This window comes from Luteirhabdus pelagi, from assembly GCF_016827595.1.
GTDB classification, from domain to species: domain Bacteria; phylum Bacteroidota; class Bacteroidia; order Flavobacteriales; family Flavobacteriaceae; genus Luteirhabdus; species Luteirhabdus pelagi.
Genome location: NZ_JAECMS010000004.1, coordinates 288357 through 346027, shown reverse-complemented (window position 1 = coordinate 346027; position 57671 = coordinate 288357). Strand labels below are relative to the sequence as shown.

Genomic DNA, 57671 nt, shown 5'->3' with positions numbered 1-57671 from the left:
ATTTCCTAGGTGGTAGACCAGAACCATACGATTGTAATTGCCCTGCTATTAACTAAAAACATAAGCCTTTCATACTTGAAAGGCTTTTTTTATGTCATAAGGGAAATGAGCGTAGGCCTATTTTCAGTTAGGGAGAACCTTCTTTCAATTCGTTAACCCTTTCAATTCAACCATTCGAGAAGTACTTGTGGCTGATAGATGCTTTTATCTATCATATAAAGTGCGTATGTTTACTTTTTGCTTATTATGATTGGTAGCATTCGCTTATTAGTAATAATTTTTCTGTGCAGCTATGGGTGTATCGCTGTTGCGCAGCAAACACGCTCTTCTACAAAGCTATTTCAATTGAAAGGAGAAGTAAAGGAAGCGAAAGCTAACACTCCTATACCACGAGTAAATATTGAAATTACGGGAAGGGGTTACACAACGACTAATGTAGACGGAAGATTTGAGATAAGCGCTGCAATTGGCGATCAGTTAATTGTGCGCAGCGACGATTTTCAAACAGTATATCATACTGTATCTAATCAGGATTTTATTGAAATTCATGTTGAGAAAGAGCAAAAGGTAAGCGAACGGTATTCGAACGCTCAAAAAAAAACCACGGCAAGCGATTTTAAGCGGTATCTTGATTCTGCTCGGACCTCCCTTAAAAAGGATGCGAGAAATAGTATAGAATATGTTACACGTGGCTTCGAGTCACTTCAGCCCAATGTGCCCAATGCTTCACAGAATAGTGAGGGTTTTGAGTTATTAGGCGATATTAATGCGTATTGGGATTTATATGATCTTGCCATAGACAATTACAAAAGAAGTCTAAGTGCGCAGAACAAAATTTCTGTTCAGATTAAGCTAGCTTCAGCATTCCGGAACAATAAGAATTTTCAGGAAAGTATCGACCAGCTTCAACAGTTGGTGAAACGCACCCTTCAACCCATACAAAAGATTGATGTATTTGAAGGATTGGGTGATACATACTTGGCAATAAACGAATACGACAATAGTATTTCGTATTACCAAAAAGCACTGTCTACTGCGAAAGAACAGAACCTTAGTCCAAGAGTTAATGGTTTGACCGTGAAGTTAGGGGAAGCTTCAGCTAAGAGCGGAGATGTTTCGAGGGCCACAAGCTATTTTGGGAGTTCCCTCGAGCAAGCTGAACAGGAAACCCCCAATATAGCCGCCGAGACGAAAAACAAGGCAGCAGATTTCTATAATGCGAACCGAAACTTTGATGAGGAAATCCGACTACGGGAAGAAGCTTTGGAAGACATAGAGGATTTAGAGCGAACGCCATCTCCTGAAGAGCCACGAGATGAAGATTTAACGTCACAAAGACAGAATTATAAAATTGCGAATGCCTTTATACTGAAAAATGAATACGCAAAGGCTATTCCCTATTTGGAAAAAAGTATTTCGGAAGCGAGTAAAGATGAAGATCTTGTAGTTGAAAAAGATGCTACCCGAAAACTATCGGAAATTTATCGCGATATCGGTAATTACGATAAGGCTTCCGAAAGCTATGCTCGTTACGTCGATTTAGTAGATGAACTATATATACAGAAGGAGCAAGAGCTATCTCAAGCCGCCCGCTTCAACAAGGAGATTGCGCTCAAGCAGAACCGTATCGCTAGTCTGGAAAATGAACGTGAACTCAATGAAAGTCGTTATCGATTGGCCACCGAGAATCAGGCATTGATTCAAAAAAACAATCGTGTTCAGCAATGGATTATTGGTTCGCTAGTTTTAGTTGCGTTATTGCTTTTGTATGCAGCATATACCCAATATAGAAGTATTCGAAAACAAAAGTTAGCCAATAATCAATTAGCCTTGAAATCGCTACGAAGCCAAATGAATCCCCATTTTATTTTCAACGCACTAAATTCAGTAAATGGTTTTATTGCAAGCAACGACGAACGTGCCGCTAATCAATATCTGAGTGAGTTTTCACAATTAATGCGAAATGTCCTGGAGAATAGCGATGAGGATTTCATCCCCTTGGTGAAAGAGGTAGAATTACTTCAATTATATGTGAAGCTTGAACATTTTCGATTTAAAAATAAATTCGACTACACTATTGAAATCGATGATGCCATCTCTCAAGGCGAATTTATGATTCCTCCAATGCTACTTCAACCCTATGTTGAAAATGCGGTGTGGCATGGTTTGCGATATAAAAAAGAGAAGGGGGCGTTGTGTATTTCCTTTCAACTTCAGTCGAAAAACACTGTAAAAATTACAATTGAGGATAACGGTATTGGTAGAAAGCAATCGAAGGCATTAAAGACAGAACATCAGAAAAAACAGCGTTCTAAAGGAATGGGTAATATTTCAAAAAGAATAAGTATTCTAAATGAAATGTATAGCGATCGGATGGATGTAACAGTCTCCGATCTTGACCCAGATAGTGAAGAAGAAACCGGAACTCTTGTCACAGTCCTTATACGAAAAAAATAGGCCTACATTAATTTTATACGAATGGAATTGAAAGCATTACTTGTAGAAGATGAAGAAACCAGTCGGGATATTCTTCGAAATTATATACAAAAATACTGTCCGACAGTACATGTGAAAGCAGAAGCGGGAACTATCGATGAAGCCTTAGTGTTAATCAAGAAGGAGCAACCCGATATTTTATTTTTGGATGTAGAAATGCCATATGGTAACGCCTTCGATCTTTTGGACAAGGTAGGTGAAAGAACGTTCGAGACGGTTTTCGTAACCGCTTACGACCATTATGCTATCGATGCCCTGAACGCACATGCCTCCTTCTATTTATTGAAGCCTATTTCGATCGACAAGCTCATTGAAGCAGTAGATTATGTAACCTATGTGAAGAAGAAAGAGCAACAGCTACAGCAGCAAGTACTACAGCCTAAAAGCACTTCGGTGTCGGGCAAGATTACCATCCCGGTGCAGAACGGCTTTGAAGTGTTAGAAGTAGCCGATATTATCTACTGTCAGGCAGATGACAACTATACACAGATTTATCTTTCAAAAGGGAAAAAATTAGTGAGCAAAACCTTAAAATATTTTGAAGATATGCTTACTGAATTCGGATTTTCCCGAGTGCATAAATCGTATTTGGTGAACGTAAATGCCGTGGTAGAATATCGAAAGGGGAAAGGGGGCAGTGTCGTTCTCTCCAACGGAAAGGAAGTGATGGTAAGTCCATCCCGGAAAAAAGAGTTTCTCGCCTTTTTTGATTAAAAGTCCATTTCAGAAATTTCGATGGCTTTAAGGGAAGGAAGTAACTTTTCCATTACAGTTATATTTCCATTTGTGAAAAATTGAAGCCTTGGATTTTGTGTGGTATTGTTTAACAGCCCATGTGCTTTCAGTACGGTTTTGGTTTGTCGGGCAACTGCTTCGCCAGAATCGATTATTTTGATGTGACTGGGCAATAATTTTTTCAAAGTAGGGATAAGATAGGGATAGTGACTGCAACCCAATACCAAATGATCGATATTCGCATCTAACATTGGCGTTAGATATTGTTGCAATAATACCTTGGTTTCATGTGATTCCCATTTTCCTTTTTCAATAAGGGGGACCAATCCTTCGCCCACAATTTCAACGATTGAAATATCCTTGGTGAAGGTTTCTGCTGTCTTATGAAATAATGCACTGCTTAGTGTTCCCTTAGTGGCCAAAATGCCAATGCTTTTAGTTTCTGTGAGAAGGGCGGCTGGCTTAATAGCGGGTTCAATCCCAATAAATGGAACCGAGTATTGTTGCCGCAGGATTTCAATAGCATTCGTTGTGGCAGTGTTGCAGGCAACCACTATGATTTTACAGTTTTCTTCCAGCAATTTTTCAGTATTCTTACGACTTAGCTTGATTATTTCTTCTGCTGATTTAGATCCGTAAGGTGCATTTTTACTATCGGCTAGATATAGCGTATTCTCATTTGGCAGCAAAGCATTGATTTCCTTCCAAATGGAGGTGCCGCCTACACCAGAATCAAAAAGGCCGATAGGATTGGTAGTATTCATAAAGTATAAAAATAAAAAAACTGCCCTAGGTGATAGGACAGTTTTTGAATTACTTTATTTGGGAATGGATTAAATACCCAATTCCGTTTTTACGTCTGCCATTAGGTCTTTTCCGTCGGCAAGGATAACACCGCTACCTGTAGTGGAATCCATCACGTATTCATACCCTTGTGCACGAGCTACTTTTTGAATAGCATTACGTGCTTTTTCAAGAATAGGTTTTAGAATGTCTACTTCCTTTTTCTGAAGATCCTGCATGGCCTGTTGACGATAGGCTTGAATATTATTTTGCATGCCTTGAACCTCTTCAACTCGTTTTGCGTTTTCTTCATCGGTTTTTGTAGAAGCCTCGCCATCGTACTGACGCATTTTGGTTTCCAACTCCTTCATCATCGTTTTGATCTCGGTGTCGTAGGTCTTCTGAATTTTCTCGAGCTCGCTTTGAGCTGCTTTCATTTCCGGCATTGCCTCAACCAATTTCTGGGTATCGATATGTGCAATATCAGATTCTTGAGCATTTACAAAACCAGTGGTTGCTGCAAACATCCCAATCGCCAATATGGCTAATTTCAACTTTTTCATTTGTAAGTGGTTTTTAAAAAATTAAGTGTTATATGTAAAAGTTTTCGTTGATTATTTTCCTCCGCTTTCTTCGCCTTCACCTTCGTTTTCTTCGGTGCCTTGTTCATTTCTATTTTGACGAGCGGCTTTGATAGAATCGCGTCTTCTTTCACGCTCTTCTAACAAGCGTTGTCTGCGCGCTTCAAATTCAGCTTGACGGGCGGCGCGAATGGAATCTCGTTGTCTCCGTCGTTCTTCCATCAATTGCTCGCGTTCGTCCTTTTTGTCCTGTATTGCCTGCTCGCGTTCGGTTACGGCTTCCTCTTCCTCCATGGAGAGCTCTTCGCGTTGTTCGATTTGGCGTTGTTCTCGCTTGTTAAGTGCTTCTTCACGTTTGGCTGCGCGGTTGATGCTTCGCAACACTATATCGCTAATATCATGCCGCTCTGCCGCAAATAGCATGGTTACTTCAGAAGATTTATCGAAAATAAAATCATATTTTTTATTTTCAGCAATCTCCTGTACAATATTAAATACTTGATCTTGAATCGGCTGAACCAACTGTCTACGTTGAATCATCAAATCGCCGTTAGGACCAAACCGATCTTGTTGGTATTGCATTAATTCATCTTCAAGAATACTTATTTCTTCCTCACGTTCTTCGATAAGCTCATTGGTCAACAAAACGCGTTCCTTACTAAGATTTTGACGCATTTGTTCGATTTCATTATTTTTCTTTTCTATATCGCGTTTCCAGCGCTGTACTTTTCCATCAAGTTGCGTAGAGGCTTCTTGATATTCTGGAACATTCTCCAAAATATACTCCATATCTATGTAGCCAATACGAACCCCACGTTGTGCTTCAGAAGAGAGTACGCCTCCAACGAGAAACAATGCAAGGAAAATAAGTTGTTTAATTTTCATAGTCGAGGTTGTTTAAGAAAATATCGTGCCAAGTTTAAAATTGTTGCCCAATGATAAAGTGTGTTTGCCACCCACTAGGTTGTATATCGCCCAATATTGGGTCGAATCCATAACCGAAATCGATACCCAACAAACCGAAGGCTGGCATAAATATACGTAATCCTACGCCAGCAGAACGCTTTAATTCAAAAGGATTGAATTCTCGGAAACCATTAAAGGCTGCTCCGGCTTCAGCAAACGACAGTACATAAATAGAGGCCAACTGTTTCAATGTAACGGGGTATCGTAATTCAAATGAAAATTTATTGAAAATGGTATTTCCATCGTTATCAGATAGCGATTGATTTGGGTAGCCACGTAACTGAATTACCTCACGTCCATCCAAACTAAAGGCTCCTAATCCATCTCCCCCCACAAAGAAACGTTCGAAAGGAGGGATGCCGCGTTCATTGTTATAGGCTCCTAAGAACCCAAATTCTGTTTGACTTCGAAGCACTAATTTGTCGATAATATTGGTATACCACGTTCCCTTAAATTTAATTTTGTAGTACTCAAGCCATTTAAATCGTTCTTGATCTATATCTGCAATACGGCTTCTCGCTTCCCTGTAGGTTGGATCTGTTTGAGGCACGTCTAATAATTCTTCCCTCTCATCTGCCAATGCTTTATAGTCTACACCGTTAAAAGCAGAGTAGGGTAGAGTGAGTTTTGCCGAAACGGAAAATTCCGACCCTGTAATTGGATAAATTGGATTTGTAGCAGTGTTGTTACGAGAAAGGCCAATTGTATAGGCGAGGTTGTTGGAATATCCATCCCCGAAGGTGAACAATTGCGTATTATAATTCTTTAAATTATAATGTTGAAAACTAATTGCCTGAGACAATTGAAAATAGTCATCCGGCCATTGAAGTCTTTTAGCCAATCCTACAGAGCCTCCAGTAATCAAGAAGCGGCGATCGCGGTCAACATCTCTCGTTCTGAAGTTGTATAAATATTGAACCGTATGTGAGAAAGAGGTGCTTAGCTGAACTGGCTTCTTTCCTCCTAGCCATGGTTCTGTTAATGATAAGCTATAGGTTTGGTAGAAACTACTTGCCTGGGCCCTAAGTGCTAATGTCTGCCCATCGCCCATCGGTAAAGGTTTATAAGCATCTTTATTGAAGATATTGCGTAGGGAAAAGTTATTAAAGGAAAGTCCTAGGGTTCCTACAAAACCACCACCTCCGTAACCACCTTGTAACTCAATTTGGCTAGATCCTTTTTCTACTACTTCGTATTCTAAATCGACAGTACCTCGGTTCGGATCTACAGACTTGAAATTAGGTGTCAATTGTTCTGCATCGAAAAAGCCTAACTGACCTAATTCACGGATGGTACGTACAACATTTCTTTTGCTGTATTTCTGTCCTGGTCGAGTTCTTAGTTCACGGTAGATTACGTGATCGTTCGTTTTATCGTTTCCTACTACAGTAACATGGTCGAAGTATGCTAATTTACCTTCGCGAATACGAATTTCAAAATCGATAGTATCATTACGAACGGCAACTTCAACGGGGTTTATATTAGAGAACAGGTATCCGTTGTTTTGGTATAAATTAGTAAGGTCATTTGCTTCAGGATCACTGGCATCGGCTATGCGTTCTTCTAATAAAGTTCCGTTATATGTTTCTCCCTTTCGAATACCCAACACCTGTCTTAATTGTTGGTCGGTATACACGCTATTTCCAATAAAGCGGATATCCCCAAAATAATACTTGTCGCCTTCTTCCACATTCAGTGTTAAGGCTACTTTCTTTTCATCAACCTGGATTAATGTATCGTTGGTAATTCGGGCATCACGATAGCCATTTTCTTTATATTTAGTGATAATAGAGGCTTTATCTTCCTCAAAACCAGATTCGGTATATTTTGATCGCTTAAAGATTCGAAAGATGAATTTTTCTTTGGTATTCTTCATCGTACGTTTCAACTTTCCATCTGAAAGCTTTTCGTTTCCAATAAACTCAATATCAGAAATCTTAACCCGTTCACCTTTGTTCACACGGATTACCATATTCTTTCCTATTTCTGTGCCAGTAGAGTCCACACTAGGAGTGGTGCTGATAGCAACTTTAGTGTTAAGGTATCCTTGGTCGCGATACTTATTACGTAAATAGTTTTTGGTGGTGGTAAGAAGGTTTTTTGTGATTTTCACACCGGCCCTCAAATTGTTATCTTCCAAAACTTCTTTTTTCTTACGTTTTTTTATCCCTTCAATGGTAACTTCATTTAGTTTCGGTAGTTCCTGTATATAAAGTTCTAGATCGACATTATCGCCATCGATATTCGTAACGTAAAAAGCGATATCACTAAACAGATTTTGTTCCCACAATTTCTTTGTAACAGCACTAAGTTTTTCCCCTGGAATAAAAATGCGATCGCCCTCTTTCAATCCTGTAAAGGCAATAACGGTATTTTCGTTAAAGCTTTGAGCCCCGGTTACCGTTATACTATTAATGGTATAGCGCTTACCACTATCTAATTCCCGTTGCTGGGCTTGTAGATTAAAGGAGGATAGTATTGCACATATTGTAATACTGAATAGAACTATATAGCTACGCAAATTTTTTTTCTGTCTACGATAGTTGTTCACTGGTCTTTCCAAATCTTCTTTCTCTGTTTTGATAATTTACGATTGCTTCAAAAAGATGGTTCTTGGTATAATCTGGCCAAAGAATATCGGTGAAATACAATTCGGCATATGCGATTTGCCACAATAGGAAATTACTAATACGCTGTTCGCCACTAGTACGAATCAATAAATCCACATCCGGTAAATTTTGGGTATATAGATGTTTTTGAATAATCTCCTCATCTATATCGCCGGGCGAAATTAGGTTATTTTTCACTTTATGGCTAATCTCTTGGATGGTTTTTGTGATTTCCTCCCTAGATCCATAACTCAAAGCCAAGGTGAGCATCATCCTATTGTTCTCTTTTGTTTTGTCGATAACCTCTTCTAGCTCTCTCTGTGCCTTTTTTGGCAAAGCCTCAAGATTTCCGATAGCATTCAATTTTATATTGTTATCCTGAAGGGTTTTTATCTCCTTCTTCAAGGAAGAGACGAGTAATTTCATCAATAGTTCCACTTCCAATCTAGGTCTGTTCCAATTTTCCGTGGAAAATGCGTATAAAGTGAGGTATGGAATATTTATTTCGGCACATGCTTCGGTGATTTCACGAACAGCTTTTGTCCCTTTCTCATGACCAAATGTCCTGAATTTCCCCTGTTGCTTTGCCCAACGACCATTACCATCCATAATCACCGCAAGGTGCTGGGGTAGCTTTTTAGGATCAATTTGGTCTTTAAAACTCATATCTTAAAAATTACAATAACACGGTTTTCGTCCGAATGTTACGGTAAAGGTAATACCCGTAAAAACATACCAGTCATCGCTGTTGGTGTTACCGAATCGAAACGCTTCGGTACTAGGTTGTCCTTTAGAAGGGTAACTGCCATCCAACGCATCGGAAAAAGTGTAGCGAGCCCCAATTTCAAAACCCACCACGAAACGTCTTCCAAGCGTCGCTTTATATCCGACGACCATTGGGATGGCTACTGCACTGTCGCCGTCATAGCTTTGTATTTCGGTTCCTTCCCCAGGGTAATATAAGGCATCGAACCAGCTATAGGTAAGTCCCGTATATAAATACGGTGTGCTTGCGGGTTTGCCATTATACATGTTAAATTCCCAGAAGGTGTATTCTAGACCTAATGAAATTTCGGTAACAGTATTTTCAAAGGTATAGCCACGTTGCTGCCGGCGCTCATCGTTCGACTCTGAATCGTCGCCAGATATATTCGCAATCAACACAGATCCACGAAAGGAGTGGCGGGCACTCCGATTCCATTTAAAGATCCCTCCAAACGCTAAATCGTTCGGAGCAATATAGTTGGTTCGTCCCACATCACCTATAAAATTCGATCCACCTAGCATTGCACCTACCTCATAGGTTTGTGAAAATGCTGAAAATGTGCCGATTACAACTAATACAATCGTTGCAAGATACTTCATATACCTTAAAAGTTTGCAAATATAACAATTAACTTGGGGTAACGGAATTTTAACGCCATTACTCTGTGTTGATTAACAGGAAAAGGGAAAGATTATTGTTTAGTTCCGCTTGTCTTCTCCCCAAAGCAATTTTTTGCGAAGTGTTTTGATGAAGCTATCATCCGCTAGCTGAACCAGTTTGATGTTGAAATCGGCCCGTCGAATATAAATAGTAGTGTTGTTTTTTATCGTTGCAATTCTGGAATCTAAGGAAAGCAAAAACGATTGTTCGCGGCCTGAAACCTTCAACCGTAATTGACAGTCGTCTGGTAGCACTAAGGGACGCGCATTCAGATTGTGGGGTGCAATTGGCGTTACCACAATATTCTTGGCGCTAGGATCAATTACCGGTCCACCACAGCTTAATGAGTAGCCTGTAGATCCAGTAGGGGTGGCGACGATAAGCCCATCCGACCAATAGGAAGTGAGGTGGTTGTCATTAACATCGGTCTCTACCTTGATCATCGAAGTGGTGTCTTTTCTGTTCACCGCTATTTCATTCAATGCAAAATTTAGAGTAGGATCGATTTCGTCGCTTTCTGGATCGGTTTCGATAGTGAGTAAACTTCTTTCAGAAATAGAATATTCCCCATTCAAAAGTTTTGGAATACTTTCTCTAATTTCTTCTTTTTGAAGCGTTGCCAAAAACCCAAGTCGACCCGTATTGATACCCACGATAGGGATTTCCAAATCCTTCACAAAAGTAACCGATTTCAATATTGTGCCATCGCCGCCAATACTGAAGAAAAGGTCATAGCTGCCGTCTAATTCAGTAAAGGTGTCGAAATTGGAGAAGTTCTTGGTTATTTCATCATTCTTGTTGATGATGTCCAGAAAGTTCTTTTCGATATGGACCTCCATTTCCTTTCCCTGCAGAGCACTCAAGATTTGCTGAACGTATACTTCAGAATTCTCATGGTAAAATTGTCCGTAGATACCAATCTTCATAGTGCTAAATGTTTAGATAGCGGTTCAGGTAATCTGAGCGTTCTTTCAAATCTTTCAGGAATTTATCCTCGTCGTGTTGGGAAACCACCGAATAATTATAGCGTCGAAACGTTTGTACGATGGCGTTCATACCACTATGACCAATCTTTATGGTAACCTGTGTTCGTTCATCTTCGATTTTGGAAATAAACAAGCCAAGAATTTGAGTGTCGTTGCTTTCTACAATCTGACTTATTTCACTAAAGGAATAGTCCTTGTTTCCTTTTTCAACCACTATGATCGCCCCTGCTTCATTTAAAAAAGGCGTATTGTTGAAAAGGCTCATAATATCGCCCAATTCGTAATACCCCAAATAGTTGTTTTCATCACCTAAAACGGGCATGATATTGCTGTTGTGAAGGGCAAAAGCCTCCAAAATATCAAGCCAATTTGTTTTTTCACGTACAAAGAAGCCTTCTAGTGCATAGCGATATTCAGAAATGGGTCTATCAGAATCGAAACAATGGGCGTCTGTTTCGGAAATACAGCCGATATAGGTATTATTCTCTACAACTGGAATGTGAGAATAGGTTAATTGGTTGAATGCATTTTGAACTTCAGAAAGTTCCGCTTCAATCGAAAAAGGAGTGATGTCGTTTATGATATAATTCTGTGTTTCCAAGCTGACCTTTTTATGCAAATTACTTAAAATATACATGGAAAAGCTAGCTGTGCCTTTGTATTTTTGTTAATTCTAAACTAAAAAAATGACAAAACTAAGCGTTAATATAAACAAGATAGCTACCCTGCGAAATGCGCGTGGGGGCGATTCTCCCAATGTGCTGCAAGCGGCTAAGGATGTGCAGGCTTTCGGGGCCCACGGCGTTACGGTGCATCCGCGACCGGATGAGCGGCATATTCGCTATTCCGACGTGAGGGACATTTATCCGATCATTACGACAGAATTCAATGTAGAAGGAAAACCGATCGATAAATTTATGGAGCTGGTGCTGGCCGTAAAGCCCACGCAGGTTACCTTGGTTCCAGATGCGGAGAACGCCATTACGTCTGATTCTGGGTGGGATACGGTTAAACACAAGAAGTATTTAGTTGATGTCATTGAAGAGTTTAAGCGAAATGGTATTCGAACCTCAATTTTTGTGGATCCAAAATTGGATATGGTTGAAGGTGCTGCGGAAACTGGAACCGATAGAATTGAACTGTATACAGAGGCGTTCGCAAAACAATATGCGGAAGGCAACGAAAAGGCAGTAGTTCCTTATGCGGAGTGCGCTAAACTTGCCCATCAATTAGATCTCGGTGTGAATGCTGGGCATGACCTTTCATTACAAAACATCGAATTTTTTAAGAAGAATGTACCGCACCTTGCCGAAGTATCTATCGGACATGCACTTATTTCTGAAGCCATCTATCAAGGTCTAGAGAACGTTATTCACCAATATTTAGAAAAACTGAAGTAATATGCTGCACTCTCAAATATTTGGTAACGGAACTCCTTTTATCATTCTCCATGGCTTTTTGGGGATGGGCGATAATTGGAAAACGCTTGGAAAGAAATTCGCCAAGGAAGGGTATGAGGTGCACTTGGTAGATCAACGGAATCATGGACGTAGCTTTCATGACGATGCTTTTAGTTATAGCTTGATGGCTGAAGACTTACATGAGTACTGTGAACGGAAAGAACTGAAAGATATAGTGCTACTTGGCCATAGCATGGGAGGTAAAACGGCTATGCAATACGCCACAATGCATCCGAAAAACGTAGCCAAATTATTAGTAGCCGATATTGCGCCGAAATCATATCCACAACATCATCAAGATATTCTGAAAGGATTAGCAAGCTTGGATTTTGATGAGATCGAATCCCGGGAAGAGGCCGATGAAAAGTTGTCGGAATATATAGCAGAACAAGGGGTACGCCTTTTTCTGTTGAAGAACCTTTATTGGAAGGAAAAAGGAAAACTCGCGCTGCGAATGAACTTGCCCGTCCTTACAAAGAATATTGAGGAAGTGGGGATAGCCTTGCCGAATGATGCTACCTTCGAGGGCGACACTCTTTTTCTGAAAGGCGCTAAAAGTGGTTATATTGTCCCTATGGATGAAATTGTGATCAAGAAACATTTTCCAAAGGCTGAAATCGTAACGATTTCAAAAGCGGGCCATTGGCTGCACGCTGAAAATCCAAGCGAATTTCACCAAAATGTTATGAAATTTTTATAACATTGTAAAAGAAAAATATTATGTATGCATAATAAATACGGGTATCGTAATAAAAAGCATACATTTATAACAAATCCTAAAGTAACCTTAACAATCCTATTATGAAAAAAGTATTACTGGTTGCCGTGTTTGCTATGGCTACGGCAATAATGTATGCCGGGGGCTACCGCGTGAGTCTGCAAGGGCAGAAATCGCTAGCCATGGGGCATACCGGAGTCGCTGTTGTAAGCAGCGAGTCTGTATTCTTTAATCCCGCAAGTATGGTATACCTCGAAAGTCGCTTTACGGCTTCTGTTGGCGCAAGCGGGGTATTCTCGAACGTTTCGTATCAAAATGAAAATACTGGAGCCTTTGCCGAAACGGATAGCCCGATGGGGACGCCGTTATACGCATATCTTTCCTATAAAGCGACAGACTGGTTGTCTGTTGGCCTTGGTGTGTATACACCGTATGGTAGTACAGTAGAATATGAAGACGATTGGGCAGGATCGCATTTGGTAAATAATATCGATCTTCAGGCGATCTACATTCAGCCTACTGTTTCTATAAAAGTGAATGATAAGCTGAGCTTTGGTGGTGGACCGATTTATGTAACGGGATCTGTAAATTTCAACAGAAACCTTTCCCGTTCACTTACCGATTTAGATGGAAATAGAAGTGAAGTAACCATCGATGCTTCTGGCGTGACCAATTGGGGATGGACTGTAAGTACCTTATTCTCGCCAACTGAAAACTTTAGAATTGGTGCTACCTATCGCTCCGAAATCATTTTGGAAGCCGAAGATGGCGATGCTACATTCGAGAATATTCCGAATTCTCCAATATTACCATTCACAAATGGTACTGTTGGAATAGATGCTTCACTACCGCTACCTGCGGAACTTAGTGTTGGTCTTAGCTATAAGTTCTGCGAGAAGTGGATGTTCGCTTTCGATTACAACCGAGCTTTTTGGGATGTATATGAAGCTTTGGTAATCGACTTCGACGATGAGACGGGGATTCCAGATTCAGTAAACCCTCGAAATTATAAGAACGCTTCTACCTATCGCTTCGGTCTAGAGTATCAAGCTACGCAAATGTTCACCTTACGCGCAGGATACTACTTTGATGAATCTCCAGTACAAGCAGGGTTCTTCGCTCCGGAAACGCCTCGTAATGACAGTAATGGTTATACAGCAGGTCTTACCGTAAATATCGGGGATCACTTCCAAGTAGATGCCTCGTTTTTATACCTTCACTTTAAGGAGGTGGACGCTTCATACGATCCGTACAATGACCTGATTACAGGTGGACAAGCGCCATTTGCAGGTACGTACAAATCGAACGCTTTTGTACCTGGATTGGGAATTACCTATAAATTGTAAAAGAAAAAATTCAAATAATGAAAAATATTATAAAAATAACAATGGGTGTTTTAGCCATCGGCTTTGTAAGCTGTGAGGCTGAATTCGAGAACCCAGTGAACGAAGAGGGGTTTTACGATAGTGGTGAAGCCGACTTTTCACAATATGTATCGGTAGGGAATTCCCTAACAGCAGGATATGCAGATAATGCCTTATACATTACCGGACAGCAAAACTCCTACCCTAATATTATGGCTGGTCAATTTGAGCTAGTTGGAGGTGGTGAATTCACCCAACCGCTGATGGCCGATAATTTGGGAGGATTATTATTAAATGGTACCCAAGTAGCACCAAACCGTTTGGTTCTAGGGCCAGGTGCTGATGGTGCTCTAGGGCCACAAGTATTGGCTGGGCAACCAACCACAGAAATTACAACGAGCCCTACAGGGCCGTTCAACAATATGGGTATTCCGGGAGCAAAGAGCTTTCATTTAGTGGCTCCAGGATATGGTAGCGTGGCAGGAGTGCCACAAGGACTGTCAAATCCATATTTTGCTAGAATTGCAACGAGCGAATCGGCCACCGTTATCGGTGATGCAACTTCCCAGAATTATACTTTTTTCAGTCTTTGGATTGGAAACAATGATGTATTGGGCTATGCAACCACTGGAGGAAGTGGTGTCGATCAAACTGGAAACTTAGATCCGTCCACCTATGCTTCAAACGATATCACAGATCCACAGGTTTTCGCTTCTGTGTATAACGATCAGGTGAATGCGTTAACGGCGAACGGTGCAGATGGTGTGCTTATCAATATTCCGGATGTAACCTCCATTCCTTTCTTTACTACTGTTCCGTTGCGTGCCATTCCATTGGATGCTGCAACTGCAGCAGCGTTGAACCAACAATTCGGATTGTATAATACGCAAGCGTTGCCATTATTGGTGGCTAATGGAATTATTACCCAAGAGGAAGCCAATGCGAGAATGATCAACTTTCAGGAAGGTCAGAATTATCCAATCGTAACCGACGATGATCTTACAGATGTTACAGCGATCCTGGAAGGGTTCTTGCCGCCCGAACAAGCAGCATTGCTTGGGCAGTTGCGTCAAGCAAACGATTCAGATTTGATTGTTCTTACCGCCTCCAGTGTTTTAGGTTCGCAAGCAGATCCTAACGACCCAACTTCAATCGTTGGTGTTGGAGTTCCGCTTGGTGAGCAATTTGTATTATCTGCGGTAGAGCAAGAACGTGTTGCTACTGCATCTGCTGCATATAACGCAACTATCGAAGGTCTTGCAAATGCAAACGGATTGGCGTTTGTAGATGCTAGAACCGCTTTAGCTCAAGTTGCCGATACTGGTGTGCCTTATAATGGTGGTTTACTAACCTCTACTTTTGTTTCAGGTGGAGCATTCTCTTTAGATGGGGTTCACCCAACACCGAGAGGATATGCCTTTACAGCCAATGCCATTATTGAAGCTATCAACGAAAGATATGGTTCAACAATCCCTGGCGTTGATATTGGAAACTATCCGACATTTACAGCTAGCAACGACGTAGCGCAGTAAATAGGATCACTATTTTAAGAATTAAGAAGCCGCTTGGAAAAATCCAAGCGGTTTTTTTATACCTTGTAATGAACAATCAAAACCTATTTGTTATGAAATCGATTCTGAAAATTCTTCTCACGGCACTTGCTGTGGTTATTTTAGCCAAAATTTTACCGGGTGTAGCTGTTGAAGGGTATGTGTCTGCCATTATTGTGGCAATCGTCATTGCTTTACTTCGTTTTATAGTTAAGCCAATTCTTGTAATTTTAACGTTACCCGTAACCATACTAACCCTAGGGATATTCCTGCTCTTTATAAATGCTTTCATCATCATGATGGCAGATTATTTCATCGGCAGTTTCGATGTGTCAAATATTTGGTGGGCACTGTTATTCAGTTTGCTCTTGTCTATCCTGCAATCGATTCTATACTCGCTGTTAGACGATAAAAAATAAGCCGCTGTTATACAAGTCGATACTATTTGTCGAGTTGCCTAAATTATCGTAATTTTGCACCCGCCTTCGGCGAAACGGGGGTAGAAGCGAAAACTTTCAGGAACAGATGAATATTACAAAGAAAAAAATTGACGACTTGAACGCTGTGGTAACAGTAGAAATTTCAAAAGAGGACTATGCCGATAAAGTAGACGGTATCCTAAAAAACTATCGAAAAAACGCTAATATTCCAGGCTTTAGAAAAGGGCATGTGCCTATGGGCTTGGTGAAGAAACAATATGGCACCGCAGTATTGGTGGAGGAAGTGAACAAATTGCTTCAAGAAAAACTTCACAATTTCCTTACAGAGGAAAAATTGGATGTTCTCGGGAACCCACTTCCCAAAAATGATAAAGAAGTCGATTGGAGTACTGAGAATTTTTCATTTGAATTCGATTTAGGGTTAGCCCCTGAATTTGAGGTGGAGGTGAAAACCAAAAAGCCGATAACCCGCTACAAAATCGTAGCAGACGATAAGATGATCGACAACCAAGTGAAGTCGATTCGCAAGCAATACGGAAAACTGATTAACAAGAAAGAGGTTGAAAAAGGTGATGAGGTAACTGGTACTTTCAAGAATGAAGAAAAGGGAGTTGACAAAAAAACGACCATTTCACTTGAAGACCTTAAAGGCAAAAAGCAAAAAGACGCGTTGTTAGGAGCAAAGCCTGGTGATACAGTTACCTTGAAGACAAAGGGTATGTTTAAGGATGACCATGACAACCAACGATATTTGGGTGTTTCACATGATGATGCACACGGGTTGGATATCGAGGTAGACTTCACTATAGAAGAAGTAAATCAACGCGAATTGGCCGAAATGAACCAAGAGTTGTTCGATAAGTTGTTTGGCGAAGGAAATGTGACTTCAGAAAAAGAACTTCGCGAGAAGATCAAGGAAGACGCCGAAGGACAATTTATGCAGCAAAGCGACCAAAAGCTATTGAATGATGTCGTCGATACCCTAATCGATTCGACAAAATTTGATTTACCAGATGAATTTTTAGTCCGTTGGATTCAATCTTCTTCAGACGAACCTATGACAGAAGAAGAAGCTAAAAAAGAATACGAACGAAGCGAAAAAGGACTTCGTTATCAATTGATAGAAGGAAAACTTCGTTCCGAAAACGAAAATCTTCAAGTAACGTTCGATGAGCTGAAAGGCCACGCCAAGAATATGATCAAGGCGCAAATGGCTCAGTTTGGGAATGCAAATCCATCTGATGAGGAATTGGATGGTATTTCTGCACGAATTCTTTCCAATGAAGAAGAAGTGAAGCGTATGAGCGAGCAGTTGAATACGCAGAAAATGCTCGATCATTTCAAGGAAAACGCAAATTTGAAGGAAAAGGAGATTACCTACGAAGCTTTCATCAAGGAAGCTTACCAATAGCATACTAAAAATAGGTATCTTTAGAGTTCGATTTTTGAACCCATAGAAAACTGTTTTACCTATATGGATTACACTAAAGAGTTTAAAGACTTTGCAACTAAGGACCAAGGCATCAACGGAATGTACTACGATAAGATTATCAGTAGTATGTATCCGGTAGGCCTTACTCCAAATATTATTGAAGAACGCCAAATGAATGCTGTGGCCATGGACGTGTTTTCACGTTTAATGATGGACCGTATCATTTTTCTAGGTACTGGCATTAGCGATCAGGTGGCCAATATTGTACAGGCTCAGCTATTGTTTTTGGCAAGTACCGATTCTTCAAAAGATATTCAAATATATATCAATTCCCCTGGCGGAAGCGTATATGCCGGTTTGGGTATTTATGATACCATGCAGTTTATCAAGCCGGACGTGGCAACCATCTGTACCGGAATGGCGGCCTCAATGGCAGCTGTTTTACTATGTGCAGGTGAAAAAGGGAAGCGAAGCGGATTAACACATAGCCGTGTTATGATTCATCAACCCTTGGGAGGTGCTCAAGGACAAGCTAGCGATATCGAAATTACCGCTCGCGAAATCATTACCCTAAAGGAGGAATTGTATAAAATTATTGCCAAACATAGCGGTCAGACGTACGAAAAAGTATACGAAGACAGCGACCGCGATTATTGGATGAAAGCGGAGAAAGCCTTGGAATACGGAATGATCGACGAGGTGCTTTCACGAGAATAATGAATGATTGAAAAAAGAAACTATGCCTAAAGAAGATTTGGAATGTTCCTTTTGCGGCCGTAAAAAAGCCGAAACCAACTTGCTTATTGCAGGCCTGGATGCCCATATCTGTGATCGCTGTATTGAACAGGCGCACGGAATTGTGGTAGAAGAGGCATTGCATAGTACGAACAGCGAACTCTCCAAAGAACTTATCCTAAAAAAGCCAAAAAGCATCAAGGAGTTTTTGGACGATTATGTAATCGGACAGGAACATACCAAAAAAGTGATGTCGGTAGCGGTCTATAACCACTACAAGCGATTGCTACAGCCAAAAAGTGATGATGAAATTGAAATTCAAAAGAGTAACATCATCATGGTTGGGCAAACGGGTACTGGTAAAACGTTGGTAGCCAAAACCATCGCGCGTATGCTGAATGTGCCAATTGCGTTGGTAGATGCTACCGTACTTACCGAAGCCGGTTATGTAGGAGAAGACGTAGAAAGCATTCTTACCCGATTGCTCCAGGCAGCCGATTATAATGTTGAAAAGGCGCAAAATGGAATCGTATTTATCGATGAAATCGATAAGATTGCCCGTAAGAGCGATAACCCTTCCATTACACGCGATGTAAGTGGGGAAGGAGTGCAGCAGGCCTTATTGAAATTATTGGAAGGTACAACGGTGAATGTACCGCCTAAGGGAGGTAGAAAGCATCCCGACCAGAAGTTTATCGAAGTAAATACCGAGAATATTTTATTTATTGCTGGTGGTGCTTTCGATGGTATCGATAAGCATATCTCCAAGCGATTAAATATGCAAACGGTTGGTTTTAGCGCTTCTAAGAAAACTGATACCATGGAGCGTGATAATATGTTGAAGTATATCATTCCGCGCGACCTAAAGGATTATGGACTAATTCCTGAGATCATCGGTCGTCTCCCAGTCCTTACTTATATGAATCCATTGGATAAGGGAACGCTTCGCGCCATCCTTACCGAGCCGAAGAATGCGATTATAAAGCAGTATAAAAAGCTGTTTGAGATGGATGAAATCGAATTGGTGATTACTGAGGAAGCGCTAGATTTCATCGTAGAACAAGCCATTGAATATAAGTTAGGCGCTCGTGGCCTTCGGTCGTTGTGTGAAGCAGTGTTAACCGATGCCATGTTCGAATTGCCAGGTACGGAAGAGAATAAACTGCATGTAACGAAATCCTACGCCGAAGAAAAACTGAGTAAGTCTACAATCAAAAAATTGAAGGCGGTCTCATAAAGGATTGCACATCTACTTTCTTATAAAATAAAAACCCTGATATTGCTATCAGGGTTTTTTTAATCTAACTTAACTAAACTAAAAACGGTTGCGCTTATGGCGTGGCGACAAACGTTTTCTTTTTTTGCGGTGCGATTTTTTGCTTCATAAGCTCCTTTTTGTTCTTTAAGGTATAGCCTGCAAGGTCGCTCTCCGATTGTGTTTTTTGTGAAGTTGCACAAGAGGTGGTAAATAGAAGTCCAGCCCCAAGTACTAAGATGATTAATTTTTTCATTGCCCCAAATTTATACTTCAAAAGTATTGGGTAAGAAAAGTACTACCAAAATTATTAGTTGAATGTAATGGATATTCGGTGAAGTGAAACTTCTTCGATGAAGCGCAAAATTCGTCGATTTCTAAACGAATTTTTACGTTTTTAAGAGAGTAGTAGCGTCCGTATTACTTTAATCAAATGAAGGATTACGCTCGGTTGGAATGTTTTTCATTTTCAATATTCAAGGAGAGTAGTTCCTCGACATAGTGACGAGAATTGCTCAATCGCGGTACTTTATGCTGCCCTCCAAGTTTATTTTTATTCTTCAACCAATCGTAAAATAATTGGTGTCTTGCACAGTGAATCGTTGGAGCTCTTAGCGTTGTATTGTTGTAGCGTTTCGCTTCATAATCGCTATTGACTTCCTGTAACGATTTATCCAATAATTTTGAAAAGAAGTCGAAATCCTTAGGGGGCGTTTTAAATTCTATAATCCACTCGTGGGCTCCTTTTTCTTTCCCTTCCATAAAAATTGGAGCCGCCGTATAATCCACAATTTCGGTCTGGGTAAGTTCAGTGGTTTTACGAAGGGCTGCTTCCGCATTTTCGATAATTAACTCTTCACCAAAAGCATTGATATGGTGTTTCGTCCGACCGGTTACTTTTATACGGTACGGACTAATAGAGGTGAAGCGAACGGTATCCCCAATTTTATATCGCCATAAGCCAGCATTGGTCGTGATAACTATAGCATAGTTTTTTCCTACTTCCACTTCACTCAACGGAATAATCTTCTCTTCGGAAGTACCATAGTGATCCATCGGAATAAACTCGTAGAAGATCCCGTAATCCAGCATCAGCAGCAATTCGGTGCTACTGTTTTGGTCCTGAATGGCGAAGAAGCCTTCCGAGGCATTGTAAATTTCATAATACCTGAAAGTTTCCTTCGGTAATAACTTGTTGTATTGTTCGCGATAGGGTTCAAAACTGACGCCTCCATGAAAGTACACTTCTAGATTCGGCCAAATTTCAAATAAAGATTCTTTTCCAGTGGTCTCCACGACGGCATTCAGCAACACCAACATCCAAGAAGGCACACCTGCCAAGCTCGTCACATTCTCCCAAATCGTTTCATTTACGATTGCCTGTAGCTTCGTTTCCCAATCACCCATCAAGGAAATTTCATTGCTCGGCGTACTGCTGAATTCTGCCCAAAACGGCATATTGTCTATCAAAATAGCGGAGAGATCTCCATAAACGGTTCCATTATCGCGATACAGCTCCTTACTTCCTCCTAATCGCAATCCTTTCCCTACGAACAATTGCGAATCTGGATTGTTGCTCAAATACATGCACAATAAGTCCTTGCTCGCCGCATAATGGCAATTCTCAAGCGATTCTTCACTTACGGGAATAAACTTACTTTTGCTGTTGGTGGTGCCACTGCTTTTCGCAAACCACTTGATAGGTTTCGGCCAAAAGATATTCGATTCTCCTCGACGTGCCCGTTCAATGCGCGCTTCGTTGTCTTCATAGGTAGTCACCGGTACACGTTCGGCAAAGGTTTCATAGCTTGAAATGGAGTCGAAGTCGTATTGTTTGCCAATTTCCGTGTTTTTCGCCTTCTGAAGTAAACTCATCAGCAATTCTTGCTGTACTTCCACAGGATACTTTAAGAAGAGGTCTATTTGGTGAAACCGCTTCTTAAGAAACCATGAGGCAATCGAATTTACAATGGGGATTGGCATAGAATTATCCTATCTTTAAACCATAAAAATAGCAAAATTATAGAAATGAAATACGAAGGTGTTTTAACGAAAATGCAAACCGAAAATGGTGCTCCCATTCAGTATTATTTGGTATTTGAAACCGATTTTCTGAATATGAACCAATTGCTCGATAAAACGGTGTCCATTTCATTCCTAAAATATCAATGTCTGAATTGCGGATTGGAAAAAAAAATATATCGACAAGGATTTTGCTACGATTGCTTTTATGAAATTCCCCAGGCCGCCGATTGGGTCATTCGCCCTGAACTGAGCACCGCTCACTTAGATAAGGAAGATCGCGACCTTGAATATGAAAAAAAAGTACAGCTGCAGCCGCATGTTGTGTATTTGGCCAATAGTAGTAATGTGAAGGTGGGGGTGACGCGAAAGAGTCAGATTCCGACGCGTTGGATCGATCAAGGAGCGCATGAAGCCATCGAGATTGTTGAAGTTCCCAATCGCTATTTGGCGGGAATTACCGAAGTAGCGCTGAAGGAACATGTCAGCGATAAGACGAATTGGCGAACGATGCTTAAAAATGAAATTGAAGATGAAGACTTGGTCGCTTGGCGTAACAAACTAAAGGAATTTATTCCAGAAGAGGCACAGGAGTATTACCTCGCGAACAATTCTGAAACCAATTTAGAATTTCCGGTTTTGCAGTATCCAAAGAAGTTAAAAAGCCTTAACCTCGAAAAATCGCCCTTTTATGAAGGCGTGCTTAAAGGCATCAAAGGACAATATCTACTTTTTGAAGATAATACCGTTTTTAATGTCCGAAGTAACGAAGGTTATGTAGTCAGTATCGGAGTGAAATAAATAAGACCCGCTGGGTTTTAAAAACCCGGTGGGTCTACGTGCTGAAACCCGGTAATTTCTTAGACCCACAGGTTGTTCTAAACCCTGTATGTCTCGAGTTTAATTTACCGAATCTTTTTCCTTCTTGTTCTTATTCCCAAACAATCCGCCGAAAATGTCCTTCACGATTTCGGTGGTCTGACTCGTTTGGTCCTTAGGTTTATCTTTTGCCGTAGAATCCTTTGGTTTGTTGCCGCCAGTGATTAGGTCTTCCAAGATATTCGTTCCCTTATCCTTTAATTCCTGTTTCTGTTTTTCAATCAGGCGCTGGGTCAATTCCGTAACTGCTGCTTGCGTATTTACCGAAACCGAAGGATTCTTCAATGTGCCTTGCAGACCTATGGGTAATGCCACGGTTACATTCTGTGCATTGGCAGGATCCAGCTTGGCCAATAGGTTGGAAACTTCACTACCCAAATAGCGTCCAGGAACGTCCAATGTGGCATTGTAATTGATGGCTCCATCCAAACCATGACTTCCGTCTACTGTAACGGCTATTCCTTTTACATTAAAATCAAAGGGCTGTACTTCAATATTTCCATTGTTAAATTGTAGCACGGTACTGACATCCCGTAAGCTCAATCGATCGATATTCAGGAAAGAAACCTTTTCGCCCAATCGCGATAGCAACGGCATTTTGCTTTCATCAACCTCTGCGGTTAAAATCTGGGCAACCGCATCACCCGCTAAGGTAGTTAATTTTGGGGTAAGATCGTTGGTCAGTTCCCCGTTTAGCTTCAATCTAGTGTTCAGGTCACCTTGAAGGGCTTCAGCAATAGGAGCGAGATATTTCAACAGTTCCATCTTCTGAAACGATTCCGAAATATCGATTTTCTTTAGGTCTAAATCCATGGCGAATGTGGGCGTTGCGTTTTTGGTTGAAACGTTTCCGCCCAAGGCAACGCTTCCCCCGAAAATATCAGAAGTTACATTGGTTAAGGTTGCTGTTTCCTCTGAAACCTTTGCGCCACCCTTAACATTCGTCAAGGTAATATTATCGTATAGCACCTTATCCGCCTGAAAACTCATGCTCGCATTCAAAAAGTCTGGAATTTTTATAGCTTCTTTTTCTGTTGAAGATGAAGACGAAGCGCTATTTTTATTCGTCCCCCCTTCACCCGTAGTTTCGGCAGCCATAAAATCGTTGATGTTGAAGGTTTTTGACCGTATATCGAAATTTCCCTTCAGATCTTGTTTCGCCATAATCCACGGAATCAGATTCTGAATCGTTCCTGTGGCTGAAACATCGGTCTGACCTGTTTTTGCTGAAAACTGCTTTAGTTGAATATTTCCCGGCGAAAATGAAACATTTGCGGTATTGATCGCTACCGGATTTTTAAATGTACCGTCATCATATTGAAAGTTACTCAGACTAGCCGTTCCGTTGCTTTTAATGTTTTGATATTGTTCCTTTTCGATAGACGCCATATCGAAATTGGTGGTCAGGTTCGCTTTAAAGATTCCTTGCATGTCCTGTTCCAATTCCAAGGGAAGTACTTGTTCGATATGTGATAGATTAAGAGTTCCGCTAAGGTCAAGGTTTACCAATGCATTTTCCACGATATTTTTTATGCTTCCACTTGCGCGAAACGGTTCATTATCGATAGCGAAGGTAATACCACCAATATTGAGGTAGGTATCTTCAATAAGGCCTGTTTCGTTCACCAAGGTGACATCCAGGGCGATATTTCGCACCGACTTCGGCAAATCGGGATATTTGAAAGAAGCGTTATCGCTTTTGATTGCGATGTTCATTTTCGGGATATAGGTCTCGTCAACGGTACCCTTCAACATACCGTCAACCGAGAAGTTTCCAGTGGTGGACACATCGTCTAATTCTTTTACGTAGGTTTTCGGAATAACTGCCAAGAAATTCTTGAAATCGGAAGAAGGCGTTGTAAAGGTCAAGTCCATATCGGTAGCGTCCTCCTTCACCTGTACCCAACCATCAAAGGTGAGCGGTAACTCGTTGATACGGGCTTCATTTTCCAAAAAGGTATATTTTTGGTTTTCCAGGTCCATCATAAAATCGGCGTCAAGCGACACGATGTTTTCACTTAAATATTCAACATCACCCATCCGGAACGTGACAAGCGCCTCTGTGGTGGTTTGCAATTCGCTTTCCGAAAGGGAAAAATCGCCTGTCCCCTCATGATTCACATTCTGTAGGACAAAGTAGGTATCCGTAGCTTCATCCCAGTAGTTGATTTTCGAATCGTTGATTTCGTAGTGCTGAAGATCGAACGTAAATCCTTGGTTGTCGGTTGCTGTCTCGGTGGTTGCCGGAGCGTCTTTCTTTACGGCAATATCGTAATTCGCTTGTCCGAGGGAATCGACTTTAATATTGACCAAGGTGTTGTCAAGTTGAAGCGCATCGACAATAATCGGTTCGTTGCCACTTTTAAAAAGCTGCATGATGCCCATATCAAGTTTCAGGCGCTCGCCACGAGCGAGCGTGTCACCTTCGAAGGGCGCTTTGTTCACCACGCTAAAATCCTTCACAACTACGGCCGCATCGGGGAAACTGCTGAATAAGGAAAGATCGAGTTCTGCCCATTCAACGGTCGCATTTAGGTTTTGGTTGATGTTTTTCTTCAATAGATTTTCCAATGAATTTTTAAATAGGAAAGGGGCAAGAAGCAACAGGATAATGATGACTCCTAAGAGTATTCCGCTAATTTTTAAAAACTTTTTCATAGTGTTTTATACTGTCATCAGAGTGCTACTCCAATGCATTTACGTTATTTTTCTATAATTTTTAGTCTGTTAATTCTTCACCCAGTGCCAATCCGAAACGCTTCCGAAGGGCAAAAACCGCAGCGTATAAAAAAGGTGTATCCAGTGCCGCAACCATCACTTTGAATAGAAATCCGCTTAGCAATAGTGCGCCAAACAAGTCCCATTCAATTTTTCCGAAACTACACAGCAGAAATAGTACCGAGAAGGTATCGACAAATTGCGAGGTGAAGGTCGAAAAGTTGTTTCGCAACCAGAGGTATTTTCCTTTGGTAACACGCTTCCAAAAGTGGAAGATTTGAATGTCGATATATTGTGCCAATAAATATGCGACCATCGAGGCAAATACCGCAATCGCCGTGGCGCCGAAAACCTTCATAAACAGGGCATCGCCGATGGGGCTCCATTCGGTTGCCGGTACTTGGCCGGAAACATACACGATAAGTAAGGAAAAGAACGACGCAAAGATACCGGCGGTGACGACCCTATTGGCTTTTTTCTTGCCGTATACTTCACTTATTACATCGGTAATCAAAAAAGTAATGGGGTAGGGTAAAATGCCCACCGAAATCTCAAAGGTATAGAGGCCGAAAAAATCCCAGTAAAAAAATTTCTGGAAAATCAAATTGCTCACCACAAGGGAAGCAATAAATAACGCACCCAAAATCAAATAGATGCGTTCGGCCCAAATCCGGTCGGTTATCGTTAGTTGTTTCACAGTTTTCTCTGACTAACAAAAATAATGGTCGGTACGAATGATTTCGTTAATTTCGTGCTAAATTAGAAAAGCTTCATGTATATGAGGCTTTTTTATGCTGAAATAAGGGTTAGCAGCTTGCATTTCAGTAAATAAACAACAAAGAAGTATACCATCATACCGCGTAGCGACATATATCTTTCCTTGGGAAGTAACCTCGGAAACCGTTTCGAACACCTTCAAAAAGCTATTGATTCATTATTTGAGGAAGTAGGCGGTATTCGAAAGATTTCGGCAGTGTACGAAACGCCAGCATTAGGCTTTGAAGGCGATCCATTTTTGAATTGTGCCGTATGGATGCAAACCGTTTTGGAGCCAGAAGCGGTACTTGCAAAGATTCTTCAAATTGAAAAGCGCATAGGCCGCGAACGAATGGCAACGGAGGGCTATTCCTCTCGTCCTATTGATATCGATATTCTGTTGATTGAAGAGGAGGTTATTTCGACAAAAACGCTCACCGTTCCCCACCCTGAAATGCAACATAGAAAGTTCGTACTGCAGCCACTGGCCGAATTGGATTCGCAGTTGAAGCATCCCGTTTTCCATAAGAAAATAGTGAAACTATTAGCCGAAACAGCAGATACGTCAGTACTTGAAAAGCAGGGGAAGTGGTTGCGAAATCCAAATCGCGACTACGATTTGGGGAAACTAAGCTACGTAGCCATTGAGGGGAATATCGGAGCTGGTAAAACGAGTTTAGCCACACAGATTTCCAACGATTTTAATGCGAAGTTGATCTTGGAGCGCTTTAAGGATAATCCGTTTTTGCCAAAGTTTTATGAAGATCCGGAGCGCTATTCCTTTCCGTTGGAAATGTCGTTCTTGGCCGATCGCTATCAGCAGTTATTGGACGATATCAAACAATTCGACCTGTTTCAAGAGGTGGTGGTAGCCGACTACGATGCTTACAAGTCGCTTATTTTTGCGAAGGTCACGTTGGCAGAAGAAGAATACGAATTGTACAAGAAACTGTTTCACTTAATGCACAAGGAGCTTCCAAAGCCCGATGTGTACGTGTATTTGTACCAGAACACCGAACGTTTGTTGGAAAACATCAAGAAACGAGGACGTGAATACGAACAAAGTATCGAAGCAGAATATCTTCAGAAGATAAACCAAGGCTATTTAGAGTTCATTAAAACCCAACACAACCATACCATTAAGATAATCGATATCTCCGAATTGGATTTTGTGGAAAATCGAAAAGACTATTTGAAAGTTTTGAAGCAGATTTTGAATAGTGAGCAGTGAGCAGTGAGCAGTGAGCAGTGAGCAGTGAGCAGTGAGCAGTGAGCAGTGAGCAGTGAAGAGTGAACCGTGAACAGTAGGGGATTCGCTCTTAGCGATAAGCAGTATGCTTTACGCTAGATACAACAAGTAGCATTAATCAATAAAGCTACAATTTCGTTTCGTATTATTCTGATTTATAATTCTGCATTCTGAATTCTGCATTCGTTACCTTTTCATCTTACTAAAGAAATCCCATACTACCACTCCGACACTAACCGATATGTTTAGGGAATGTTTGGTGCCATATTGCGGAATTTCCAAAACCGTGTCGCTAGCAGAAACCACTTCTTGTTGCACGCCTTTTACTTCATTTCCAAAGACCAATGCGTAGGTCATTTCGGGCTGTAACGAAAAATCATCTAACGAAATAGCCCCTTCAGCCTGTTCGATCGCCGTTACGAAAACACCTTCTCCTTGCAGCTTTTTGACAACCTCAGTTACATTTTCCACATATTCCCACTCCACACTTTCGGTGGCGCCAAGGGCCGTTTTCTGAATATCTTTATGGGGTGGCTTTGCGGTAATGCCACAGAGGTAAATTTTTTTAATGGCAAAGGCATCGGCCGTTCGAAATACCGAGCCAATGTTGTTAAGACTTCTAATATTGTCGAGAATTATGATTAAGGGTGTCTTTTTCGTTTCCTTAAATTCCTCCGGCGTAAGGCGGTCTAGTTCGCTATTCTTTAGTTTTCTGTACTTCATACTTACCACAAAAGTATCGATTTGAAGCGTTTTTGAAGTATAGATTTAGAAGGTTTTAGGATTCAGTCAGTTTGTGATACAAAGTGTGAAAAACTTTCGATAACTCTGCTATTATTGGTTTCGAAAACAAAGGGGATCTTGTTATTTTAGCATTTCGGAAGATGTGAAGCTATGGCGAAGAAAGTAACCCCTTTAATGAAGCAGTACAACAGCATTAAGGCGAAATATCCTGATGCCTTGTTGCTTTTTCGTGTGGGCGACTTTTATGAAACGTTTGGTGAAGATGCTGTTCGAGCCGCCAAGATTCTGAACATTACGCTTACCGCAAGAAACAATGGGGGCGACCAGACGGAATTGGCGGGATTTCCGCATCATTCGCTGCATACCTATTTGCCTAAATTGGTTATGGCCGGTTGCCGGGTAGCCATTTGCGATCAGCTGGAAGATCCAAAACAGACCAAAAAAATCGTAAAAAGAGGCGTTACCGAACTTGTTACCCCTGGTGTTGCCTTAAACGATGATATACTTCAATCAAAATCGAATAACTTTTTGGCAACCGTTCACTTTGGTGCTTCTAAAAGTTCGTCGTCGCAGAAAATAGGGGTCGCTTTTTTAGATGTCTCTACAGGTGAATTCTTAACGGCTGAAGGGAATGCCGAGTACGTCGATAAACTGCTGCAAAACTTCAATCCTTCTGAAGTTTTGTTCAGTAAACAAAAGCGAAAGCGATTTACCGAATCTTACGGACAGGATTATCATACGTTTCATTTGGAGGAATGGGTGTTTCAAACCGATTATGCAACGGAAACCCTTCAGAAGCATTTCGATGTTCAGAATTTAAAGGGTTTCGGTATCGACCATTTGGAAGAAGGGATTGTTGCTGCCGGTGCTGCGCTTCATTATTTAAGTGAAACACGACATGATCAGCTTCAACATATTTCGAAGATTTCACGAATAGCAGAAGAGGAATATGTCTGGATGGACCGGTTTACCATTCGAAATTTAGAGCTGTATCATTCTTCACAGGAAAATGCGGTCACGCTGCTGGATGTTATCGACCAAACCATTTCACCCATGGGCGGTCGCTTATTAAAGCGTTGGTTAGCGCTTCCGCTGAAAAATCCACAACGTATTCGAGAGCGCCACGAAGTAGTAGAATATCTGCTGAATAATGATTCTGAAGTACAAACGCTTCAACAGCATATCAAGAAGATAAATGACCTTGAGCGCCTCATTTCCAAAACCGCTACAGGAAAAATAAATCCGCGAGAGGTCGTTCAATTAAAAAATTCACTGGAAGCTATTATTCCGATAAAAGGGTTGGCCTCTAATGCAAAGAATGAAGCCTTGCAAGTAATAGGCGATAGACTTCATTTATGTGAAAAACTGCGGTCGAAGATCAAGGAAACGCTTTTTGAAGAAGCGCCCGTGAATGCTGCTAAAGGAAAAGTGATTGCCGATGGTTTTTCCGAAGAATTGGATGAATTGCGAAATATCGCTTCGGGTGGAAAGGAATATTTGGATGATATGTTGGCGCGAGAAAGTGAACGGACCGGGATTACCTCATTGAAAATCGCTTCTAACAATGTATTCGGGTACTATATTGAAGTTCGAAATACCCATAAAGATAAAGTGCCCGAAGAATGGGTGCGAAAACAAACCTTGGTTAGCGCCGAACGATACATTACGGAGGAGCTTAAGGAATATGAAGCGAAAATCTTAGGTGCCGAGGAAAAGATAAGTGTACTCGAGCAGGAACTTTTTGGGCAGTTGGTGAATTGGATGCTCCAATTTATTGGGATTGTACAACAAAATGCGGCATTGATTGCCCAATTGGATTGTCTTACTTCCTTTGCCGTTCAGGCGAAGCAAAGCAATTATGTTCGTCCCACCTTAGACGATTCTTTCGATTTGGATATAAAAGAGGGTCGCCACCCTGTTATCGAACGACAGCTTCCGGCCGATCATCCTTTTATAGCGAACGACGTATTTCTCGACCGGGAAAACCAGCAATTTATCATGATTACCGGTCCGAATATGAGTGGTAAATCGGCGATTCTTCGTCAGACGGCCCTTATTGTCCTGTTGGCTCAAATGGGAAGTTTTGTTCCTGCTGGGAAAGTACGGATGGGTTGTGTCGATAAGATTTTTACGAGAGTGGGTGCCAGCGATAATATTTCGATGGGGGAAAGTACGTTTATGGTCGAAATGAACGAGACGGCCAGTATTCTAAACAATATTTCGGATAGGAGTTTGGTGCTGTTAGATGAAATTGGGCGTGGCACGAGCACCTATGATGGTATTAGCATCGCTTGGGCTATAAGCGAATATTTGCATGAACATCCTGCGCGACCAAAAACATTGTTTGCTACGCACTATCACGAACTGAATGAAATGACAGAAACCTTTGATCGTATCAAGAATTACAATGTTTCGGTGAAGGAATTGAAGGATACCGTCTTGTTTCTTCGAAAATTGGTTCCAGGAGGTTCGCACCATAGTTTCGGAATTCATGTTGCAAAAATGGCAGGGATGCCACAAGCTGTTATTCAGCGAAGCAATAAGATTTTGAAGCGTTTGGAAAAGAGTCATTCTTCAAAGGAATTGGACGATACCATGAAGGAATTGTCGAAGGAGGAATTGCAATTGAGCTTTTTTAAGTTAGATGATCCGTTGCTTGAAGAATTACGTGACGATATATTAGATATCGACATCGATACGCTTACCCCTGTGGAAGCCTTGATGAAGCTCAATGAAATCAAGCGAATGTTGCAGCGTAAGGCTACGATGAGTGCAAAAAAGTAATGCACTTCTGTGTTGCAGGTGATGCATTCAAAAAAATAAATTTTCCCTTTTGCATTTCTGTTAATTGTTATAAATTTGCGTCCGCTAGTTTAGCGATGTTCTTTAACAGCAATAATGCGAAAATAGCTCAGTTGGTAGAGCGCCACCTTGCCAAGGTGGAGGTCGCGGGTTCGAATCCCGTTTTTCGCTCAAGCGAGTTCAGAGAAATGTATGTTTTCGATCCGATACGTTCAGGCTAGCGACCGAGGTCGCGCCTGCCTGCCGGCAGGCAGGGGTTCGAATCCCGTTTTTCGCTCAAGAGATGAAGCCGATAGGATATCGGCTTTTTTTTTCGAACGTCCAAGTTGCTGAAGTGGTGGAATTGGTAGACACGTTGGACTTAAAATCCAATGGCCAGAAATGGCCGTGCGGGTTCAAGTCCCGCCTTCAGTACGAAACCCTGTTATATTTATAGCAGGGTTTTTTTATGCTTTTATGTGAATAAAGCTTACTGTATAGTAGCGTGTATTGCCACATTAGGGTAATAGCAGTTTAAATACATGTTTCTGAGGGAATATTTCAGCGATATTATGGGTGTACGCTTATAAATCGTCGTTCAATAACTTCTTGATCTCATCGTCTACTTCGCGTTTTAACTGATCTTCAGAAGATTTTTTACCTGCGATATAGGAAATGTATATCAATAGTACAAGAATAGGTAAAATAATAGGTAGGGAATACCAAAAATCGAATTCATCGATATACTCAATCTTGTAATTCACTACTCCCGTCAATTGAAAAAGGAACATTGTGAACGGGATAAGGATAGCGTATTTCCACCAATTTCGGGATGTTAGGAACCAAATTCCGGTGAGAAGTACAAACGTAAGTTTGGTAACCAGGGCATGAAGGTATATTTGAACATTACCAAACCCTCCGGCATTGATGTTGCCCACTGCCGTTTCCCATACCTTTTCATCGGATGGAGCGAATTGGTATAGATAAAATAAAAAGGGCGTTGCTACCAAGAAAATGATAAGCAACACCCCGTTAATATAATTTCGTTTTTTATTATCCGTTTGGTGGGATTTCGTATTTGTCTTTATCGATTTGCTGGTCATTCGTGTCTAGGGATTCTGGAGTACAGCTTGCTGCCAATGCAAAGATGGCAAAAATAAACATCAATTTTTTCATGATTCAGGTTTTTTTGTGTGAATAATAGTACAAACCTACGATCAACTTTCTGATTTTGAACTATTTCAAAAAAATTATTATTATGGTAAGTTTGTAGGTTTTTTCTTAAAAACCGTGATTAATCACTCATATCAGGATCTGCTATCTGAATCCGTTAGCAAAACAAAAAACCCAGCATTTATGCTGGGTTTTTTAATCGAGTTACGTCGTGGCTTACATGCCTTCGTCCGTATTGTCAATTTCTTCTTCAACTTCTTCTTCAGCATTTTCAGCAGCGTTTTCCATGTCTTCGCCTGCTTCTTCCACGGCATCGCCAGTTTCTTCAGCAGCGTTTTCCATAGCGTCGCCTGCGTCTTCAGCAGCTCGTTCCATATCTTCGCCCATAGATTCTACGGCGTCTTCAGTTTTCTCTTCTGTAGTCTCGCGGCATGAGTAGATTGAAAAAACCAAGCTCAATGCAGCAAATGATAAAAGTACTTTTTTCATAAGTAGTGTGATTGATTAGTGATTAACAAAGGATAAAAATAATCAAATTTTTGGACGTGGTGCTTTCTCACTAAGATATTTCCAATATCGTTTTGGTACATGTTGTACATGTAGCTTACTATTTTTACGCGATTTTATAGTAACGCTATTGAAATAAGAGCGCCATAATTCTTGGTACTGAAGTTCTTCTGTTGCTACATATAAATGTTCGTCTGTTCCATTGAGCATGGTCTCTGAGAAGGATAATGAAACTGTTTCCACAGTATCGAGATTATAATATATGCCATATCCTCTTTTTACATCATAAATCATCCACCGCTGATCCGCATAGCGGTCTTTAAAATGTTTTGAATTTAGCGGCAATACGTTAAAATCAGGGGCCACGGTAGCAAAATAGAGTCCATCCTTCAATAATTTGAACCGCACAAACGCGTCCATTCGGTGTTTTTCACGTCCGATGCTCTTTACTATTTTTGACACTTGTAAAACAGCAGGGTGAGAGTAGTTTCCTTTCACTTTCGACGGATGTTCAAAAGCCAGTTGCATATACACCATTAATGTATTTTCAATAGTGGGTAATTCACTTAAAAAGGCTTTAAAGACCAATTGGCCTATCCTAGTTCCGCATTTGGAAACCAAACCTTCCCACACTCTGGAGGCGTTTGTTTCGTTCGTAGGAACGTTTTCAAGATTATCGAAAAATGAATCCTGCGCTTGGTCCGATCGTTTTATAGAAACCCTATTCTCTAGTTTTTCTTCATATATATTAAAAATACAACTCAAAAAACCTTCAAAAGATCCATCATATGTCAAAATTGTCTTCGCCCTCATGCTGAAACCGGTAGTGTGTTTTGAAAGAGGTTCAATTGACCATTATATGTTTTTCGATATTTGCTGGAAGATTCTTGAAGAATAAGACCTTTAATTTGAGCGGCAGTTCGATCCTTTGTTTCATAGGTGCAGCTGGCACAGGTCATAAAATATTTCGCACGATTCATCGCAATGCCCATCTTTCGAATATGGTCCCAAGTTAATCGCCTATGTTTTCTAGCTGCTATAATTTTTTGAACCGATTGGAGCCCAATCCCTGGAATTCTAGCTAACATTCGTTTATCCGCCGTATTGATATCGACTGGAAATTGTTCTAGATTTCGAAGTGCCCACGATAGTTTGGGGTCGATGTCGGAATCCAAATTGGGATATTGTTTATTTAATAGCTCTTGAATATCGAAACCATAAAAGCGGAGTAACCAATCGGTCTGGTACAATCTGTTTTCGCGAAGCATCGGAACTTCGGTGCCAATTGATGGTAGCCTTGGATCATGACTGATGGGGACGTAGCCAGAATAATATACCCGTTTCATATGATACTTTTTATAGAAAAAAGCTGAGGTATACATGATTTCGGCATCGGTTTCGCCGGAAGCGCCAATGATCATTTGAGTGCTTTGACCGGCAGGCGCATATTTCGGAAGATTCTTTATTATCTTTTTCTCCGATCTGTATCGAACGATTTCATCTTTCACTTTTTTCATGGGTTGAATAAAATCCTCTCGATTTTTTTCTGGAGCCAACAGCTTCAATCCCTTTTCTGAAGGAATTTCAATATTCACCGATAGTCTGTCTGCATATAGCCCTGCTTCATACATCAATTCATTGCTAGCGCCCGGAATCGATTTTAAATGAATATAACCGTTGAAGTTTTCCTCCTCTCGAAGTTTCTTCGCCACCTGAATCAACCGTTCCATGGTGTAATCGGCATTTTTGAAAATTCCGCTACTTAGGAACAATCCTTCAATATAATTACGGCGATAAAAATTGATAGTGAGGTCAACGACCTCCTGCACTTTAAATGCTGCTCTTTTTATATCATTGCTTCTTCGAGTAACACAATAGGCGCAGTCGAAAATGCAATGATTGGTAAGTAAAATCTTCAATAGTGAGACACAGCGACCATCCTCGGTGTAACTATGGCAAATTCCCATACCGCTGCTATTTCCTAAGCCCTTGTTTTTATTGGATCGTTTACTGCCGCTCGAGGCACAGGAAACATCATATTTTGCTGCATCGGCAAGGATTTCAAGCTTTTCTTTTATCCGGTCGAAATTCATGAATTGTTAGGATTTGGAATTCTGCCAAAAATAAGGAAATATTCCAATAACAAAGAAATTATCCTCATAAAATTGGATATATTCCAAATAAGTGTATATTTGAATATGGAAAATGCATTACCTATTGAAGCTAAACGGTTTAGAAAGGTTCGAGAAGAGCAACGGTATACGCAGCAGGCGTTTGCTGAACTTTTGGATATTGGAAGTACAACCGCTGATATCGAACGGGGAAAAACCAAAATTACCGGGAAAGTAGTAATGGAATTGTTGCGTCAATTCAATATTAATCCATTGTGGTTGTTTGGAAAGAGTTTCAGTCAATATCTTGATGCCAGCGGAAATGATGTAAGCCCGAAGATGATTACCTTGGATTCTCAAGGCGATGAGACTATATTATTGGTCAATCAAAAAGCTGCTGCTGGATATCCTCATAATATTCAGGATACCGATTGGTTTGAGAGCCTCCCTTCTTTCCATATGCCGTTGCCGCAATACCGAAATGCTACCTATCGTGGGTTTCAGGTAGAAGGCGATAGTATGTTGCCGAACATACGGCCGAAGGAATGGGTGCTCGGAAAGGCGGTTCCAAGTCTTGCGGAGGCTTCCGATAGTAAAATATATATTGTAGTCCTTCATGATTCGGTTTTGGTAAAAAAACTTCAAAAAGTACCGGATTCTCCAGAAAAAGTTCGTCTTATTTCCTTGAACCCAGAATACCTTCCCATCGATGTAAAGGTTCGGGATATTCAAGAATTATGGCAGGTAAATAGCAAGATTTCGTTCGGCATCGATGAACCTGCGGAGAGTACGCTATTTCAGCAATTACAGCAATCGATGGAGGAGTTAAAAGGCCAAATCAGAAATCTAAATACATAAAAAAACCAGCCCGAAAGCTGGTTTTTATAAATTTACATTTAGGTTTATTTACCCATTATTTTCGGTTTCGACCTTCATTTTGGTCTCACCATCTTCTTTTTTGATTTTCACCTCTTTATCTTCGGTTTCCATCTTGATTTTCGTTTCGTCGCCATCAACCTTTTTCTTGATGTCGGCTCCTTCTTCCTCCATCTCTTCAATCATTTCCTCGGCTTTTTCCTCCTCCGTAGTCTCGCGACAAGAGGTTACTCCAAATCCGATAAAGGCAATCATGGCGAAAGCTAAAAATTGTTTTTTCATAGTTAGGTTTTTAATTGTTATTGACCGTCGTCGTTTCCGATTTTGTCGATTTCTTCGTCGATTTCCTCATTAACTTCCTTATCGACCTCCTTCGCAGTACGCTCTAGGATTCCTTCGGTTTCTTCTTCGGTTTCCTCAGCTTCAACTTCAACTTCACGAATAACTTCCTTCGTCTCAGTTTTTGTCTCTGTTTCCCTGCAGGAAGTAAGCCCTATAGCTAGTAATGAGAGGGCGCTTACCATTACAATTTTTTTCATAGTGAATAATTATTGGTTATGTCAAAACTATGTATTTTAACATTTGGCATATGGTAAAGTTTTATTAAAAAATCTTACGATACCTAATCGGATACTTACTTTATCTGAAAAAAATATGGATTTTAAGTCGTTATATTCCTTTTTGGAACAACTACAAGCGAATAACTCAAAAGAATGGATGGATGCGAATCGCGATACCTACCACAGCGTACGCGATGCCTATATCGATTGGTTGGACCACATGAATATTCGGTTGAACGAAATAGATCCAGACTATTTTAATACACCTGGTAAGAAAGCTATAAATCGAATCAATAACAATTTGATGTTTCATCCCAGCAAGCCCATTTATAAAGATCATTTTGGTGCAGGTTTAGACCAGCGGAGCAAACAGGGAGACTTTTATATTCATCTTGGAGTTTCCGAATCATTTATAGGGGGAGGCTACTGGCACCCTTCTTCAAAAACCTTAAAAAGTATCCGAGCCGCAATCGATTATAATGGTGAGGAATTGAAGCGTATTTTAAATACATCAAGCTTTAAAAAAATGTTTGGTGAGTTAATCGATGACAATCCACTTAAGCGTTCACCTAAAAAATATTCAGAAAAACACGAACATATCGACCTATTGAAACATCGATCGTTTGCAGTTTCGCGTAATTTTTCACCACAACAAGTTTGTTCGCCAAATTTTGAAGCAATGGTGATTGAAACCTATATCGAATTACTTCCCTTTCGAAGGTATCTGAACAAGGCGGTTACCGTATGATTTGGAAATATACTCCATTAATTTTCGGGTAGCGCCGATATTGGAGGTTATATAATGTCCGGTAATCATTCCCGTTTTCTCGCGGAATGACGAATCTTCAAGCATATGATTTATTAGCCTGCTAAACTCTTCGGCTGAGGCAATAGAGAACAACCCTGCCAATTGTTGAAGCTTTTTGGCCTCAGGGAATTTCTCGAAATTCTTTCCAATAATTATTGGAACCCCAAAAGTGGCAGGTTCCAAAATGTTATGCAGCCCAGTACTTCCCATGGCACCACCCACATACGCTATGTCGGCATAACTGTATATTTTGGTCAATAGGCCTACTGTATCTACGATCAATACTTGGGTGTCCATTGCGGTGGCTTCAGAAAAGGATGAGTACAATTGCGTGTTTCCATTTATTTTTTGTTGAAGGGAAGCTACTTTCGATTTCTCTATTTGATGTGGGGCTATTACGAAAAAGACATTTTTGGGAGCCGAATTGATGTAAGGTACTAGTACTTCTTCATCCTCTTGCCATGTACTTCCACAAACTATGCATAAACGATCTTGTGCAAGCAATTCCATAAAATCAAGTCGGTTGTCTATTTCCAATTGCTGTGATACTCTATCAAATCGGGTGTCGCCGCTTATCGAAATAGCGGAGAACCCATTTTCCTCTAGCAATTCGTGCGAAGATTTGTCTTGAACGAAGATATGGTCGAAACGATAAAGCGCTCGTTTCATAAAACCGCCATACGGTTTGAAAAAATGTTGGTTCCTACGAAATACGGCTGAAACCAACAGCGTCGGAATTTTTCTATGATCCAATTCGCGAAGAAAATTGGGCCATACTTCATACTTGACGAAGATGGCAAGATCCGGTTTAACACTGTCCAAAAACCGTTTCACTTTTGAAGGAATATCCAATGGTAGGTACGAAACAACCTCTGGAAGTGCATCATTTTTTTTCACATCGTAGCCAGAAGGAGAGAAGAATGTTACCAACAATTGACATTCGGGATAGGTGGACTTCAACGCCTTCATTATAGGAACACCTTGTTCATATTCTCCCAACGAAGCACAGTGAAACCAAATCGTATTTTTGTCGTCTTTAAGGGGCGATAGCGTTTCAAATAAGTTGTTTCGACCTGTAACGAACTTTTTAAACTTCGGACTGATAAACTGAAGTATATACAACAGGGCTTGAAAAATCCAAAGCAAGAAGCTATACAATAATCGCATGGACGAAAGTTTTGGTGAAAATACGAGTATCGCGACTAAAAGTGAAATTTATTCGATACACGATCGTTAAAGAAATACGTTGTAAATAAAAAAATGAAGCGAAACCATAATCCTATCATGCCAATTAACAAAATGTTAGCGCCTATGCACGGTAATGGCATGATTTTTTATGTAATTTAGACCAGAATAAATAGATGATACAATGCGCATTATGAGAAAGAATTTGAAATTGCTATTATTGGCTGTTTTTATAGGCGTTGCCTCTTGCAGCTTTACTACCAAAGAATTTAACGACCCCAATAAAGATAAAGTACTGATAGACCTGATAACCTATGTGTTGGAAAAAGGTCATTACTCCCCAGCAGATATTAATGATGAATTTTCCAAACATGTATACGATAACTTCATTACAGGGTTGGATCCATTGAAGCGTTATTTCCTTGCTTCCGATATCGAGGAATTTCAACAGTATGAGCTATTGATCGACGACCAAATAAAGGAGAAGGATTTAAGTTTTTTCAATTTAGTCTACGAACGCTTTCAGAAAAGAATGGAAGATGTGAAATTGATGTATCCGAAAGTATTGGAAACGCCGTTCGATTACTCCGCAGATGAATCTATTAATGTCGATTATGATAATATTCCATACGTAAAAGACCGTGAGGAACTGATGGAGCGTTGGAGAAAGCAATTGAAGTTTTCTACCATCTCAAGTTATTATGATGCTGTAGAGGAGGAAAAAACAAAGCGGGAAACCGAGGAAGGCTATGAGCCGAAGAATGATGCTGAACTCGAAGCTAAAGCACGCGAAACAACGCACACTTCACTGGAGGAATATTTTGAGTTTACCGATGATTTAGAGCGAAAGGATTATTTTTCTATTTTCCTTACAACAATTGTTGAAGAATTCGATCCGCATACAAACTATTTTGCACCACCAGATCGCGATCGCTTCGACTTGCGCATGAGCGGCCGATTGGAAGGAATTGGAGCGAGACTTCAGAAGAAAAACGATTATATAAAGGTTGTTGAAGTTATTAGCGGAGGACCTGTATGGCGAGGAGAACATCTTGAAGTTGGAGATCTTATTCTGAAGGTGAAGCAAGAAGAAGAAGACGAGCCCGTAAGCATTGTAGGAATGCGGGTAGACGATGCCGTAAAACTAATTAAAGGACCAAAAGGAACAAAGGTAACGCTTACCGTAAAGCGCGTAGACGGCTCTATTGAAGAGGAAACAATTACCCGTGACGTAGTCGAACTAGAAGAAACATATGCAAAATCTACGCTTATTGAAGAAGAGGGAAAGTCATTTGGATTGATAAATCTTCCACAGTTTTATTTCAATATGGAAGATTATAAAGAGCGAAACGCGGCAAGCGATGTCAAACAAGAAATCCTTCGTTTAAAAGAAGAAGGAATGGAAGGTTTGGTGCTCGATCTTCGTGGAAATGGTGGCGGGTCGTTACGAACAGCTGTCGATATTGCAGGGTTGTTTATTGAAGAAGGTCCTGTCGTTCAGGTGGCATCCAGTGGCTCACGTAAAGAAGTATTGAAGGATAAGGACAGTGAGATTGTTTGGGATGGCCCATTGGTTATCTTGGTAAATGAACTTTCCGCTTCGGCTTCCGAGATTTTGGCTGCAGCCATGCAAGATTATAAGCGTGGAATCGTAATTGGTAGCAAACAAACTTACGGGAAAGGAACGGTTCAAAATGTATTGGACTTAAACGAATGGATGCGAAGCAATAACTTTGGCGATTTAGGAGCCTTAAAGATTACCACTCAGAAGTTTTATCGTGTAAACGGTGGTTCCACCCAATTGGAAGGTGTGAAAAGCGATGTGATCATGCCAGATCAATATAGTTATATAGATGTGGGAGAACGCGACTATGAGAATCCGCTTCCTTATGATAAAATAGAAGCCGCCGACTATGATGTATGGGATGGATATGTAGACTTTGATGCTTCTATTGAAAAAAGTAAGGAACGCCTAGCGAAGAGTGAACAACTACAGTTAATCGATGAGAACGCACGGTATATTAAGATGCGACGCGATGAAATGGAAGTACCACTCAATTTTGATGCGTATGTTGCCGATATTGAAAAACGAAAGGAGGAAACGAAAAAGTTTGATAAGTTAGAAGAATATGACAATCAGTTAAGCTTTCGTTCATTGCCTTCTGAAATCCAGCTTATGAAGCAGGATACCACGCTGCGTGAGAAACGTAAGCGTTGGCATAAAAATCTCGCGAAGGATATTTATGTTGAAGAAGCCATAAATGTACTGCGAGATCTACGAATCAATAATATCAAGGCTGGCAAAGTTGCCGATATGAAGAATTAGTAAATACGTTTGAATAACGTGACCTGCATCCTCGGATGCGGGTTTTTTTGTGCTGTATTCCAATATCAATTTTGATACCTTTGTGAAGTGAGTAAATCCACTTCCTTATCGGCCCTAGCCTTTCGGAAATTCAGAAAAAACTTCTGGGGAATGGCCAGTCTGTTCTTTCTAGCGGGATGTTTGCTGTTAGCAATATTTGCATATGCCATCGCCCCAGACGATTCCGAAAATGCAAATCAAATGCATCTGAGCATTCATTCAAAATCACCTGGGTTTAGCGTAGATATGTTAACTATACCAGTAGCTGTAGAGCAGGAGTCTTGGTTGAAATCCTTTTTGTTTGGAGAACGAAATGCCAATACCGAGGTTCCAGTTTCATCTGTGGAAGTTCGAGACACAACAATTGTTGCGACCTTATACACTGAAGCAGGTGAAAAAGGGTTGGAGAAGGAATATTCGCTTTCGCAATTTCCAGAAGCGGCCTCGGTTTCTGAAGTTCCGAAACGTTATGTTCAACAGAAAACGTTTGTATTGGGAACTGATAAGTATGGAAGGGATTTATTGAGTCGAATGTTGGTGGGTATTCGCATATCTCTTTCTATAGGTTTTGTGGCCGTATTGATATCACTGCTTATTGGGATTAGTTTGGGAGCAATTGCAGGTTACTTTGGAGGAAAGGTAGACGCTGCTATTATGTGGTTAATCAATGTAACGTGGTCCATTCCTACTTTGTTATTAGTAATAGCCATTACATTGGCGTTGGGGAAAGGATTTTGGCAAGTTTTTATTGCAGTAGGCCTTACGATGTGGGTCGAAGTGGCTCGTGTTATCCGTGGACAAGTTATGGGAGTAAAACAAATGCAATTTGTAACCGCGGCTCGAGCGTTGGGCTACACCGATTTAAGGATTATAATAAAGCATATTCTTCCAAATGCCATGGCGCCCGTTATCATCATTTCTGCCGCTAACTTTGCTGCAGCCATATTGATTGAAAGTGGCTTGAGCTTTTTGGGTATTGGGGCCCAACCCCCAATGCCAAGTTGGGGAGGAATCATTAAGGATCACTATAGTTACATCATTTTAGGCAAGCCCTATTTGGCTTTAGTACCTGGTTTCGCAATCATGAGCTTGGTAACAGCATTCATGCTTATCGGAAATGCACTTCGCGATGCCCTAGACGTTAAATCTGGCTAGTTTCGATTATTTTTTGCTTCAAAAAAACATATAGGCAATTCAAGAATTATCGCTACAAATTCTTGAATAGCAGACTATTATATTTTCATTTATCCAAATAATGTCTCATATTTGAATAGTGCTGGGCAATACAATCTTCCCAATCTATCATAATTTTCTTTGTTACTGAAGCCATAGGCACACTATATAAGAATGCGTCATTGAGGCATCATAGCTGTGCCAATTTAATGAGAAGGGATCTATACGCGTTGGCCGAAAAGCGGATGAGTAGGCAAATTAGAAGAGTACTATTCTTAAAAGCATTTTTCATTTTCTAGGATTGAGGGCATTCCTTCATGTTACCGATTTATGGCAACAAAGGGTGTGTTTTCAAAGTGAAATGCAACTTCACTGTAATAAAGTCGCGGAAACCGAAAAGCGTACGAGTAGGTAATTTCAAAAACATATCATCATGAAAAACATTGTAGTAAGTATAATATTTGCGCTGACCATCAATTTGGTTTGGAGTCAAAAGAGCCTATCAACTGAAGTAACCTTTGCTCCATTACCCCAACAGACCTATACATTGCCAAATCAAGGAAATGTTGCATTCGATTTTACAAAACTGAAACCGAATCAAAAAGTGCGATTTATTGGCGGTCCTAAGGAAGACTGGATCGATATCCGAAAAACGACAAATGGAGTGGAGTTCTCGGCAAATGGAGCCTATTTTCAATACGGTAATTCTTTAAAATTATATAATTCTAAAGATAAATTAACCCATAGAATCGATGCCGATTATATAAGTAATAATTCCAATCAGCGATTTGGGTTGCTACAAGTTTTGGTAGCGGTTTGCTGTATTGAAATTGAATACGAATCTAATGGGGTATGGCATATTAAATACGATTGCGATTGCTTATCAATTGAACTTTCAAACTAAATAATAATCATGAAAACCACTATTCTACAAATTATCGTTTCTATCGTTCTTGGCATGTTGCTACTACTATCCGTAAACGCTATTGCACTCCTCTATCGGATAGCGAGTGGAGGCTATACATCACTAGGGTTTAAACATGGTCAATTCTTTTTAGATGGAACTGAAATAGGATTATCCCTTTTTGCTCCTTTTGGAATTATAGTCATTCTCTTTCTTGCTTTTGTTCTATTTCTATTGATATCAAAAAGGCCTAAGCAAATTCACGGATAAGTAGTGGAATAAAACTTCCCTTTTATGGTGAAGCAAACTGTCAAGCTATTTTTTATCGTGATGCAAGTAGAAATGTGTGAGAATAAAAAAAGGAAGCTCCTGAAGGGCAGGAGCTTCCAAAAGTTCTAGGATTGAGATAAACATATCATATCTCGAGAATAAAGATACAAAAATTAATAGTAGTTGTCTCGAGGTGGAAGTGTTTTGATCAGTGTATTGCTTATGCACATAAAACAAGCCGCGGAAACCGAAAAGCGAACGAGTAGGTATTACACTCAAGTATTGAATTATGAAAACTATTATTATGATTTTATTGCCTTTGCTGATGTTAGGAACACAGGCAAAGGCGCAAAAGCAAGGCACTTATACAAAAGGTGAAGTGAAAACGGAGCTTATTAAAAGCTTCGCTGACTTTGTGGAATCGGTGAAACCATTTTATTCGAAGGGAGATTCTTATCAAGATTTCAAATTGAAGGTGTTGATAGGAAATCCACAGGCCGATAAATCGTTATTACCTACGCTTCCTGCAGAAGGTGAAGCGTTGCTGCTGAAAGCATACAATTATATTAAAGCCGGGTATAGCTATACTGAAATGATCAAAAAGGGTGATTTCGAAACCATGGGGAAGGCAGCGATCTTTATGTCAGATAAAGTTAAGTCGGGAAAAACAGAAACCTATGCGGAAATTGCACTATTTGGAGGGAACTCCACGGCTTTGGAAACCAATCCAATGCTGCCGAGTAGTAAAAAGCCGTGTAAATGGTACCAATTATGGTGTCATTTGGATAATGTTCTAGGAGAAGGATGGGGTGAAACCATCATTTTTATGATTATTGAGATAATATTTCCTTAATAAAGTATGAACAATCACATAGGTATCGAGAAGGATGCCTATGTGATACCCTTTAACCTAAATACCATGATTAAAAAGGTTCTTTTTACACTGTCGATCGTAATGCTGAATTTTTCATGCAGCACATTCTACAATATTGCATTGTCGAGAATGGGTGTTTATGACGATATAATAACCTCTCAAAAATATCTTAAAGGTGATAAAGAAGTTGTTCTTTTTCCCATGCATCATGTAGGAACGCCGCTGTTTTATGAAGATATCAGGAGAAAGGTTGATTCTATGACAGCTTTAGGATACTTTTTCTATACCGAAGAAGTGAAGGGAGAAGGGTTTAGCGATACGAACATTCGAAAACTCAGAAAAATTATAGGTACGATTACGCGCGGAAGAAACTTGAAAACCATTCTTGATACCATTAATGGAGGCAAGCTAAAGAGTAAACTTCGAAAAGAACTAGTCAATCAACCCTTGGACGAAGAACTGGGGGTGACAGTAGCTAACGGTAAGAATGTAGATGCCACGCTAGCGGAAATGATACAGTACTATGAGCAAAAAAATGGGACTATTATTCTAGAAGAATGTGATTTTGAGACTGATGTTTATGAAAATACAGCTTGTGATGAAGAAATTGATTCTGAGAAACGAAATGATCTGATATTAAATTCTCGGAATGAGATCATCTTAAAGACATTGGATGTTGATTTGGCGAGCTATGATAAGATAGGTATTCTTTATGGTGCAAATCACATGGAAGGAATAGGGGAAGGACTTATTGTAAGGGGCTTTTCCAGAATAAAACCGTAATTATGAGGACATGGCTTATACTATCTATTGGATTACTGATGACTTCATTTTTTGTAAATGCTCAAAAGGTATCGCAAACATTTGAAACAACGATAGTGGCAAATTTCGATGGGTTACACTGCGATGGTAAAAATGGTTTATGTAGCCTTGAAGGTGCGGAAAAACAATTGAGCAATGGAATCTTATTATATGACGAAAAGAATACAGAACTCAGTTTAAAGATTGACCTATCAAAGCTCTCCAATTCCCAAGTAATCCAACTATTGGGACAAAATATTGAGGAAGCACGTCAACAAACGGACACTGCTGTTGAAATCAGTAATCAAATCGACCTGACCCCACAGTTACGATCACTGCTTCATATTTCAGACGCGTCTTTAAGGATTGCTGAAGGAATATCGCCAGCGATAATTTCGGAATCGCATATCATTATTAGGTTAACCTTACAGTAAAATGCGCAGCCTTCAAAAACATATTATTTTATTGCTATTCGGAGTCTCGTCGCTTTCCGTCTTGTGTAGACCTCCTACAGTAGATGATGTGTTACATGAATTGGCTGCTGAAACCATGCATATTCATTCCGTGTACGACAGTATCGATAGAAAATTGAGGCAAGCAATGTATAGCGTAAATGTGAAGATGAATAACGCTTCGACTGTAGAGCAGAAAGTGGAGTTACTGTTTCAAAAGGATAAACTTGAAGGCAAGATTAGGGAAAACGAACAATCGCGTGCTACCGAACTCAGTAAAATTCGTTATATCAAAGGCTTACAGATTATCAATATTCTGTACGAGAAAACCCTGGCCTTAGACCATCACTTCGCTTCCGTAAGCACTTTTAGAGATCTTAATAACTTATCAAATCCAAATCATTATGCCGAATTCATTTCGGTGAAACAAAATTTGCTTCAACAAAAAAGAAAGAAAGAAGGTTTCAACTTATCGGAACTACTCGGAAACAATGTTTATACTTCGGTCATACACTCATTTGTTTCTTTGTTCACTAGTGAAGGCAGTAGTAGAATTCAGAAAGAACAACAGCTTCAACAAGTAGAATGCATATTAGACTTTACCTTAATGATGCATCAGGATTTGAACACCATTTATTTCGAAACCATATTTCTTCAGAAAAGTAACGAAGCTATTATGGAAGAATTACAGCAATTGTTCTTCGATTATACAAAACCCGTTCAATACAAAAAATCACTTGCTGAATGCAGGAACACTGACGATTGGGGGACAATCCGAAATTATCTTCAAGAGTATCTCGAATCTTTGCAATCGCTGCAGGAGGATCCAGAAAATCAAAGAAAAGCCCATCGTATGCAAGTAAATCTACATTTTCCTATCGATCGATTGCTTCAGTTCATTACCAAATACAACGCCTTTATCGATCAAGGTGAAAAATTTTATGAGAAATTCGCCATTATGCTGAATAGCTATGAAAATGAAGCGCTTTGCTCCCAACAGATTCCAGCTGAATTTCAGCAACTAAAGCAGGGGATTCAAATCGCTATCGAAAAATTCAATACCGCCTATAAACCTGTAGAGATAAACGGTAGTAAAATGAAGGAAATCTTATACGGTATTAATGAGTATGAATAGAAGCTGTCTTCTTCTCCACTTTTTCAGAAACCAGTATTTTTGAGGTGATAATACTGCTCCTTATGTCACGAAAATACATTTATCCACTATTGATAATACTCGTCACGGTCGGACTCTGGTATGCTGAACAATATATTGACCGCCAACAGGAGCATTATCCAGAGGAGACTAAAACAACTGAACTTTCAGAAGAATTTGGAAATGCTTATATGCCAACTTCCACTACGGGGGAAGTAATCCGCCATAATTATTATACCCTATCATACAGTGAAGCGCATGAACAGGCGGAATGGGTGGCTTACGAACTCAATAAAGAACATCTGAGAAACAACGATTTTGAGCGTCCTTATTTTATTCAGGATCGAAAGGTTTCTTCCGGTTCTGCCGATTGGAGAAACTATAAGAATTCGGGTTACGATCGAGGTCATTTGGTAGCAGCGGCCGACCGGGAATTCGAGTACAATGCATTTCATGAAACATTCCTAACCAGCAATATTAGTCCGCAAGACCACGACTTCAATAGCGGTATTTGGAATCGGTTAGAGCAGAAAGTACGCTATTGGGCCGAGAAGTATGATGGTGTGTTTGTGGTAACTGGAGGCGTTCTACAACCTGGCTTGAAAACCATTGGTTCAGAACATGTTTCGGTGCCAGAGAAGTTTTATAAAATTGTTGTAGATGCTTCAACACAACCGCCAAAAGCTATAGCATTCCTAATTCCCAATAAACCCTCTTCACGCTCGTATTTCGAATATGTAGTAACTATTGATTCTTTGGAAACCATAACGGGCATTGACTTTTTCCCAGGTCTCGAAACATCGATCCAAAACACGCTGGAAAACACTATCGATAAGCGGGCATGGACAAAACGATAATCAGTTGCCGTAGTAGCTGTTAGCGGCATCTAATCGGACAAAGATGAAAAGCAATATAGTGAACCCCCATAGTCCGGAACCTCCATAACTAAAAAAGGGAAGCGGTATACCAACGGTCGGAAATAGGCCGGTGACCATTCCAATGTTTACGAAAAAGTGAAAAAAGAGTATGGCTGCAACACTATATCCATAGATTCGACTAAATTGATTTTTTTGCCGTTCTGCTAATACCAAAAGGCGGGCAATCAAGCCCACAAAAAGAATGATAACGACGATACTCCCGATGAAGCCCCATTCTTCACCAACAGTGCTGAAAATATAGTCGGTATGTTGCTCTGGTACAAATTTACCCTTAGTCTGCGTTCCCTGCGTCCAACCCTTTCCGGTCCAACCGCCACTTCCAATCGCGATTTCACTCTGGTTGGTATTATAACCGATACCCTTAGCATCGGTTTCTTTGCCTAGAACGATATTGAAACGGTCGCGGTGCCGTTGTTCAAAAACGTTGTTGAAGATATAATTCACCGAAAAAACGAAGGCTAGACTGATGGCAGTTAGAAATACAAATTTGAAAATATTTGGCTTTCGTTTTCGCTTTCTAAAAAGTAGGATGCCAGCAATAGCAATAATTCCTAAACTTACCCATATAACCCCTAACCCCAAGGTGGCAATAAACAAGGCAGCAGCAAAAAAACCTACCAACAAATAGATATAAGGGAGTCCCTCCCGATATAAAGGAAATATGAATGCAGCGTAAACCAGCGCACTCCCAGGATCAGGCTGGGGAATTATTATAAGTGCTGGTAAAATAATGATAAGAAATGCCCGAAGTTGATCCTTAAAGACGGAGATGTCGGTCTGAATATCGCTTAAATATTTGGCCAAGGCCAGAGCCGTTGCTGCTTTTGCAAATTCACTAGGCTGTAAACTTGCAGGGCCAATGGCATACCAAGAAGTTGCTCCCGAAATTGTTTTACCGAACAAAAAGAGTCCTAGGAGAGATGCTAATGAAACGAGATAGATAACGCTGGAAAAACGTTCATAGAATTTTGACTCAAGCGCGAGAATAAAGACAATTATCAGGACACTAAGCAGTATCCAAACAAACTGCTTGAAATAAATTTGGTTAAAATCGAAAAACTGTGTGGCATTTTCATCGAGTGATGCAGAATAAATGTTGATCCATCCAATTGCTACAAGCAATATGTAGAAAAATATAGTAAGCCAATCGAATCGTAAGGAGCCTTTTCCTGCAGCCATTTAGTTGTTGATTTTAAACGGCTCGCCGCTATAAGGTTTCGCGTATTCCTCCTCAAGGCTGCCGTTTAATACATACTCTTCCATGTCTTTTCTGGTAATTTCACCTTTAAGATACTTTTCGATCATTAATCCTGCTATACGACCTGCCCAGCGTGATCCCCAATACCCATTTTCAACAAAAACAGAGATGGCAATTTTAGGATTATCTTTCGGTGCAAAAGCTACAAAAATGGAATGGTCCGTTAACTGCATCCGTTTACCATCTATCCGAACATAGTTTTCTGCAGTTCCCGTTTTTCCGCAGATATCGATACCAGGAATCTGAAGAAAGGAAGCAGTACCTCTGGTATAAACCTGATGCATACCTTCTACTACTGGTTCGAAATGCTCGGGCGAAACTGTAGTGACGTGTTTTTCAGTATACTCCGATGGAATGCTATCTTTCTTCCCAATACCTTTTATCATATGCGGGGTATAATACCAACCGCGATTTGCAATGGTGGCAGTAAAATTGGCCATCTGAATAGGCGTTAATAATATTTCACCCTGCCCAATGGCGTTACTGATAGTAGCCGTTGCATACCATTGGTGTTCGGGATACCAGCGATCGTAAAAATCGCCATCGGGAATCAAGCCTTTTTTACCAATCGGAAGATCATACCCTAAATAATCACCCAGTCCAAAACTCTGTAAATGGTTGTGCCAACGGTCCATTCCCTCTTCTGGGGTAGCATATTTTTCAATAGTTCTTCTATAGACCGTACAAAAATAGGTGTTACATGAATTTGCGATACCGTTAATCATGGCGGAAGGCCCTCGGTGGTGACAAGCCAATCGTTGACCACGACCGTAATAATAGGCACCTGGGCAACGAATAATTTCATTTTCGGTAATTACTCCTTCTTCCATGGCGATAAGGCCCGTAAGCGTTTTGAAGGGCGACCCTGGAGGATATTCCCCTTGTAGACCACGATCAAACAACGGTCTTGCAATGGTGTCGTAATATAGACGGGTGAAGTTCTTGGAACGTTCCCTTCCAACTAAAAGTGAAGGGTCATAATTGGGAGCGGTTACTAACGCTAAGATTTCGCCGCTTGAGGGTTCAATGGCTACAATTCCACCGCGCTTTTTAGACATTAACTGCTCCCCATATCGTTGAAGCGTAGCATCTATAGTTAGCCGAAGGTCTTTTCCTCTTTCTGGAAGCGTATCGAAGATGCCGTCTTTATAAGGTCCGATATCCCTGTTGAACTTATCCTTTTGAATATATTTCACTCCCTTTACGCCTCGAAGGGTTTCTTCATATTGACGTTCCACTCCCTGCATCCCTATCAATTCGCCCATTTGGTAATAGGGGTTGTCCTCAATAATGCGTTTGTTCACTTCAGCAATATACCCTAGCACATTGGCAGAATGATCTACTTGATAATCGCGTAACGACCGTTTCTGAATATAGAAACCATCGTATTTGTACATCTTTTCAGATAAAAAAGCGTATTCCGACTTCGTTAATTGCGGGATCACTACAGAAGGTAATCGAGGGGAATATACCCGTGCTTTTTGAAGAATGGTGTCGAAGCGTCCTTTGGTAATACCCAATAAGTCGGTGAATTCTGTCGTATCTAAAGGTTTTACCTCCTGTGGAATGACCATCACATCATAGGAAGGCTGATTGGAGACAAGCAGTTTACCATTTCTATCGAAAATATACCCTCGTTGCGGATAATCGTATAAAACCTTTACTGCATTGTTTTGTGAAAGCTGTTCGAAGGAAGTGTCATAAACCTGCAAATAGAACAAGCGCCCGGCGAATACAACGCCGGTGATAAGGACGATAACAAGTAAGAGAAGCTTTCGCATGAGAGATTAACTCCTGATTTTAAAGGTTTGTTTCGACTAATTCTTTCTGCTGAAAAGGATAATCAATCCCAATACTATTAGTATAGTGAAAATTCCTGAAAATAACGTGGATTTTACGATTAATAGTATGTGCTCTAAGCTGAATATTTCTAAGCTAAACAATATAAAATGATGTAATAAAACCATGACGCCGACATATGAAAATCGTTGCGCCATAGAGGTTTTTCCAATCCGAATCGTATTGTGTTCATAGCTTACCCCAAATGAAAATTTAAGAATCCACGGTCGGATGTAGGCGATAAAGGAACACGCCGCCGCATGGACACCTCCAGAATCCATAAACATATCTATCGTGAGTCCTAATAGAAACGCCAAAAATATCAGTAACGATTTGTTCGCATTCAATGGAAATACTAAAATGAAGGTAATGTAGGCGTAGGGGTTGATATACCCCATGAAATTGATGTTATTAAGCAATAGTATCTGCAGCAACACCAAGGCAATAAAACGGACGGTATTTATGAAAAAATCATTGTTCAACATCGTCTACCGCATTTTCCAATTCTAAAATCTCTTCAGCATCTAAATTCTCGATCACGTATACATGACGAAGATTCGTCATATCGTTAAAAAGCTCAATATCCAGATCGTAGTAATTCGATCCCTCTTCTAAATTGTAATCCTTAATCGTTCCGATAAGAACTCCTTCAGGAAAGATAGTAGAGCGGCCACCCGTTACCACCGTATCGCCGATTACAACAGGAGCCAATCTCGGAATGTCGATCAGCTGCGCCACATTAGGATCTTTTGTGTTCCATACCAAAGAACCGAAATGGTTCGATTTCTTCAATCGAGCATTAATTTGGCTTTCAGTATTCAGAATAGATAACACCGTAGCATAATTTTCTGAGGTAGCATTCACGATACCAATGATGCCTTTGGGAGAAATAACCCCCATATCTATTGAAATACTGTCGATTGCACCTCTATTGAGGGTTAGATAGTTCTTCGATTTAGAATAGGTATTGTTGATCACCTTTGCGGTCCGAAAGCGAAAGCGGGAATTTAGAAAAATGCTATCTTCAACCTTGGCAGTTACATTTTCCGTAAGTTGGGAAAGTTGTGTGCGAAGCCGTTTATTCTCTTCAACCAACTTCAAATTCTGTTTTTCAAGGCCGAAATAGTCGCTTATGCTGCTTTCAAAGGAATAAATCCCACCCGTCAAAAAATTAGCTGAGGTAACAAACTTACCGCTATGATAGGTGTGGCTTTGTATCGTGAAGAATAAGGAAATGGCAAACAGAAACAGAAACAGCAAAAAGTTCTTGTTACGAATAAAGAAATAGATAATCTGCTGCACCTGTTGGGGAATTTAAGGATGTTAGGCCATTGGCTGGCTATTTAATGAGAACGCTCTTATACTTATTGATGTTCTTCAAACAAATACCTGTTCCGCGAACCACTGCACGCAATGGATCTTCCGCAATATACACAGGTAAGTCTGTTTTTTGCGACAAGCGTTTGTCCAAACCGCGAAGCATCGATCCACCACCGGCTAAATAGATTCCGGTGTTGTAAATATCAGCTGCCAATTCTGGAGGCGTTTGCGATAGTGTTTCCATTACTGCATCTTCAATACGAAGAATCGACTTGTCTAATGCCTTCGCAATTTCACGGAAGGAGGTTTGTACCTGCTTCGGTTTTCCCGTTAACAAATCACGCCCTTGTACCGACATTTCCTCTGGTGGAAGCTCTAAATCTTCAGTAGCAGCACCAATCTGAATTTTTATCTTTTCAGCTGTGCGTTCCCCTACGTATAAGTTGTGCTGGGTACGCATATAATAAATAATATCGTTCGTGAATACATCACCCGCAATCTTAATCGATTTGTCGCAGACGATACCGCCCAAAGCAATAACGGCGATTTCAGTAGTACCACCTCCAATATCGACCACCATATTTCCTTTCGGTTGCATGATATCGACACCAATACCGATTGCAGCGGCCATCGGTTCGTGAATCAGGTACACTTCCTTTCCATTCACCCGTTCGGCACTCTCTTTAACCGCACGCATTTCAACCTCGGTAATACCGCTCGGAATACAAATAACCATCCGTAGGGAAGGGGTAAGCCATTTTTTCTTCAAGGCAGGAATATCTTTGATGAACATATTGATCATCTTCTCACTGGCATCGAAATCGGCGATAACGCCGTCTTTCAACGGACGAATCGTTTTGATGTTTTCGTGGGTTTTACCCTGCATCATGCTGGCTTCACGTCCTACGGCAATTATTTTTCCGGAGGAGCGGTCGCGCGCAACGATAGAAGGGGCATCGACCACCACCTTATCATTGTGAATGATCAGGGTGTTGGCGGTTCCCAAGTCGATGGCTATTTCTTCAGTGAGGAAGTCAAAAAATCCCATACGTGCTTTTTGGTGCTATAGGTTAAACGTGTGATAAGGCACTCGGTGCCACACAAATGTACTATTTTAATGTTTAAAATGACGGGTTCCGGTAAATACCATGGAAAGCCCGTTATCGTTGCAATAATCGATGCTTAGCTCATCCTTTATGGAACCTCCAGGTTGGATTACCGACGTAATTCCTGCGCCATCTGCAATTTCAACACAATCTGGAAACGGGAAAAAGGCATCGCTTGCCATTACCGATCCCGATAAATCAAAATCGAAATTTTTAGCCTTTTCAATGGCTTGCTTTAAGGCATCAACACGAGAGGTCTGCCCAGTCCCGCTGGCACACAATTGTTTGTTTTTAGCCAAAACGATTGTATTGCTCTTGGTATGCTTACATATTTTCGATGCAAACAACAAGTCTTCTAACTCGGCATCCTTCGGTTTATTGTTCGTTACTTCTGTTAAATCCTTACGGCTATCGGTCTTCATATCGCGATCCTGAACCAAGGTACCATTTAAGCAACTTCTGGTTAAGGTTTTAGGGAGTTCGATAGGCTTTTGAACCAGTAAAATTCTATTCTTCTTTCCTTTCAATATTGTCTGAGCCTCTACGGAAAAAGAAGGCGCGATGACCACTTCACAGAATAGCTTATGGATTTCTTCAGCAGTAGCTGCGTCTATTTCAACATTGCTGATCAATATTCCGCCGAAGGCCGAAATGGGATCGCCTGCTAATGCATCTTTATAGGCATCCAAAAGGGTTTCTCGCTGTGCCAATCCACAAGCATTATTGTGTTTTAGGATAGCGAAGGTGGGTGCTTCGCCTTGAAACTCGTTCATCAACGTAACGGCTGCATCTACATCCAAAAGGTTATTGTAGCTTAATTCCTTTCCATGAAGTTTGTCGAATATCGCATCGAAATCGCCATAGAAAAAGCCTTTTTGGTGTGGGTTTTCACCATAGCGAAGTGTTTTTCCCTTGGTTTCGGAAATCTTCAACGCTGGAATCTCTTCTTCACTGTTGAAGTAGTTGAAAATCGCTGTATCATAGTGCGAAGAAATATTGAAAGCCTTGGCAGCAAAACGCTTTCGGTCTTCAATAGAAACCGTCCCGTCATTTTCAGAAATTAGCTGCAACACTTCATCGTAATCTTCCATAGAAGAAACACAGAGCGTATCCTTAAAATTCTTGGCTGCCGCACGAATCAATGAAATACCACCGATATCGATTTTTTCAATAATATCTTGTTCCGAAGCGCCTGAAGCAACCGTTTTTTCAAAAGGATATAAATCGACAATCACCAAATCCAATTGTGGAATCTCATATTGTTCCATTTCATTTTTATCGCCTTCATGATCCTGCCGATTTAAAATTCCGCCAAATACCTTTGGGTGAAGTGTTTTTACCCGTCCGCCCAAAATGGAAGGATACTGGGTGATGTCTTCCACGGCAACAACATCGATTCCCAAATCGTTGATAAACTTCTGCGTGCCGCCCGTAGAATATAGGGTTACGCCTAAATCGTGAAGTTTTCTAACGATCGGTTCCAATCCGTCTTTATGAAATACTGAAATAAGGGCTGAAGATATTTTTTTGCTGTCGCTCATGATTGTGGTTTTTCGCGCGGTCCTTAAATTTTGAAAGATAGGCGCAAAAGTACGTATTTACGCTATAAATTTGTAACATTACCAAGGCGAAAGCGTCCTATTTTTATTTACAGACTATCAACAACTGGCGAGTTGTTTTTCAAAGTGAAAAAAGGCCTAACCAAAACCAAGCGACGTCTATGATTGTGTACTTACGGATTCTGAAGGAAAGCTTCAATTTTGCCATCAATGCGCTTCGTAATAATAAGTTGCGGACGTTCCTTTCGCTGGTGGGCGTTACCATTGGTATCTTTTCAATCATTGCCATCCTTGCTGCGGTCGATTCCCTAAAACGTGAGATTGAAGGTTCGATGAGTGGGTTGGATAACAGCACTATTATCGTCGCCCGCTTTTCTTTTGGTCCAACCGATGTTCCGCGATGGAAACGGGAGCAATTTCCAGATGTTACTTACGATGAATATCAGTATGTGGCTCGAAATGTACCCGATGTTGAAGCTGCTAGTTACACACTGAACGTTCCAAATGAAACGATTAAATACGAAGACAAACAAGTAGACAATGTCCCTATCGGTGCGGTCACCGAAGATTACTACAATATTGAGGCTTTACAGCTATCGGCCGGACGTTTCTTTAACGCTGCCGAATCGAATAGTGGTGCTCCTATAATCGTATTAGGATATCAAATTGCGCAGGAATTGTTCGGGGGAAGTGAACAGGCCTTGGGTAAGAAAGTGCGTGTGTATGGTAGAAAATTTACGGTAATCGGTGTGTTGAAGAAAGAAGGAGCTGGATTATTCGGAAATTCGAAGGATACCACGATGTGGATGCCGGTAAATGTTGTGCGAAGAATCTATGGAGCGAATAATCCGAGTACATTCCCACAAATCGTGATAAAGCCAGAGGATGATGTGGACAATGAAGAATTCATCGCTTTGTTGAAGCAGCAGTTACGCCTGAAACGCGGGTTGCGCACCGATGAAATAGACACCTTTTTTGTGAACCAATTACAAGGGTTTGCCGACTTTATCGATAATATCACTGGACAGATGAACCTAATAGGTTTGGTTATTAGTGGTTTTTCGTTATTGGTAGGCGGCTTCGGAATTGCCAATATCATGTTCGTAAGTGTAAAGGAACGCACCAACCTTATCGGTATCCAAAAATCCTTAGGGGCGAAGAACAAGTTTATTCTTCTTCAGTTTTTGTTTGAAGCAGTCATCTTAGCGATCATTGGCGGATTAATCGGTTTGTTCTTGGTTTTCATAGTTTCGATACTGGCCTCGCAGTTTACGGGCGATTTCGAATTCGTGCTCTCACCCTGGAATATGTTCATAGGAACAGCCATATCAGCTGTTATCGGATTGATATCCGGGATTTTGCCCGCTATTTCAGCGTCGCGCCTCGATCCGGTGGAAGCTATCCGTACTGGTATGTAAAAAATATTGGGATGTGCCTACAGGTTTGTTGACCCAGGGCTGTTATTCCGAATTGAAAATAAACTAACCAAAATTCATAGCGTATGAGACTTTTATATTTGTTGGCAATTTTAAATATGGTTGCAGCTTGTAATAACCATGAAAGTAAAGTAGACGAAAAAACTCAAATGTCCGTTGAAAATGAAATTGATATTGAAGCAGAATTAAAATCAATTGAAGAAACAAGAAGTGGCTTTGAGCTTGCAATTAAGGAAAAAAGATATCAAGATCTTAAAATGTTTGGAACGCAAGACATTATATCATTAACCCCAATTTGTGGAGAATGGGAGCAATATAAAACACAAAGGTCGAACCCAAATGAATTATTTAGTTACGACAGTTTAATTATGAGGCCCAAAGAGACAATCATCGTAAGTGATAGTGTGGCATATGATTTTGGGACAAGCTCTGTTTACTATACCAATAAAGAGGGCGAAGCAGTTGAAATTACAGATACCTTTTTAGCCATTTTGAAAAAGGACAAAAATGACGGTCGATGGAAATTACACAGAGAGGTGGCTACTACTAATATGGTTGAATAAACTAATACTAGCAAGACCGGTTTCACCCTGAGCTTGCCTGTGCTGAGGGCCTGCTTGTCGGCAGACAGGAAGTCGAAGCATCGAAGGGTAGTTGAAGAGCTCCCAGTGTATTCATGCTACAAAATCTCCGCCACCTGCTCATTCACCCATTCCAAGAAGCGTTCGTCTTCAACCGAAAAAGGATCCTCGGTATGCGAATCGATATCGATTTGGCCGATATTCTTCCCGTCCTTAAACAACGGAATAACGATTTCAGCTTTTACGAACATACTACAGGCAATGTAGTTGTTTTGTGCTTTCACATCGGGCACCACAAAATTCTCATTCCGTTCGGCTACCTGACCGCAAATACCTTTTCCAAAGGGAATAACCGTATGATCGGTCGGTTCGCCAGCGAAGGCTTTTAAATGAAGCGTTCGTTCTTCATGGTTCGCAAAATAGAAGCCGACCCAATTGTAATAGCCAATAGAGCTTTGCAATAATTCACAAACTTCCGTCATTCTTGATTCCGCCGATTCAGAGGAATTATTCAATATAGTAGAAACTTTGGCTTTAAGGGCTTCGAACGGCATAGCTGATGTTTTGGGTAAAAGTATTTCAATTGATAGACAATCCACAGCGGTAATTCCTTTATTTTTGTTAAAATAGCCTATTTCATTGAAGCAACTTTTCAACAAATACCGACCGGTACTTCAGTTCATCGGCGTCTTTTTAGGAGTTTATCTGCTACTGATATTTCTATATTCACTATATCTTCAATTCGATTGGGGTTCACAAAACCATCCCGATTACATCACAAATCTTGTGGCTGAGCAAGCTCGGAGTGTGAGTGAAACATTGGGGTATGAAACGAAAACCTATATTGATGTTGCAGAGCCATGGGTGCAATATTACGTCGATAATCAATATGTGCTGAGAATTGTGGAAGGCTGTAATTCGGTAAGCGTCTTATTGTTGTTTGCTGCATTCATATTGGCGTTTTGGCAAGGGACTAAGCGAACGTTGCTATTTCTTATGGCCGGTACTGTATTACTATATGGTTTTAATGTGATTCGGGTAGCGTTGTTCGGAATTGGGTTGTATGAATATCCCGAGTATTCAACGTTTTTACATGATATCGCATTTCCACTATTCATCTATGGAGTATTATTTGCGCTTTGGATTGTTTGGATTCGTTCAAAAATGAAGAATAGGTGAAAAAGGGCGTAGTAATCTTTTTGGTATTTGTATTGCTTATTGGCTTAGTGGCGGTTCGCTATTTCCAGAACACGCTGTTTTACGATCCATTACTCGAATTTTTCAATAGTGAATATGTAGCCTCGCAACTTCCGAAGCTTGAATTTGGAAAACTAGTGTCCTCCCTATTGTTCCGCTATGCGCTGAACACACTCTTATCGCTTGGAGTTATATGGCTAGTGTTTCGTTCTAAGGAAGTACTGCGACTAAGCATATCAGTCTATATAGCATTTTTAATTCTATTTGGGGGGATCTTTACCTTTCTACTCCTTCAGTACCAGCCAGGACAGTATTTGCCATTGTTTTATGTACGACGATTGCTTATTCAACCCATCCTATTGTTGCTGCTTATTCCGGCGTTTTATTTCTATAGAAAAAAATAGGTTTTTAGTACATTTGTGTCCCTAAAGAAACAAACCATGAAAAAAATAGTTGCCTTATTAGCATTGATTGCTCTTGTACTGACATCTTGTGCCGATGATAAGAAAAAACAAGATGTAGCCGAAGAAGAAACCACAA

58 protein-coding genes and 2 tRNA genes (2 of these 60 cut by a window edge) are annotated in these 57671 nt (G+C 40.5%); 32 read left to right on the top strand and 28 right to left on the bottom strand.

All coding sequences use genetic code 11. From position 1 onward, the window contains the following. The 3 genes from I4Q58_RS12520 to I4Q58_RS12510 all read left to right on the top strand — a co-directional run. On the top strand, positions 1 to 56 hold the final stretch of the coding sequence (locus tag I4Q58_RS12520) for a PorP/SprF family type IX secretion system membrane protein (RefSeq protein WP_203296226.1). The gene continues 946 nt to the left of window position 1, outside the view; the window shows 56 of its 1002 coding nt (coding positions 947-1002); its start codon lies off the left edge, out of view; its stop codon occupies positions 54 to 56. A gap of 289 nt (positions 57 to 345) precedes the next feature. Continuing rightward, positions 346 to 2457 (top strand): histidine kinase, encoded by a 2112-nt coding sequence (locus tag I4Q58_RS12515; protein WP_236002912.1) that lies wholly within the window; start codon positions 346 to 348, stop codon positions 2455 to 2457. A gap of 21 nt (positions 2458 to 2478) precedes the next feature. After that, positions 2479 to 3210: a LytR/AlgR family response regulator transcription factor gene (locus I4Q58_RS12510; RefSeq protein WP_203296224.1), complete on the top strand. Its 732-nt coding sequence runs from the start codon at positions 2479 to 2481 to the stop codon at positions 3208 to 3210. Here the strand turns inward: I4Q58_RS12510 and murI are convergent. From murI to I4Q58_RS12470, 8 genes are all read right to left on the bottom strand, one after another. Continuing rightward, positions 3207 to 3995, bottom strand: a complete 789-nt coding sequence (murI, locus tag I4Q58_RS12505; RefSeq protein ID WP_203296223.1) for a glutamate racemase — start codon at positions 3993 to 3995, stop codon at positions 3207 to 3209. The genes I4Q58_RS12510 and murI overlap by 4 nt on opposite strands. A 69-nt stretch (positions 3996 to 4064) precedes the next feature. Continuing rightward, complete coding sequence (locus I4Q58_RS12500) at positions 4065 to 4577, bottom strand: OmpH family outer membrane protein (protein WP_203296222.1); 513 nt, start codon at positions 4575 to 4577, stop codon at positions 4065 to 4067. Between the two features lie 51 nt (positions 4578 to 4628). Further along, complete coding sequence (locus I4Q58_RS12495) at positions 4629 to 5480, bottom strand: OmpH family outer membrane protein (protein ID WP_203296221.1); 852 nt, start codon at positions 5478 to 5480, stop codon at positions 4629 to 4631. A gap of 34 nt (positions 5481 to 5514) precedes the next feature. Further along, the gene (locus I4Q58_RS12490) at positions 5515 to 8082 is read right to left on the bottom strand and encodes a BamA/OMP85 family outer membrane protein (protein ID WP_203296220.1); all 2568 of its coding nucleotides are present in this window, start codon (positions 8080 to 8082) and stop codon (positions 5515 to 5517) included. Positions 8083 to 8095: 13 nt separating this feature from the next. Continuing rightward, positions 8096 to 8836: an isoprenyl transferase gene (locus I4Q58_RS12485; protein WP_203296219.1), complete on the bottom strand. Its 741-nt coding sequence runs from the start codon at positions 8834 to 8836 to the stop codon at positions 8096 to 8098. Between the two features lie 3 nt (positions 8837 to 8839). Then, positions 8840 to 9535, bottom strand: a complete 696-nt coding sequence (gene porG, locus I4Q58_RS12480; RefSeq protein ID WP_203296218.1) for a type IX secretion system protein PorG — start codon at positions 9533 to 9535, stop codon at positions 8840 to 8842. 99 nt (positions 9536 to 9634) lie between these two features. After that, complete coding sequence (locus I4Q58_RS12475; RefSeq protein WP_203296217.1) at positions 9635 to 10522, bottom strand: NAD kinase; 888 nt, start codon at positions 10520 to 10522, stop codon at positions 9635 to 9637. A gap of 4 nt (positions 10523 to 10526) precedes the next feature. Continuing rightward, positions 10527 to 11183: a CBS domain-containing protein gene (locus tag I4Q58_RS12470; RefSeq protein ID WP_203296216.1), complete on the bottom strand. Its 657-nt coding sequence runs from the start codon at positions 11181 to 11183 to the stop codon at positions 10527 to 10529. 85 nt (positions 11184 to 11268) lie between these two features. On the opposite strand from I4Q58_RS12470, the gene I4Q58_RS12465 reads away from it, so the two are divergent. From I4Q58_RS12465 to clpX, 8 genes are all read left to right on the top strand, one after another. Further along, entirely contained in the window at positions 11269 to 11982 is a 714-nt protein-coding gene (locus I4Q58_RS12465; protein ID WP_203296215.1) for a pyridoxine 5'-phosphate synthase, read from the top strand. A 1-nt stretch (position 11983) separates the two neighbouring features. Next, positions 11984 to 12742 carry an alpha/beta fold hydrolase gene (locus I4Q58_RS12460; protein WP_203296214.1) on the top strand — a complete coding sequence of 253 codons (759 nt, stop codon included), beginning with the start codon at positions 11984 to 11986 and terminating at the stop codon, positions 12740 to 12742. 101 nt (positions 12743 to 12843) lie between these two features. After that, positions 12844 to 14106 (top strand): OmpP1/FadL family transporter, encoded by a 1263-nt coding sequence (locus I4Q58_RS12455; RefSeq protein ID WP_203296213.1) that lies wholly within the window; start codon positions 12844 to 12846, stop codon positions 14104 to 14106. A gap of 17 nt (positions 14107 to 14123) precedes the next feature. Continuing rightward, positions 14124 to 15656 carry an SGNH/GDSL hydrolase family protein gene (locus I4Q58_RS12450; RefSeq protein ID WP_203296212.1) on the top strand — a complete coding sequence of 511 codons (1533 nt, stop codon included), beginning with the start codon at positions 14124 to 14126 and terminating at the stop codon, positions 15654 to 15656. A 92-nt stretch (positions 15657 to 15748) separates the two neighbouring features. Then, positions 15749 to 16093, top strand: a complete 345-nt coding sequence (locus tag I4Q58_RS12445; RefSeq protein WP_203296211.1) for a phage holin family protein — start codon at positions 15749 to 15751, stop codon at positions 16091 to 16093. 106 nt (positions 16094 to 16199) lie between these two features. Then, complete coding sequence (gene tig, locus I4Q58_RS12440) at positions 16200 to 17525, top strand: trigger factor (RefSeq protein ID WP_203296210.1); 1326 nt, start codon at positions 16200 to 16202, stop codon at positions 17523 to 17525. A gap of 63 nt (positions 17526 to 17588) precedes the next feature. After that, positions 17589 to 18263, top strand: a complete 675-nt coding sequence (gene clpP, locus I4Q58_RS12435; protein WP_203296209.1) for an ATP-dependent Clp endopeptidase proteolytic subunit ClpP — start codon at positions 17589 to 17591, stop codon at positions 18261 to 18263. A 22-nt stretch (positions 18264 to 18285) separates the two neighbouring features. After that, entirely contained in the window at positions 18286 to 19518 is a 1233-nt protein-coding gene (gene clpX, locus I4Q58_RS12430; protein ID WP_203296208.1) for an ATP-dependent Clp protease ATP-binding subunit ClpX, read from the top strand. A 94-nt stretch (positions 19519 to 19612) separates the two neighbouring features. On the opposite strand, the gene I4Q58_RS12425 is transcribed toward clpX, so the two are convergent. Continuing rightward, positions 19613 to 19792 carry a hypothetical protein gene (locus tag I4Q58_RS12425; protein ID WP_203296207.1) on the bottom strand — a complete coding sequence of 60 codons (180 nt, stop codon included), beginning with the start codon at positions 19790 to 19792 and terminating at the stop codon, positions 19613 to 19615. A 185-nt stretch (positions 19793 to 19977) separates the two neighbouring features. Continuing rightward, positions 19978 to 21519, bottom strand: coding sequence for a GH3 auxin-responsive promoter family protein (locus I4Q58_RS12420; RefSeq protein WP_203296206.1), 1542 nt, complete (start codon positions 21517 to 21519; stop codon positions 19978 to 19980). Positions 21520 to 21564: 45 nt separating this feature from the next. On the opposite strand from I4Q58_RS12420, the gene I4Q58_RS12415 reads away from it, so the two are divergent. Then, positions 21565 to 22359, top strand: a complete 795-nt coding sequence (locus I4Q58_RS12415; RefSeq protein WP_203296205.1) for a DUF2797 domain-containing protein — start codon at positions 21565 to 21567, stop codon at positions 22357 to 22359. A gap of 99 nt (positions 22360 to 22458) precedes the next feature. Here I4Q58_RS12415 and I4Q58_RS12410 read toward each other — a convergent pair whose 3' ends face one another. Together I4Q58_RS12410 and I4Q58_RS12405 are read right to left on the bottom strand one after the other, a co-directional pair. After that, a complete protein-coding gene (locus tag I4Q58_RS12410) occupies positions 22459 to 25095 on the bottom strand; it encodes an AsmA-like C-terminal region-containing protein (protein ID WP_203296204.1) in 2637 nt (878 codons plus the stop codon). 61 nt (positions 25096 to 25156) lie between these two features. After that, the gene (locus I4Q58_RS12405; protein WP_203296203.1) at positions 25157 to 25852 is read right to left on the bottom strand and encodes a queuosine precursor transporter; all 696 of its coding nucleotides are present in this window, start codon (positions 25850 to 25852) and stop codon (positions 25157 to 25159) included. 183 nt (positions 25853 to 26035) lie between these two features. Between I4Q58_RS12405 and folK the strand changes: the two genes are divergently transcribed. Beyond that, positions 26036 to 27142, top strand: coding sequence for a 2-amino-4-hydroxy-6-hydroxymethyldihydropteridine diphosphokinase (folK, locus tag I4Q58_RS12400; RefSeq protein ID WP_236002911.1), 1107 nt, complete (start codon positions 26036 to 26038; stop codon positions 27140 to 27142). A gap of 204 nt (positions 27143 to 27346) precedes the next feature. On the opposite strand, the gene I4Q58_RS12395 is transcribed toward folK, so the two are convergent. Next, positions 27347 to 27883 carry an RNA methyltransferase gene (locus tag I4Q58_RS12395; RefSeq protein ID WP_203296202.1) on the bottom strand — a complete coding sequence of 179 codons (537 nt, stop codon included), beginning with the start codon at positions 27881 to 27883 and terminating at the stop codon, positions 27347 to 27349. A 171-nt stretch (positions 27884 to 28054) separates the two neighbouring features. Between I4Q58_RS12395 and mutS the strand changes: the two genes are divergently transcribed. The 3 genes from mutS to I4Q58_RS12380 all read left to right on the top strand — a co-directional run bounded on the left by mutS (position 28055) and on the right by I4Q58_RS12380 (position 31120). Further along, the gene (gene mutS / locus I4Q58_RS12390; RefSeq protein ID WP_236002910.1) at positions 28055 to 30688 is read left to right on the top strand and encodes a DNA mismatch repair protein MutS; all 2634 of its coding nucleotides are present in this window, start codon (positions 28055 to 28057) and stop codon (positions 30686 to 30688) included. A gap of 116 nt (positions 30689 to 30804) precedes the next feature. Beyond that, positions 30805 to 30877 (top strand) — tRNA-Gly (locus I4Q58_RS12385). 157 nt (positions 30878 to 31034) lie between these two features. Continuing rightward, positions 31035 to 31120, top strand: a tRNA-Leu gene (locus I4Q58_RS12380). Between the two features lie 149 nt (positions 31121 to 31269). On the opposite strand, the gene I4Q58_RS12375 is transcribed toward I4Q58_RS12380, so the two are convergent. The 5 genes from I4Q58_RS12375 to I4Q58_RS12360 all read right to left on the bottom strand — a co-directional run bounded on the left by I4Q58_RS12375 (position 31270) and on the right by I4Q58_RS12360 (position 34458). After that, complete coding sequence (locus tag I4Q58_RS12375; RefSeq protein ID WP_203296201.1) at positions 31270 to 31788, bottom strand: hypothetical protein; 519 nt, start codon at positions 31786 to 31788, stop codon at positions 31270 to 31272. Continuing rightward, on the bottom strand, positions 31739 to 31861 hold the full coding sequence (locus I4Q58_RS15700; protein WP_262896177.1) for a hypothetical protein: 123 nt from the start codon (positions 31859 to 31861) through the stop codon (positions 31739 to 31741). Before I4Q58_RS15700 ends, I4Q58_RS12375 begins: the two co-directional genes overlap by 50 nt. Positions 31862 to 32074: 213 nt before the next feature. Beyond that, entirely contained in the window at positions 32075 to 32347 is a 273-nt protein-coding gene (locus I4Q58_RS12370; RefSeq protein ID WP_203296200.1) for a hypothetical protein, read from the bottom strand. Between the two features lie 42 nt (positions 32348 to 32389). Next, positions 32390 to 33178: a TIGR03915 family putative DNA repair protein gene (locus tag I4Q58_RS12365; RefSeq protein WP_203296199.1), complete on the bottom strand. Its 789-nt coding sequence runs from the start codon at positions 33176 to 33178 to the stop codon at positions 32390 to 32392. After that, on the bottom strand, positions 33175 to 34458 hold the full coding sequence (locus tag I4Q58_RS12360) for a putative DNA modification/repair radical SAM protein (protein ID WP_203296198.1): 1284 nt from the start codon (positions 34456 to 34458) through the stop codon (positions 33175 to 33177). The genes I4Q58_RS12365 and I4Q58_RS12360 overlap by 4 nt, the downstream gene beginning before the upstream one ends. 105 nt (positions 34459 to 34563) lie before the next feature. On the opposite strand from I4Q58_RS12360, the gene I4Q58_RS12355 reads away from it, so the two are divergent. Then, positions 34564 to 35334, top strand: coding sequence for an XRE family transcriptional regulator (locus I4Q58_RS12355; RefSeq protein WP_203296197.1), 771 nt, complete (start codon positions 34564 to 34566; stop codon positions 35332 to 35334). Positions 35335 to 35382: 48 nt separating this feature from the next. On the opposite strand, the gene I4Q58_RS12350 is transcribed toward I4Q58_RS12355, so the two are convergent. Together I4Q58_RS12350 and I4Q58_RS12345 are read right to left on the bottom strand one after the other, a co-directional pair. Continuing rightward, a complete protein-coding gene (locus tag I4Q58_RS12350) occupies positions 35383 to 35634 on the bottom strand; it encodes a hypothetical protein (RefSeq protein WP_203296196.1) in 252 nt (83 codons plus the stop codon). Positions 35635 to 35651: 17 nt separating this feature from the next. Beyond that, the gene (locus I4Q58_RS12345; RefSeq protein WP_203296195.1) at positions 35652 to 35891 is read right to left on the bottom strand and encodes a hypothetical protein; all 240 of its coding nucleotides are present in this window, start codon (positions 35889 to 35891) and stop codon (positions 35652 to 35654) included. Positions 35892 to 36006: 115 nt separating this feature from the next. On the opposite strand from I4Q58_RS12345, the gene I4Q58_RS12340 reads away from it, so the two are divergent. Beyond that, on the top strand, positions 36007 to 36660 hold the full coding sequence (locus I4Q58_RS12340) for a DUF2461 domain-containing protein (RefSeq protein ID WP_203296194.1): 654 nt from the start codon (positions 36007 to 36009) through the stop codon (positions 36658 to 36660). Here the strand turns inward: I4Q58_RS12340 and I4Q58_RS12335 are convergent. After that, positions 36616 to 37887, bottom strand: a complete 1272-nt coding sequence (locus I4Q58_RS12335; protein WP_203296193.1) for a 3-deoxy-D-manno-octulosonic acid transferase — start codon at positions 37885 to 37887, stop codon at positions 36616 to 36618. The two genes, I4Q58_RS12340 and I4Q58_RS12335, sit on opposite strands and share 45 nt — an antisense overlap. A 211-nt stretch (positions 37888 to 38098) precedes the next feature. On the opposite strand from I4Q58_RS12335, the gene I4Q58_RS12330 reads away from it, so the two are divergent. From I4Q58_RS12330 to I4Q58_RS12290, 9 genes are all read left to right on the top strand, one after another. After that, positions 38099 to 40231: a carboxy terminal-processing peptidase gene (locus tag I4Q58_RS12330; protein ID WP_203296192.1), complete on the top strand. Its 2133-nt coding sequence runs from the start codon at positions 38099 to 38101 to the stop codon at positions 40229 to 40231. A gap of 87 nt (positions 40232 to 40318) precedes the next feature. Then, positions 40319 to 41425: an ABC transporter permease gene (locus tag I4Q58_RS12325; RefSeq protein ID WP_203296191.1), complete on the top strand. Its 1107-nt coding sequence runs from the start codon at positions 40319 to 40321 to the stop codon at positions 41423 to 41425. 451 nt (positions 41426 to 41876) lie between these two features. Continuing rightward, positions 41877 to 42347, top strand: coding sequence for a hypothetical protein (locus I4Q58_RS12320; RefSeq protein ID WP_203296190.1), 471 nt, complete (start codon positions 41877 to 41879; stop codon positions 42345 to 42347). A gap of 9 nt (positions 42348 to 42356) precedes the next feature. After that, entirely contained in the window at positions 42357 to 42617 is a 261-nt protein-coding gene (locus I4Q58_RS12315; RefSeq protein WP_203296189.1) for a hypothetical protein, read from the top strand. Positions 42618 to 42906: 289 nt separating this feature from the next. Beyond that, complete coding sequence (locus tag I4Q58_RS12310; protein WP_203296188.1) at positions 42907 to 43470, top strand: hypothetical protein; 564 nt, start codon at positions 42907 to 42909, stop codon at positions 43468 to 43470. 6 nt (positions 43471 to 43476) lie between these two features. Further along, positions 43477 to 44274, top strand: a complete 798-nt coding sequence (locus I4Q58_RS12305) for a hypothetical protein (protein WP_203296187.1) — start codon at positions 43477 to 43479, stop codon at positions 44272 to 44274. 2 nt (positions 44275 to 44276) lie between these two features. Next, entirely contained in the window at positions 44277 to 44726 is a 450-nt protein-coding gene (locus I4Q58_RS12300; RefSeq protein WP_203296186.1) for a hypothetical protein, read from the top strand. A gap of 1 nt (position 44727) precedes the next feature. Further along, the gene (locus tag I4Q58_RS12295) at positions 44728 to 45879 is read left to right on the top strand and encodes a hypothetical protein (RefSeq protein WP_203296185.1); all 1152 of its coding nucleotides are present in this window, start codon (positions 44728 to 44730) and stop codon (positions 45877 to 45879) included. Between the two features lie 62 nt (positions 45880 to 45941). Next, positions 45942 to 46754 carry a DNA/RNA non-specific endonuclease gene (locus tag I4Q58_RS12290; protein WP_203296184.1) on the top strand — a complete coding sequence of 271 codons (813 nt, stop codon included), beginning with the start codon at positions 45942 to 45944 and terminating at the stop codon, positions 46752 to 46754. Here I4Q58_RS12290 and rodA read toward each other — a convergent pair whose 3' ends face one another. The 6 genes from rodA to purH all read right to left on the bottom strand — a co-directional run bounded on the left by rodA (position 46755) and on the right by purH (position 53899). After that, a complete protein-coding gene (rodA, locus tag I4Q58_RS12285) occupies positions 46755 to 48014 on the bottom strand; it encodes a rod shape-determining protein RodA (RefSeq protein ID WP_203296183.1) in 1260 nt (419 codons plus the stop codon). Next, positions 48015 to 49874 (bottom strand): penicillin-binding protein 2, encoded by a 1860-nt coding sequence (gene mrdA, locus I4Q58_RS12280; protein WP_203296182.1) that lies wholly within the window; start codon positions 49872 to 49874, stop codon positions 48015 to 48017. A 36-nt stretch (positions 49875 to 49910) separates the two neighbouring features. After that, the gene (gene mreD / locus I4Q58_RS12275) at positions 49911 to 50417 is read right to left on the bottom strand and encodes a rod shape-determining protein MreD (RefSeq protein WP_203296181.1); all 507 of its coding nucleotides are present in this window, start codon (positions 50415 to 50417) and stop codon (positions 49911 to 49913) included. Further along, a complete protein-coding gene (gene mreC / locus I4Q58_RS12270) occupies positions 50404 to 51234 on the bottom strand; it encodes a rod shape-determining protein MreC (protein ID WP_203296180.1) in 831 nt (276 codons plus the stop codon). Before mreC ends, mreD begins: the two co-directional genes overlap by 14 nt. Before the next feature lie 37 nt (positions 51235 to 51271). After that, positions 51272 to 52300, bottom strand: a complete 1029-nt coding sequence (locus I4Q58_RS12265; protein WP_203296179.1) for a rod shape-determining protein — start codon at positions 52298 to 52300, stop codon at positions 51272 to 51274. 66 nt (positions 52301 to 52366) lie between these two features. Then, positions 52367 to 53899 carry a bifunctional phosphoribosylaminoimidazolecarboxamide formyltransferase/IMP cyclohydrolase gene (gene purH, locus I4Q58_RS12260; protein WP_203296178.1) on the bottom strand — a complete coding sequence of 511 codons (1533 nt, stop codon included), beginning with the start codon at positions 53897 to 53899 and terminating at the stop codon, positions 52367 to 52369. Positions 53900 to 54078: 179 nt separating this feature from the next. Between purH and I4Q58_RS12255 the strand changes: the two genes are divergently transcribed. Both I4Q58_RS12255 and I4Q58_RS12250 read left to right on the top strand, forming a co-directional pair. Continuing rightward, a complete protein-coding gene (locus I4Q58_RS12255; RefSeq protein ID WP_203296177.1) occupies positions 54079 to 55335 on the top strand; it encodes an ABC transporter permease in 1257 nt (418 codons plus the stop codon). 83 nt (positions 55336 to 55418) lie between these two features. Next, positions 55419 to 55916: a Cif family virulence factor gene (locus I4Q58_RS12250; RefSeq protein ID WP_203296176.1), complete on the top strand. Its 498-nt coding sequence runs from the start codon at positions 55419 to 55421 to the stop codon at positions 55914 to 55916. Between the two features lie 116 nt (positions 55917 to 56032). On the opposite strand, the gene I4Q58_RS12245 is transcribed toward I4Q58_RS12250, so the two are convergent. Further along, complete coding sequence (locus tag I4Q58_RS12245; RefSeq protein WP_203296175.1) at positions 56033 to 56488, bottom strand: GAF domain-containing protein; 456 nt, start codon at positions 56486 to 56488, stop codon at positions 56033 to 56035. Positions 56489 to 56573: 85 nt separating this feature from the next. Between I4Q58_RS12245 and xrtF the strand changes: the two genes are divergently transcribed. The 3 genes in view from xrtF to I4Q58_RS12230 are tightly spaced (at most 36 nt apart) and all read left to right on the top strand, a layout consistent with a single transcriptional unit that may run on beyond the window. Beyond that, positions 56574 to 57113: an exosortase family protein XrtF gene (gene xrtF, locus I4Q58_RS12240; RefSeq protein ID WP_203296174.1), complete on the top strand. Its 540-nt coding sequence runs from the start codon at positions 56574 to 56576 to the stop codon at positions 57111 to 57113. Next, a complete protein-coding gene (locus tag I4Q58_RS12235; protein WP_203296173.1) occupies positions 57110 to 57535 on the top strand; it encodes an exosortase F system-associated membrane protein in 426 nt (141 codons plus the stop codon). The genes xrtF and I4Q58_RS12235 overlap by 4 nt, the downstream gene beginning before the upstream one ends. A gap of 36 nt (positions 57536 to 57571) precedes the next feature. Then, on the top strand, positions 57572 to 57671 hold the 5' end (the start) of the coding sequence (locus I4Q58_RS12230; protein WP_203296172.1) for a DUF3347 domain-containing protein. 437 nt of this gene lie beyond the right edge of the window; the window shows 100 of its 537 coding nt (coding positions 1-100); it begins with the start codon at positions 57572 to 57574; its stop codon lies off the right edge, out of view.

Coding starts and splice junctions, on each gene's coding strand:
- I4Q58_RS12445 (WP_203296211.1), top strand. CDS start 15,749: ATGAAATCGATTCTGAAAATTCTTCTCACGGCACTTGCTGTGGTTATT.
- I4Q58_RS12330 (WP_203296192.1), top strand. CDS start 38,099: ATGAGAAAGAATTTGAAATTGCTATTATTGGCTGTTTTTATAGGCGTT.
- I4Q58_RS12290 (WP_203296184.1), top strand. CDS start 45,942: ATGTCACGAAAATACATTTATCCACTATTGATAATACTCGTCACGGTC.
- murI (WP_203296223.1), bottom strand. CDS start 3,995: ATGAATACTACCAATCCTATCGGCCTTTTTGATTCTGGTGTAGGCGGC.
- I4Q58_RS12310 (WP_203296188.1), top strand. CDS start 42,907: ATGAAAACTATTATTATGATTTTATTGCCTTTGCTGATGTTAGGAACA.
- I4Q58_RS12450 (WP_203296212.1), top strand. CDS start 14,124: ATGAAAAATATTATAAAAATAACAATGGGTGTTTTAGCCATCGGCTTT.
- I4Q58_RS12315 (WP_203296189.1), top strand. CDS start 42,357: ATGAAAACCACTATTCTACAAATTATCGTTTCTATCGTTCTTGGCATG.
- I4Q58_RS12300 (WP_203296186.1), top strand. CDS start 44,277: ATGAGGACATGGCTTATACTATCTATTGGATTACTGATGACTTCATTT.
- I4Q58_RS12255 (WP_203296177.1), top strand. CDS start 54,079: ATGATTGTGTACTTACGGATTCTGAAGGAAAGCTTCAATTTTGCCATC.
- mreD (WP_203296181.1), bottom strand. CDS start 50,417: ATGTTGAACAATGATTTTTTCATAAATACCGTCCGTTTTATTGCCTTG.
- I4Q58_RS12460 (WP_203296214.1), top strand. CDS start 11,984: ATGCTGCACTCTCAAATATTTGGTAACGGAACTCCTTTTATCATTCTC.
- I4Q58_RS12375 (WP_203296201.1), bottom strand. CDS start 31,788: ATGACCAGCAAATCGATAAAGACAAATACGAAATCCCACCAAACGGAT.
- porG (WP_203296218.1), bottom strand. CDS start 9,535: ATGAAGTATCTTGCAACGATTGTATTAGTTGTAATCGGCACATTTTCA.
- I4Q58_RS12345 (WP_203296195.1), bottom strand. CDS start 35,891: ATGAAAAAAATTGTAATGGTAAGCGCCCTCTCATTACTAGCTATAGGG.
- I4Q58_RS12410 (WP_203296204.1), bottom strand. CDS start 25,095: ATGAAAAAGTTTTTAAAAATTAGCGGAATACTCTTAGGAGTCATCATT.
- I4Q58_RS12340 (WP_203296194.1), top strand. CDS start 36,007: ATGGATTTTAAGTCGTTATATTCCTTTTTGGAACAACTACAAGCGAAT.
- I4Q58_RS12415 (WP_203296205.1), top strand. CDS start 21,565: ATGAAATACGAAGGTGTTTTAACGAAAATGCAAACCGAAAATGGTGCT.
- clpP (WP_203296209.1), top strand. CDS start 17,589: ATGGATTACACTAAAGAGTTTAAAGACTTTGCAACTAAGGACCAAGGC.
- I4Q58_RS12370 (WP_203296200.1), bottom strand. CDS start 32,347: ATGAAAAAAGTACTTTTATCATTTGCTGCATTGAGCTTGGTTTTTTCA.
- I4Q58_RS12465 (WP_203296215.1), top strand. CDS start 11,269: ATGACAAAACTAAGCGTTAATATAAACAAGATAGCTACCCTGCGAAAT.
- tig (WP_203296210.1), top strand. CDS start 16,200: ATGAATATTACAAAGAAAAAAATTGACGACTTGAACGCTGTGGTAACA.
- I4Q58_RS12350 (WP_203296196.1), bottom strand. CDS start 35,634: ATGAAAAAACAATTTTTAGCTTTCGCCATGATTGCCTTTATCGGATTT.
- I4Q58_RS15700 (WP_262896177.1), bottom strand. CDS start 31,861: ATGAAAAAATTGATGTTTATTTTTGCCATCTTTGCATTGGCAGCAAGC.
- I4Q58_RS12500 (WP_203296222.1), bottom strand. CDS start 4,577: ATGAAAAAGTTGAAATTAGCCATATTGGCGATTGGGATGTTTGCAGCA.
- I4Q58_RS12360 (WP_203296198.1), bottom strand. CDS start 34,458: ATGAATTTCGACCGGATAAAAGAAAAGCTTGAAATCCTTGCCGATGCA.
- I4Q58_RS12250 (WP_203296176.1), top strand. CDS start 55,419: ATGAGACTTTTATATTTGTTGGCAATTTTAAATATGGTTGCAGCTTGT.
- I4Q58_RS12335 (WP_203296193.1), bottom strand. CDS start 37,887: ATGCGATTATTGTATAGCTTCTTGCTTTGGATTTTTCAAGCCCTGTTG.
- I4Q58_RS12475 (WP_203296217.1), bottom strand. CDS start 10,522: ATGAAGATTGGTATCTACGGACAATTTTACCATGAGAATTCTGAAGTA.
- I4Q58_RS12510 (WP_203296224.1), top strand. CDS start 2,479: ATGGAATTGAAAGCATTACTTGTAGAAGATGAAGAAACCAGTCGGGAT.
- I4Q58_RS12355 (WP_203296197.1), top strand. CDS start 34,564: ATGGAAAATGCATTACCTATTGAAGCTAAACGGTTTAGAAAGGTTCGA.
- I4Q58_RS12425 (WP_203296207.1), bottom strand. CDS start 19,792: ATGAAAAAATTAATCATCTTAGTACTTGGGGCTGGACTTCTATTTACC.
- I4Q58_RS12365 (WP_203296199.1), bottom strand. CDS start 33,178: ATGAGGGCGAAGACAATTTTGACATATGATGGATCTTTTGAAGGTTTT.
- I4Q58_RS12395 (WP_203296202.1), bottom strand. CDS start 27,883: ATGAAGTACAGAAAACTAAAGAATAGCGAACTAGACCGCCTTACGCCG.
- I4Q58_RS12485 (WP_203296219.1), bottom strand. CDS start 8,836: ATGAGTTTTAAAGACCAAATTGATCCTAAAAAGCTACCCCAGCACCTT.
- mrdA (WP_203296182.1), bottom strand. CDS start 49,874: ATGCGAAAGCTTCTCTTACTTGTTATCGTCCTTATCACCGGCGTTGTA.
- rodA (WP_203296183.1), bottom strand. CDS start 48,014: ATGGCTGCAGGAAAAGGCTCCTTACGATTCGATTGGCTTACTATATTT.
- I4Q58_RS12320 (WP_203296190.1), top strand. CDS start 41,877: ATGAAAAACATTGTAGTAAGTATAATATTTGCGCTGACCATCAATTTG.
- I4Q58_RS12305 (WP_203296187.1), top strand. CDS start 43,477: ATGAACAATCACATAGGTATCGAGAAGGATGCCTATGTGATACCCTTT.
- I4Q58_RS12245 (WP_203296175.1), bottom strand. CDS start 56,488: ATGCCGTTCGAAGCCCTTAAAGCCAAAGTTTCTACTATATTGAATAAT.
- I4Q58_RS12265 (WP_203296179.1), bottom strand. CDS start 52,300: ATGGGATTTTTTGACTTCCTCACTGAAGAAATAGCCATCGACTTGGGA.
- I4Q58_RS12455 (WP_203296213.1), top strand. CDS start 12,844: ATGAAAAAAGTATTACTGGTTGCCGTGTTTGCTATGGCTACGGCAATA.
- I4Q58_RS12495 (WP_203296221.1), bottom strand. CDS start 5,480: ATGAAAATTAAACAACTTATTTTCCTTGCATTGTTTCTCGTTGGAGGC.
- mutS (WP_236002910.1), top strand. CDS start 28,055: ATGGCGAAGAAAGTAACCCCTTTAATGAAGCAGTACAACAGCATTAAG.
- I4Q58_RS12295 (WP_203296185.1), top strand. CDS start 44,728: ATGCGCAGCCTTCAAAAACATATTATTTTATTGCTATTCGGAGTCTCG.
- I4Q58_RS12420 (WP_203296206.1), bottom strand. CDS start 21,519: ATGCCAATCCCCATTGTAAATTCGATTGCCTCATGGTTTCTTAAGAAG.
- purH (WP_203296178.1), bottom strand. CDS start 53,899: ATGAGCGACAGCAAAAAAATATCTTCAGCCCTTATTTCAGTATTTCAT.
- clpX (WP_203296208.1), top strand. CDS start 18,286: ATGCCTAAAGAAGATTTGGAATGTTCCTTTTGCGGCCGTAAAAAAGCC.